The 57,671-nt window shown below is 69.0% G+C and carries 46 protein-coding genes and 1 tRNA gene (1 of these 47 running past the window's edge); 15 read left to right on the top strand and 32 right to left on the bottom strand.

All coding sequences use genetic code 11. The features are described 5' to 3' along the window. Together HMPREF3121_RS09620 and HMPREF3121_RS09615 are read left to right on the top strand one after the other, a co-directional pair. A protein-coding gene (locus tag HMPREF3121_RS09620; RefSeq protein ID WP_070522889.1) for an SNARE-associated domain-containing protein crosses the window boundary here: on the top strand, positions 1-616 show its 3' portion. It extends 20 nt beyond the left edge of the window; only the last 616 of its 636 coding nucleotides appear in the window; its start codon lies beyond the left edge, outside the window; its stop codon occupies positions 614-616. A 53-nt stretch (positions 617-669) separates the two neighbouring features. After that, complete coding sequence (locus HMPREF3121_RS09615; protein WP_070522887.1) at positions 670-1,728, top strand: LLM class flavin-dependent oxidoreductase; 1,059 nt, start codon at positions 670-672, stop codon at positions 1,726-1,728. Positions 1,729-1,905: 177 nt separating this feature from the next. Here the strand turns inward: HMPREF3121_RS09615 and HMPREF3121_RS09610 are convergent, their stop codons facing one another. The 19 genes from HMPREF3121_RS09610 to rho form a co-directional block, all read right to left on the bottom strand. After that, entirely contained in the window at positions 1,906-2,883 is a 978-nt protein-coding gene (locus HMPREF3121_RS09610) for a PDDEXK family nuclease (RefSeq protein ID WP_070522797.1), read from the bottom strand. Between the two features lie 214 nt (positions 2,884-3,097). Beyond that, positions 3,098-5,218 (bottom strand): glucose PTS transporter subunit IIA, encoded by a 2,121-nt coding sequence (locus HMPREF3121_RS09605; RefSeq protein WP_070522794.1) that lies wholly within the window; start codon positions 5,216-5,218, stop codon positions 3,098-3,100. 224 nt (positions 5,219-5,442) lie between these two features. After that, positions 5,443-5,775 carry an ATP/GTP-binding protein gene (locus HMPREF3121_RS09600; protein ID WP_210387271.1) on the bottom strand — a complete coding sequence of 111 codons (333 nt, stop codon included), beginning with the start codon at positions 5,773-5,775 and terminating at the stop codon, positions 5,443-5,445. Between the two features lie 112 nt (positions 5,776-5,887). Further along, positions 5,888-6,580, bottom strand: a complete 693-nt coding sequence (gene nucS / locus HMPREF3121_RS09595) for an endonuclease NucS (protein WP_070522791.1) — start codon at positions 6,578-6,580, stop codon at positions 5,888-5,890. Positions 6,581-6,647: 67 nt separating this feature from the next. Continuing rightward, entirely contained in the window at positions 6,648-7,139 is a 492-nt protein-coding gene (locus HMPREF3121_RS09590; RefSeq protein WP_224371695.1) for a DUF2550 domain-containing protein, read from the bottom strand. 203 nt (positions 7,140-7,342) lie between these two features. Next, a complete protein-coding gene (locus HMPREF3121_RS09585) occupies positions 7,343-7,717 on the bottom strand; it encodes a F0F1 ATP synthase subunit epsilon (RefSeq protein WP_035123379.1) in 375 nt (124 codons plus the stop codon). 12 nt (positions 7,718-7,729) lie between these two features. Next, the gene (atpD, locus tag HMPREF3121_RS09580; protein WP_070522788.1) at positions 7,730-9,169 is read right to left on the bottom strand and encodes a F0F1 ATP synthase subunit beta; all 1,440 of its coding nucleotides are present in this window, start codon (positions 9,167-9,169) and stop codon (positions 7,730-7,732) included. Positions 9,170-9,171: 2 nt separating this feature from the next. After that, positions 9,172-10,152: a F0F1 ATP synthase subunit gamma gene (locus HMPREF3121_RS09575; protein ID WP_070522783.1), complete on the bottom strand. Its 981-nt coding sequence runs from the start codon at positions 10,150-10,152 to the stop codon at positions 9,172-9,174. A gap of 52 nt (positions 10,153-10,204) precedes the next feature. Continuing rightward, positions 10,205-11,848, bottom strand: coding sequence for a F0F1 ATP synthase subunit alpha (gene atpA, locus HMPREF3121_RS09570; protein ID WP_070522780.1), 1,644 nt, complete (start codon positions 11,846-11,848; stop codon positions 10,205-10,207). A 55-nt stretch (positions 11,849-11,903) separates the two neighbouring features. Next, positions 11,904-12,722, bottom strand: a complete 819-nt coding sequence (locus tag HMPREF3121_RS09565) for a F0F1 ATP synthase subunit delta (RefSeq protein WP_070522777.1) — start codon at positions 12,720-12,722, stop codon at positions 11,904-11,906. 5 nt (positions 12,723-12,727) lie between these two features. Continuing rightward, positions 12,728-13,294 (bottom strand): F0F1 ATP synthase subunit B, encoded by a 567-nt coding sequence (locus HMPREF3121_RS09560; protein ID WP_035123370.1) that lies wholly within the window; start codon positions 13,292-13,294, stop codon positions 12,728-12,730. A 34-nt stretch (positions 13,295-13,328) separates the two neighbouring features. Beyond that, positions 13,329-13,580: an ATP synthase F0 subunit C gene (locus tag HMPREF3121_RS09555; protein WP_046651169.1), complete on the bottom strand. Its 252-nt coding sequence runs from the start codon at positions 13,578-13,580 to the stop codon at positions 13,329-13,331. 121 nt (positions 13,581-13,701) lie between these two features. Next, on the bottom strand, positions 13,702-14,520 hold the full coding sequence (gene atpB / locus HMPREF3121_RS09550) for a F0F1 ATP synthase subunit A (protein ID WP_070522774.1): 819 nt from the start codon (positions 14,518-14,520) through the stop codon (positions 13,702-13,704). 401 nt (positions 14,521-14,921) lie between these two features. Beyond that, entirely contained in the window at positions 14,922-15,311 is a 390-nt protein-coding gene (locus tag HMPREF3121_RS09545) for a Cg1360 family ATP-synthase-associated protein (protein ID WP_070522879.1), read from the bottom strand. Between the two features lie 94 nt (positions 15,312-15,405). Then, positions 15,406-16,608, bottom strand: coding sequence for an MraY family glycosyltransferase (locus HMPREF3121_RS09540; RefSeq protein WP_070522770.1), 1,203 nt, complete (start codon positions 16,606-16,608; stop codon positions 15,406-15,408). Between the two features lie 13 nt (positions 16,609-16,621). After that, on the bottom strand, positions 16,622-17,287 hold the full coding sequence (locus tag HMPREF3121_RS09535; RefSeq protein ID WP_070522768.1) for an L-threonylcarbamoyladenylate synthase: 666 nt from the start codon (positions 17,285-17,287) through the stop codon (positions 16,622-16,624). Further along, complete coding sequence (gene prmC / locus HMPREF3121_RS09530; RefSeq protein WP_070522765.1) at positions 17,284-18,348, bottom strand: peptide chain release factor N(5)-glutamine methyltransferase; 1,065 nt, start codon at positions 18,346-18,348, stop codon at positions 17,284-17,286. The genes HMPREF3121_RS09535 and prmC overlap by 4 nt, the downstream gene beginning before the upstream one ends. A gap of 3 nt (positions 18,349-18,351) precedes the next feature. Next, complete coding sequence (gene prfA, locus HMPREF3121_RS09525; RefSeq protein WP_070522762.1) at positions 18,352-19,425, bottom strand: peptide chain release factor 1; 1,074 nt, start codon at positions 19,423-19,425, stop codon at positions 18,352-18,354. A gap of 90 nt (positions 19,426-19,515) precedes the next feature. After that, positions 19,516-21,474 (bottom strand): transcription termination factor Rho, encoded by a 1,959-nt coding sequence (rho, locus tag HMPREF3121_RS09520; protein ID WP_070522759.1) that lies wholly within the window; start codon positions 21,472-21,474, stop codon positions 19,516-19,518. A 398-nt stretch (positions 21,475-21,872) separates the two neighbouring features. Between rho and HMPREF3121_RS09515 the strand changes: the two genes are divergently transcribed. Continuing rightward, a complete protein-coding gene (locus tag HMPREF3121_RS09515) occupies positions 21,873-23,591 on the top strand; it encodes a long-chain fatty-acid--CoA ligase (RefSeq protein ID WP_070522756.1) in 1,719 nt (572 codons plus the stop codon). A gap of 94 nt (positions 23,592-23,685) precedes the next feature. Here the strand turns inward: HMPREF3121_RS09515 and thrB are convergent, their stop codons facing one another. From thrB to argS, 4 genes are all read right to left on the bottom strand, one after another. Further along, positions 23,686-24,612 carry a homoserine kinase gene (gene thrB, locus HMPREF3121_RS09510; RefSeq protein ID WP_070522752.1) on the bottom strand — a complete coding sequence of 309 codons (927 nt, stop codon included), beginning with the start codon at positions 24,610-24,612 and terminating at the stop codon, positions 23,686-23,688. 2 nt (positions 24,613-24,614) lie between these two features. Continuing rightward, the gene (locus HMPREF3121_RS09505; protein ID WP_070522749.1) at positions 24,615-25,958 is read right to left on the bottom strand and encodes a homoserine dehydrogenase; all 1,344 of its coding nucleotides are present in this window, start codon (positions 25,956-25,958) and stop codon (positions 24,615-24,617) included. A gap of 129 nt (positions 25,959-26,087) precedes the next feature. Then, positions 26,088-27,440 carry a diaminopimelate decarboxylase gene (gene lysA, locus HMPREF3121_RS09500; protein ID WP_070522746.1) on the bottom strand — a complete coding sequence of 451 codons (1,353 nt, stop codon included), beginning with the start codon at positions 27,438-27,440 and terminating at the stop codon, positions 26,088-26,090. 3 nt (positions 27,441-27,443) lie between these two features. Next, positions 27,444-29,096: an arginine--tRNA ligase gene (argS, locus tag HMPREF3121_RS09495; protein WP_070522743.1), complete on the bottom strand. Its 1,653-nt coding sequence runs from the start codon at positions 29,094-29,096 to the stop codon at positions 27,444-27,446. 232 nt (positions 29,097-29,328) lie between these two features. Here argS and HMPREF3121_RS09490 point away from each other — a divergent pair, with 232 nt between their 5' ends. Genes HMPREF3121_RS09490 through HMPREF3121_RS09480 form a run of 3 tightly spaced genes read left to right on the top strand, consistent with a single transcriptional unit; the run spans position 29,329 to position 32,329 of the window. Further along, positions 29,329-30,090 carry a (Fe-S)-binding protein gene (locus HMPREF3121_RS09490; RefSeq protein WP_070522740.1) on the top strand — a complete coding sequence of 254 codons (762 nt, stop codon included), beginning with the start codon at positions 29,329-29,331 and terminating at the stop codon, positions 30,088-30,090. Beyond that, on the top strand, positions 30,087-31,652 hold the full coding sequence (locus HMPREF3121_RS09485; protein WP_070522737.1) for a lactate utilization protein B: 1,566 nt from the start codon (positions 30,087-30,089) through the stop codon (positions 31,650-31,652). The genes HMPREF3121_RS09490 and HMPREF3121_RS09485 overlap by 4 nt, the downstream gene beginning before the upstream one ends. Continuing rightward, on the top strand, positions 31,649-32,329 hold the full coding sequence (locus HMPREF3121_RS09480) for a LutC/YkgG family protein (RefSeq protein WP_070522734.1): 681 nt from the start codon (positions 31,649-31,651) through the stop codon (positions 32,327-32,329). The genes HMPREF3121_RS09485 and HMPREF3121_RS09480 overlap by 4 nt, the downstream gene beginning before the upstream one ends. Before the next feature lie 96 nt (positions 32,330-32,425). On the opposite strand, the gene HMPREF3121_RS09475 is transcribed toward HMPREF3121_RS09480, so the two are convergent. From HMPREF3121_RS09475 to HMPREF3121_RS09460, 4 genes are all read right to left on the bottom strand, one after another. Continuing rightward, positions 32,426-32,498 (bottom strand) — tRNA-Arg (locus tag HMPREF3121_RS09475). Positions 32,499-32,588: 90 nt separating this feature from the next. After that, positions 32,589-32,840: a PspC domain-containing protein gene (locus tag HMPREF3121_RS09470; protein ID WP_224371669.1), complete on the bottom strand. Its 252-nt coding sequence runs from the start codon at positions 32,838-32,840 to the stop codon at positions 32,589-32,591. Positions 32,841-32,921: 81 nt separating this feature from the next. Further along, positions 32,922-33,410, bottom strand: coding sequence for a MarR family winged helix-turn-helix transcriptional regulator (locus HMPREF3121_RS09465; RefSeq protein WP_224371667.1), 489 nt, complete (start codon positions 33,408-33,410; stop codon positions 32,922-32,924). 107 nt (positions 33,411-33,517) lie between these two features. Next, complete coding sequence (locus tag HMPREF3121_RS09460; protein WP_070522731.1) at positions 33,518-34,009, bottom strand: MarR family winged helix-turn-helix transcriptional regulator; 492 nt, start codon at positions 34,007-34,009, stop codon at positions 33,518-33,520. Positions 34,010-34,167: 158 nt separating this feature from the next. On the opposite strand from HMPREF3121_RS09460, the gene HMPREF3121_RS09455 reads away from it, so the two are divergent. Further along, a complete protein-coding gene (locus HMPREF3121_RS09455) occupies positions 34,168-34,551 on the top strand; it encodes a YceI family protein (RefSeq protein WP_070522728.1) in 384 nt (127 codons plus the stop codon). A 26-nt stretch (positions 34,552-34,577) separates the two neighbouring features. Here HMPREF3121_RS09455 and HMPREF3121_RS09450 read toward each other — a convergent pair whose 3' ends face one another. The 4 genes from HMPREF3121_RS09450 to HMPREF3121_RS09435 all read right to left on the bottom strand — a co-directional run bounded on the left by HMPREF3121_RS09450 (position 34,578) and on the right by HMPREF3121_RS09435 (position 42,792). Then, positions 34,578-37,271, bottom strand: coding sequence for an AAA family ATPase (locus tag HMPREF3121_RS09450; protein WP_070522725.1), 2,694 nt, complete (start codon positions 37,269-37,271; stop codon positions 34,578-34,580). Between the two features lie 11 nt (positions 37,272-37,282). After that, complete coding sequence (locus tag HMPREF3121_RS09445) at positions 37,283-38,491, bottom strand: metallophosphoesterase family protein (protein ID WP_246816127.1); 1,209 nt, start codon at positions 38,489-38,491, stop codon at positions 37,283-37,285. 118 nt (positions 38,492-38,609) lie between these two features. Continuing rightward, the gene (locus HMPREF3121_RS09440) at positions 38,610-39,650 is read right to left on the bottom strand and encodes a hypothetical protein (RefSeq protein ID WP_070522722.1); all 1,041 of its coding nucleotides are present in this window, start codon (positions 39,648-39,650) and stop codon (positions 38,610-38,612) included. Next, on the bottom strand, positions 39,637-42,792 hold the full coding sequence (locus HMPREF3121_RS09435; RefSeq protein WP_070522719.1) for a DEAD/DEAH box helicase: 3,156 nt from the start codon (positions 42,790-42,792) through the stop codon (positions 39,637-39,639). Before HMPREF3121_RS09435 ends, HMPREF3121_RS09440 begins: the two co-directional genes overlap by 14 nt. Before the next feature lie 320 nt (positions 42,793-43,112). On the opposite strand from HMPREF3121_RS09435, the gene putP reads away from it, so the two are divergent. The 8 genes from putP (at position 43,113) to HMPREF3121_RS09395 (ending at position 54,689) form a co-directional block, all read left to right on the top strand. Next, positions 43,113-44,663 (top strand): sodium/proline symporter PutP, encoded by a 1,551-nt coding sequence (putP, locus tag HMPREF3121_RS09430; protein WP_070522716.1) that lies wholly within the window; start codon positions 43,113-43,115, stop codon positions 44,661-44,663. A gap of 294 nt (positions 44,664-44,957) precedes the next feature. Then, entirely contained in the window at positions 44,958-45,497 is a 540-nt protein-coding gene (locus HMPREF3121_RS09425; RefSeq protein ID WP_210387269.1) for an HNH endonuclease family protein, read from the top strand. A gap of 103 nt (positions 45,498-45,600) precedes the next feature. Further along, the gene (locus tag HMPREF3121_RS09420) at positions 45,601-46,101 is read left to right on the top strand and encodes a DUF2269 domain-containing protein (protein WP_070522713.1); all 501 of its coding nucleotides are present in this window, start codon (positions 45,601-45,603) and stop codon (positions 46,099-46,101) included. A 235-nt stretch (positions 46,102-46,336) separates the two neighbouring features. Beyond that, the gene (locus tag HMPREF3121_RS09415; RefSeq protein WP_070522710.1) at positions 46,337-50,269 is read left to right on the top strand and encodes a proline dehydrogenase family protein; all 3,933 of its coding nucleotides are present in this window, start codon (positions 46,337-46,339) and stop codon (positions 50,267-50,269) included. A 264-nt stretch (positions 50,270-50,533) separates the two neighbouring features. Next, positions 50,534-51,121: a hypothetical protein gene (locus HMPREF3121_RS09410; protein ID WP_141743056.1), complete on the top strand. Its 588-nt coding sequence runs from the start codon at positions 50,534-50,536 to the stop codon at positions 51,119-51,121. A gap of 364 nt (positions 51,122-51,485) precedes the next feature. Beyond that, positions 51,486-52,577 (top strand): efflux RND transporter periplasmic adaptor subunit, encoded by a 1,092-nt coding sequence (locus tag HMPREF3121_RS09405; RefSeq protein WP_070522706.1) that lies wholly within the window; start codon positions 51,486-51,488, stop codon positions 52,575-52,577. 11 nt (positions 52,578-52,588) lie between these two features. Beyond that, positions 52,589-53,311, top strand: coding sequence for an ABC transporter ATP-binding protein (locus HMPREF3121_RS09400; RefSeq protein WP_070522865.1), 723 nt, complete (start codon positions 52,589-52,591; stop codon positions 53,309-53,311). Beyond that, positions 53,301-54,689: an ABC transporter permease gene (locus HMPREF3121_RS09395; protein ID WP_070522703.1), complete on the top strand. Its 1,389-nt coding sequence runs from the start codon at positions 53,301-53,303 to the stop codon at positions 54,687-54,689. The genes HMPREF3121_RS09400 and HMPREF3121_RS09395 overlap by 11 nt, the downstream gene beginning before the upstream one ends. Positions 54,690-54,860: 171 nt before the next feature. On the opposite strand, the gene HMPREF3121_RS09390 is transcribed toward HMPREF3121_RS09395, so the two are convergent. After that, positions 54,861-57,212 (bottom strand): DEAD/DEAH box helicase, encoded by a 2,352-nt coding sequence (locus HMPREF3121_RS09390; protein WP_083291594.1) that lies wholly within the window; start codon positions 57,210-57,212, stop codon positions 54,861-54,863. Positions 57,213-57,671: the final 459 nt, after the last annotated feature.

Here is a 57,671-nt window from a genome sequence, read left to right as displayed (position 1 = left end):
GGACAAGCTCCTGTTCGTCCTCCTCATGGCCATGGGCGTCTACTCCATGGCCATGTTGGCGCTGCGGGCGTGGCTGCTGTCGCATCCACTGGCGTATTCGCTGCTCATCGGCGGGTACACCAGCGCCACCGTGTCCGGCGCGAATGCGTCGGTCGGCAACGGCGACTGGTGGTTCTACCTCGCGGCGTCGCTGGTGGGCGCGTTGAAGTTCGTGCCCGTCTATTGGCTGATGGGCAAGCGGTGGGGCATGGAGTTCATCGACATGTCGCTGCAGTACATGCCGCGGGCGCGCACGTTCTTCACCAAGGCGCTGACCAAGGAAAGCGGCAAGACCACGGCAGTCATCCTGGGGCTCGTGCCGTTGGGCTATTGCCCGGGGCCGGTGCCGGGCACCGTGCTCAACGCCATCGCCGGGCTGCTGAAGGTCGGACTCGGCGTCGTGATGGCCATCAACGCGCTCAGCGTCCTGGCGGTCAACGGTCTGTTCATGTGGTTGGGCCACACCTTCGGCGATCAGGTGCTCGAGGTGATCAACGTGGTCAACCGCTATCTTCTGTGGTTCACGATCGGCCTGCTGGTGCTGGTCGTCGTCAAGGCGCGCAAGAAGAAAATCTAGCCGGCCCGTGCGGCTTCGGGAATAGCGCCCGCCCCCGCTTTGTTGACATGGACATGAAATCTTTCGGGTTCCTGTCATTCGGCCACTACGGAAGCCCCGGCTCCGGCCACGACGCCGCGGACATGCTCACCCAGGCAGTCGAGCTGTCCGTCGCCGCCGACGAGATCGGCGTCAACGGCGCGTACTTCCGCGTCCATCACTTCGCCCGTCAGGCGGCGTCGCCCATGCCGCTGCTGTCGGCCATCGCCGCACGGACGAAGCACATCGAGGTCGGCACCGGCGTGATCGACATGCGGTACGAAAACCCGCTGTACCTCGCGGAAGAGGCCGGCGCCCTGGATCTGCTCTCTGGCGGACGCGTGGCGCTCGGCGTATCCCGGGGATCGCCGGAACCCGCCCTGCGCGGCTGGGAGGCCTTCGGCTACGACGGCTCCACCGACCCGCGCGGCGCGGACATCGCCCGCGAGAAGTTCGATCTGTTCCTGCGGGCCGTGCGCGGCGAGCGCCTGGCCACCGCCGACCCCGCCCAGTTCGGGCCAAACCAGTACCTGCGGGTCGAGCCGCACTCCCCCGGTCTCGCCTCGCGGATCTGGTGGGGCGCGGGTTCCCGGGACACGGCCGAATGGGCGGCGCGGCAGGGCGTGAACCTCATGAGCTCCACCCTGCTCACCGAGGCCACCGGCGACTCGTTCGCGTCGCTGCAGGCCGAGCAGATCGCCCGTTACCGCGCCGCGTGGGCGGAGGCCGGCCACGAGTGGACGCCGCGGGTGTCGGTGAGCCGCAGCGTTTTCCCGATCATTACCGACGTCGACCGTCAGCTGTTCATCCGCGAGGCCCAGGGCCGCGACCAGATCGGCGTCATCGACGGTTTCCGGTCGACGTTCGGCAAGAGCTACGCTGGCGAACCCGATCAGCTCGTGGAGGCGCTCCTGGCCGACGAAGCCGTCATGAGCGCCGACACGCTGATGCTGACCATCCCCTCGCAGCTCGGCGTGGACTACAACCTGCACCTGTTGTCGGCCTTCGCCGAGCACGTCGCGCCCGAGCTCGGTTGGAGGCCGGGCTCCGAGGGCCCGACGACCGGTTACCCGACGGACGAGATTCCCGGGTAGCAGGGCGCCGTTCCCGCGAAGCTGCGCCCCCCGTCCCGTTAACCCACCTCCAATGACTTAACCCACCAGTTGTATCGGGTGGGTTAAGGCATTCGAGGTGGGTTAGTTCGTGCGCCAGGCGCGCACCGCCTGCACACCGCCTTCGCTCCCGTGTCGCTCCGCCTCCTCGCGTCCTCCTCACCGCCGCGACATCGACGCCACATCGGCGAGGCGGTGCTGGCCGGTGAAGTCGGATCCTTGGGCACGGCGCTGCCGGTACGCGTCGAGCAGGACGGGCACGCACCGCCCGGACAACACGTCAGCCCACCCAAGGCGCATGACGCGCAATCCGGCGTGCAGCAGAAGGTCCTGCCTCTCGAGCTGCTTTCGGGCCACCTGCACAGGATCCCCATACTCGCCGGAGGTCTTCACCAGACCGTCGAATTCGATGACCAGGCCCAGCTCGGGCCAGAAGAAGTCGACCACGGCGAGCGAGTTCCCATGCCGGTCGAATACCGCCACCTGCTGCAGCGGCTGTGGCAGCCCGGCTCGGTCGATGCACCAGCGCACGAGTGATTCACCCGCTGATTGGCTGCGATTCGAGGCCAACGCTAGCACCCGCCGCGCGGACCCGATTCCGCGCCGCCTGCCCATGGCCCGCAGTTCCGCGGCCAGGGCTGCGGCATCGGCGCTCCCCTTCCACAGCACGGATTCGACGACCACCAATCCGGCCTTGATCCCGTGCAGGAGGCACGTTTCCAGCGCCGTCCGGGCCGGTGACGTCACGCGGACGCCCCGCGAAATGCACGGGGTACCGATCCCCGTCACCGCGTGCCGCGCTACCGAGCGTCCCGCCCGGCGATCCTTCGACCCGATGGCGAGCACGTCCACGCGTCCGTCGTCCGGGATGATGAACGCGAACCCCATGATGGCGGCGGCCGCCGGGCCGGTGACTATCGCCGCGCGGTTGGTCAGCCCGATGGCCATGGCGAGCAGCATGAAGGTCTCGTGCCGGGCCCTGGCCTCCACGGTCGCGTATACGCCTCTCGTGATTCGTTCGATCCGCCCGTCCCTCAGCGCCGCCTGCAGCAGCCGCGGTCCGGACTCCCCCTGCATCGAGCTCAGCATCAATCCGGTCTCCGCATGCGTGACCAGTGATTCCCGCTCCCCCGTCATCGAGTTTCGCCCCTTTTCGTCAGTTGCCTCGCCACCGGGCAGTCGACCTGGTGGTCGCCGCCGGTGGTCTCCTCGATGACTTAGACGCGGTTCGCGGTGGATCGGTTCCATGAAATCGGCCAAACCCCCCTCGAATGGCGTAACCCACCCGCTATTGCGGGTGGGTTACGTCATTCGAGGTGGGATAGCGGGGCTCTACGCCCAGGGCGTCAGGTCAGGCCTCCGGCTTCGGCGGCTTGGGGGGCGCCTCGAGCAGGGCGTCGCCGATTGCGATGGGCCCCTGCTTTGCGACGACGTCGACCCCCGCGAATTTCCTGTGGTTGGTCACCAGCACCGGGGTGATCGGCGAGTAGCCGGCGGCGACGATGGCGTCGCGGTCGAAGCGCACCAGCGGCGTGCCGGCGGTGACGCGGTCGCCCTTGGCCACGAGGAATTTGAAGCCTTCGCCGTCCATGTTCACGGTGTCGACGCCGATGTGGACGAGGACCTGCAGGCCGTTGTCGAGCTTGAGGCCGACGGCGTGGCCGGTCGGGAAGGTGACCATGACCTTGCCGTCGGCGGGTGCGACCACGACGTCGCCGTCGGGATCGATGGCCGCGCCCTTGCCCACCTTGCCGGCGGCGAACGCGGCATCGGGCACCTCGGACAGCGGCAGCAGCGTGCCGCTCATGGGGGCGGCGATGGCGAGGTCGACGGCGGCGTCCGCGTCGACGTCCTTCACCGCAACGGCGGTCGCGGCGCCCGCACCCGCGGCCCCGGCCCCTGCGGCGGAAACGTCGGCGTCGTCACGCGAAGAAGCGGCGTCCGCAGACTCCGGCACAGGCGCGTTCGCGGCCTCCTCCACCTCCGCCATCGCGGCGGCGCGCTCCCGGGCGATGCGCTCGTGGGCCTCGGCCTTCTCGTCCGCCGACCGGTAATCGAAGAACACCACCAGCAGCAGCGACGTGAAGAACGCCGCGGCGATGCCGATGACGTAGCCGCCCAGCGGATCGAAGGCGCCGACGGTGAGCACCGACGTGAACACGAACGCCTTCGCCTTGACGTTGAACAGGCCCATGACCACGCCGCCGACGAAACAGCCGGGCAGCAGCCGCAGGTACGTCTTCTTGAAGCGCAGCACCACGCCGTAAAGGCTCGGCTCCGAGATGCCGCCGAGCAGGCCGGCGAACATGCCGCCCGAAGACACCTGGCGCATGGAGGCGTCCTTTTCCCGCATGGCGACGATCATCACGCCGGTGACCAGGCCGAAGCACGCGAAGTTCCACGCGCCCATGGGGCCCTGGATGAAGTCGTAGCCCAGCGTCGCGATGTTCTGGATCATGATCGCGTTGAGCGGCCAGTGCAGTCCCAGCGGGACCATGAACGGGTAGATCAGCGGCACGACGATGGCCAGGATGAACGGAGAAAACTCGTTGATGGCGAGCAGCATGTTGGAGATGCCGTTGCCCAGGCCGATGCCGAACGGGCCGACGACGAACGCGGTGACCGGAATCATGATCAGCAGCGAGAAGAACGGCACGAACACCATCTGGATGGCGCCGGGGATGATCTTCTTCAGGCCCTTCTCCACGAAGTACAGCACCACCGCGGCGAACAGCGGCGGGAAGACCTGCCCGGCGTAGTCGTTGAGGACCATCGGCAGCCCGAAGACGGTGACGGTGTCGCCCTGGTCGCCGAGGGCGATGAACTCCGGCGTGAGCATGGCCGCGGGGATCGCGGCGCCGACCCATTCGTTCGCGCCAAGCTTCCGCGCCGCCGTCGCGCCGACCATGATCGGCAGGAAGTAGAACACCGACCGCCACATCGCGTGCAGGAATTGCCACGTCGGCGGCAGGGTCTCGCCGTCGGCGGGGCTGAAGTCCTGGATTCCGAACGTGTCGGCCAGCACCAGCAGGGTGATGATCAGCGACGCGCCGAGCAGCGCCCACAGCACCGGCCGGAACGTGTCGGACAGGAACTCGAAGCAGTAGTCGACCCAGCCGAACTTGCCGCGGACGCCGTCGTACTCCTTCTTCCCGTCGGCACCGGTCTTGGGGCCGCGCGACGTGGTCTTCGTGCCTTCTTCCCTCTCCGCGTCGCCCATGCCGGGCTGCCGCATGAGGGCCTGGTGGTAGTTGCCCACGTCGCCGCCCATGATGACCTGCAGCCCGGTGGATCCCTGGGGCACGACGCCGAGGACCTCGTCATCGGCGTCGATGGCCTCCTGGTCCGCCTTGGACAGGTCTCGGAGGTGGAAGCGCAGGCGGGTGGCGCAGTGGGTCACGGAGGTAATGTTGTCCGGCCCACCGACTTTGTCGAGGATGAATGCTGCCGTGGACTCGACCGATCCGGCCATGGTGTCCCTTTCGTCGGCCGCGGCGGCCGTCGGGCGAACCGCGGGTGCTGCCGGAAGCGCGTGGCCGTTCGGGGCCGCGTTCCCGCTGCACACCGCGGGTCGTGCGGTCATGTCCGAGCCGTGGCCCGTTTCCGGAACTGTCTTGATTCAGACTACTCCCGGCCGTGACCGAACGGAATACCCCGCATTCCCGACGATGTCCGTTTCCGTCCGTTCGGGGGTGCCTAGCCCCAGCGTCGCGTGATGCCCCGGTCGGCGCGCTTGCCCCAGCAGTTGCGGTGCCAATGCCGACGGTCGTCGGCGCGTCCCCCGTAATCGGCCGGCCACGCCACGATGTGCGCCACGCCCGGCGGAATCTCCTGGTCGCAGCCCGGGCACCGGTACCACTTCGTGGCCTGCCCGGAGGCGACGTCGCGCACGTTGAAGTCCTCCCCCGCGAGCCTGCCCGGCCCGGATTCGGTGCGCGTGGTCTGGAAGGCGCCGAGGATCGGCAGCGGGCGGTGTGCGCCGCCTTTGCTTTGCGACGGCCCGCGCCTGCGCTTCTTGCCCCGTCCCACGTTCCTGCCCTCCGTTTCCTGCGCCGGGTTCGCCCGGCCCGGTGGGCCGAGTCGGCGTGCCCGGTCGTTGCGACGTCGCTGGAACAGTCGCCGTTGAAAGAGACGCTACCCGCTAGAAAAGCCGCAATTCGTTGGATTCGGTGCCGCGCAGGGCGTCGTAGTCGACCACGACGCACCGGATGCCGCGGTCTTCGGCCAGCGTGCGCGCCTGCGGCCTGATCTCCTGGGCGGCGAAGACGCCGGCGACCGGGGCGAGCATCTCGTCGCGGTTGAGCATGTCCAGGTACCGCGTCAACTGCTCCACGCCGTCGATGTTGCCGCGGCGCTTGACCTCCACCGCCACCGTCGCCCCGTCCGCGTCACGGCCCAGCAGGTCCACCGGGCCGATCGCCGTCGGGTACTCCCGGCGGATCAGCGTCCAGCCCTCGCCGAAGGTGGTGAAATGCTCCGCGAGCAACTCCTGCAGGTGTGTCTCCACGCCATCCTTGACCAAGCCCGGGTCTTCGCCGAGCTCGTGGGAGTCGTCGGAAAGCACCTCGGAAATGGTGATGCGCAACTGCTCCCCCTTGGAGTTCTCCACGACCCACAACAACTCGCCCGTGTCTTCTCCGGACTCGTCGAGAATCGGCTGCTCGGACAGCGAACACGGCGGGGTCATCCAGTTCAGGGGCTTGTAGGCCCGATCGTCGGCGTGAATGGACACCGATCCGTCGGCCTTGACCATGAGCAGGCGCGGGGCCTCCGGAAGATGGGCGGTGAGCCGACCGACGTAGTCGACCGTGCAGCGGGCGATGACGAGACGCATGCCCCACACCCTAACGGTCGGCGTTCCGCCCGTGATTCACGGCCCCGGGAGACGGAAAGCGCGCGCGTTACCGGCCCTGGCGCCGGGCGCGGCCCCGAACGCGGCGGAAACGCTCTTCGATGTTCGTCGGCAGGGTGCGGGTCTGACGCGCGGACGGCGAGGATTCCACCCACGCCACCAGCGCCGTGTCACCCGAATCGTCGACGGCCAGCTCCCACTCCCCCTGGCCGGCCACCGCCAGCGCGACGACGTGGAGCCCTGAATCGAAAAAACCCGCCTCGACGTCGGTCGGCTCTCTGCGCGAGAGGATCTCGACATCGTTGCGGGGAAAGGAAAGATCGGCACCCGGACGAAGCGAACGAAGCTTGTACACCAGCGCGGTGCCCTCGTTGTACGTCATCACCCCATGGCGCCACGCGGCGCCGTCCTGGGCGGGAATCGGGCGGATGATCACCGGCGTGCCCTTGGAGCGCAACTTGGTGAACCGCCACATCGCCAGCGCTCCCCCGAGCAGCAGGACGAAGGCCACGACCACCACGAAGACGTTCAGGGCGTCCACACCGACCTCGATTCGCTCGACTCCGTCCACCGCGCAGGGAATCCGCGGCCCCGGAAGAACACGGGAATTAAGGAAATCTTAATGGAAGCTGGGCCCAGGGTAAAACGAAAAAGGAGGCGCCGGCCCCACACTCTCGTGTGATTCCGGCGCCCCCCCCTCTCGCTGATGCGGGTGGAGAACCTGGTCGTGCGACCGGTTACCGCCTAGGCGGCACCCGAAGCGCGGCGCGTGGCGCGCAGCTCGGACTGTGCCCGAGCCTTGACGTCCGGGTCGTCCGACTGGAGGCGGGACTCGGCGTCGGAGACGTCGACCTCGTCGGCCCAAACCGCCTTGTCGGCGAGGACGGTGATCTTCTTCGTGGACACGGAGAGGAACCCGCCCTGGACGGCGGCGACCAGAACCTGGCCGTCGTCGGTCCGGATGGTCACCGTGCCGTTTTCGACCAGCTGGCCGAGGAACGGCTGGTGGCCGGGCAGCACGCCGATCTCACCCTCGGTGGTCTCGGCCGTCACGGAAGTGGCCTTGCCCTCCCAGAGCTTGCGCTCGACGGCGACCAGTTCGGTGGCGATGTCAGCCATGTGGAACGCCCCTTACTTCTTCTGCATCTCGGCGTACTTCTTCTCGACGTCGTCGAGGCCGCCCAGGCCGTCGAAGGCCATCTCCGGGTAGTTGTCGAAGTCGCCCTTGCAGATGCGGTCGAAGGCCACGATGGTGTCCTTCAGCGGCACGTAGGAGCCCGGCAGGCCGGTGAACTTCTCCGCGACGAAGAAGTTCTGGCCCAGGAATCGCTGGATGCGGCGGGCACGCTGGACGGTGATCTTGTCCTCTTCGGACAGCTCGTCCATGCCCAGGATCGCGATGATGTCCTGGAGCTCCTTGTTCTTCTGCAGGATGTTGATGACCTGCTGCGCCACGCGGTAGTGCTCCTCGCCGACGATGGACGGCTCGAGGATGCGAGACGTCGAGGTCAGCGGGTTCACGGCCGGGTAAATGCCCTTCGACGCGATGGAGCGGTCGAGCTCCGTGGTGGCGTCGAGGTGGGCGAAGGTGGTCGCCGGAGCCGGGTCGGTGTAGTCGTCGGCGGGCACGTAGACGGCCTGCAGAGACGTAATCGAACGGCCCTTGGTCGACGTAATGCGGTCCTGGAGGACGCCCATCTCGTCGGCCAGCGTCGGCTGGTAACCCACGGCCGAAGGCATGCGGCCCAGCAGGGTCGACACCTCGGAACCGGCCTGCGTGAAGCGGAAGATGTTGTCGATGAAGAGCAGCACGTCCTGGTGCTGCACGTCACGGAAGTACTCCGCCATGGTCAGGCCCGACAGCGCGACGCGCATACGGACTCCCGGCGGCTCGTCCATCTGGCCGAAGACGAGGGCCGTATCCTGCAGCACGCCCATCTCCTCCATCTCGAGGAAGAGGTCCGTGCCCTCACGGGTGCGCTCACCGACGCCGGCGAACACCGACGTACCGGAGAACTCACGCGCGATACGGGTGATCATCTCCTGGATCAGAACGGTCTTGCCGACGCCGGCGCCACCGAACAGGCCGATCTTGCCGCCCTTGACGTACGGGGTCAGCAGGTCGATGACCTTGATGCCCGTCTCCAGGATCTCGGTCTTGCCCTCGAGCTGGTCGAAGGCCGGCGGCTCGCGGTGGATGCCCCACTGCTCGCCGTCGCGACCCAGGCCCGGCTCATCCAGGCAGTCGCCCATGGCGTTGAAGACGTGGCCCTTGACGACGTCGCCGACGGGAACCGAAATCGGCTTGCCCGTATCGGTGACCTCGGCGCCGCGGACCAGACCGTCGGTCGGGGCCATGGCGATGGTGCGCACCAGGTTGTCGCCCAGGTGCTGCGCCGTCTCGAGGACGATCGTCTTGGCGACCGACGGAAGGGTCACTTCCACGGTCAGCGCGTTGTACAGTGCCGGGAGCTCGTTACGCGGGAACTCCACGTCGACGACGGCACCGATGACACGCACGATGCGGCCAGTGGCCGTCGCGGTGTTCTGCTCATTGAGAGCTGTGCTCATATCTAGTCACTTTCTCCGCTGTCGTCGAGCGCACCGGCGCCACCGACGATCTCTGTGATTTCCTGGGTAATCTGCGCCTGACGGGCCTGGTTGGCCACGCGCGAGAGGTCCTTGACCAGCTCGGTCGCGTTGTCGGTCGCGGACTTCATGGCGTTGCGTCGCGCCGCGGACTCGGAGGCGGCGGCCTCGAGCATCACGGCGAACAGGCTCTTGGACACGTACTGCGGAAGCAGCTCGGCCAGCAGCGTGTCGGCGTCCGGCTCGAACTCGTAGTCCGGGTGCAGCTCGCCGGCACCGTCGGAAAGCATGTCCTCGCCCAGCTCGATCTCCTCGGTCTCGATGACCGGCTCGATGGGCAGCATCTGGTGCGCCCGCGGGGTCTGGGACAGCATCGACACGAATTCCGTGTACACGACGTGGACCTGGTCGAAGCCCTGGACGCCCTGGCCTTCGGCGACGCGAAGTCCCTCGCGGTACTTCGCCTCACCGTCGGAGGACGCCACGAAACCGTCGATCAGGTGACGACGGACGTCGTGGGTCAGGTCGTAATCCGGATCCTGGGAGAAGCCCTCCCAGCTGCCGGCGATCGGCATCTCGCGGAAATCGTAGTAGTCGATGCCCTTGCGCCCGGTGACGTAGGTGACGGTCTCGTAACCCTCTTCCTTCAGCGACGCGCGGAGTTCCGCGGCCTTCTTCAGGACGTTGTGGTTGTAACCGCCGCACATGCCGCGATCGGACGTCACCACGAGAATCGCGGCACGGCTCGCGCCTTCGCGCTCATGCAGCATCGGGTGATCAAGCGAGGAAGCCGAGGCGAGGCGGCCGATGACGCGCTCGATCTCGTCGGCGTAGGGCTGGGAGTCGGCGACGCGTCGCTGCGCCTTGGTGATGCGCGACGTCGCGATCAGCTCCTGTGCCTTGGTGATCTTCTTGGTCGAGTTCACAGACTTGATTCGGTCGCGAAGCTCACGAAGATTCGCCATGTTCTAACGCCTCCCTTCTTTTTCGATAACGGTCATTGCAAACACGCCCCGACTACTTCGCGGCGGACTTGCGGGAGACCGAGATCTGCTCCTTGGTCTTCTCGCCCTCGGCGAGCGGCTCCGCCGGAGCCTCCTTCACGACGGGCGCGCCATCGGAAGTCTGGAAGCCCTTCTTGAAGTTGGCGACGGCGCTCTTCAGAGCCGACTTCGACTCGTCGGAGAACGGCGTGCCACCCTCGATCTGCTGGAACACGGCGTCGTTGTTGGAGTACAGGTACTCCATCAGCTCGGACTCGAAGCGGCGAACGTCCTCGACCGGGACGTCGTCGAACTCGCCCTCGCCGGCCAGGTAGATGGAGACCATCTGGTACTCCACCGCCTGCGGCTCGTTCTCCTTCTGCTTGAGCAGCTCGACCAGACGCTGGCCGCGCTCGAGCTGACGCTTCGAAGCGTCGTCGAGGTCGGACGCGAACATCGCGAACGCCTCGAGGTCGCGGTAGGACGCGAGGTCCAGACGCAGGTTGCCGGAGACCTTCTTCATGCCCTTGGTCTGGGCCGCACCGCCGACTCGGGAAACCGAGACACCGACGTTGATGGCCGGGCGGACGCCCTGGTTGAACAGGTCCGACTCCAGGAAGACCTGACCGTCGGTGATCGAGATCACGTTGGTCGGAATGAAGGCGGAGACGTCGTTGGCCTTGGTCTCGATGATCGGCAGGGCGGTCAGCGAACCGGCGCCCATGTCGTCGGACAGCTTCGCCGCACGCTCCAGCAGACGGGAGTGCAGGTAGAAGACGTCACCCGGGTACGCCTCACGTCCCGGCGGACGACGCAGCAGCAGGGAGATGGCACGGTAGGCCTCGGCCTGCTTGGTCAGGTCATCGTAAATGACCAGGACGTGCTTGCCCTGGTACATCCAGTGCTGGCCCAGGGCGGCACCCGCGAAGGGGGCCAGCCACTTGAACCCGGCGGCATCGGAGGCCGGGGCGGCCACGATGGTGGTGTACTCGAGGGCGCCGTGCTCCTCGAGGGTCTTGCGCACGCCGGCGATGGTCGAGCCCTTCTGGCCGATCGCGACGTAGATGCAGCGCACCTGCTTCGTTGGATCGCCGGACTCCCAGTTCGCCTTCTGGTTGAGGATGGTGTCCAGGCAGACCGCGGTCTTGCCGGTCTTGCGGTCACCAATGATCAGCTGTCGCTGACCACGACCGATCGGGGTCATCGCGTCGATGGCCTTGATGCCGGTGGCCATCGGCTCCTCGACCGGCTGACGCTGCAGCACGGACGGGGCCTGGAGCTCCAGGACGCGGTCCTCTTCGGCCTCGATGTCGCCCAGGCCATCGATCGGCTGGCCCAGGGGGTTGATAACGCGGCCGAGGAAATTGTCCCCGACCGGGATGGACAGGACATCGCCCGTCCGCTTGACCTCGTCGCCCTCGGCGAGCGACTCGAAGTTGCCCAGGACCACGACGCCGACCTTGTCGGTGTCGAGGTTCTGTGCGACGCCGATGACGCCGCCCGGGAACTCGAGAAGCTCGTTGGTCATGACCGACGGCATACCCGCAACCTGCGCAATGCCATCAGCAGCACTGATGACCACGCCGACCTCCTCCCGGGAGGCCTCCGGGGAGTAGCTCGAGGTGTAATTCGCAATCGCGCTACGGATCTCGTCGGAGGAGATCGTCAGCTCCGCCATGTTCTTCCTGCTCTCGGTAAATTCTACTTCCAGTGAAATTTCGTCAAACCATCCGTCAGCCGAGGCCGACGCGCAGCTTCTCGAGCTTCGTCGAAAGGCTGCCGTCGATGACCTCATCGCCGACCCGGATGACCAGTCCACCGAGGATCGACGGATCGATCTCGGTGTGGATGGACATCTCTTCGCCGTAAAGCCGGCCGAGCTTGTCCGCCAGCGCACGCTGCTGCTCCGGGGAGATAGCGGTTGCACTGGTCACACGGGCGACGGTGCGATTCCGGAGGCCGGCGGCAAGCCGGGACAGGGAGTCGATGTCGTCCGCGGGGCGCTTCTCGGGGCGCCCGACGGCCTGCAGCGCCAACGCCTCGGTCACCGAGGTGACCTTGCCGTACAGCACGGAGGCCAGAAGACCCCGCTTCGCCTCGGGGGTCGCTGCCTTGTCGGCCAGCAGCTGCTCGAGCTGCGGCTCGTTGACGAGGATGCTGCCCAAACGGAACAGCTCGTCCTCGACCGTTTCCAGCTGGCCCTGGCCCTCGGCGGAGCGCAGCAGGGCGCGACGGCCCAGCTCCACCAGGCCCGCGCGGAACTCGCGCGAGTTCGACCAGGTCTGCGTGGCGGCGTCGGTGATGACCTTGAGGGTCGTCTCGGACACCTTTCCAGCGAACAGGCTCCGGATGATTCCGGAGCGCTGCTCCGCCGTAACCGACTGGTCGGCGACGGCGACACGCAGGCCGCGGTCGGAGTCGAGGGTTTCGACGACGTCGAAAAGCTCGGAGCCGGTCTGGGCCGCGTTCGCGACGGAGACGGTGGCACCGCCGACGGCGGCGTCCAGCTCCGTGCGGAGCTGCGCCAAAGATTCGCGGCTAGCTGCGTGCATGTCGCCTACTTTCCGGCCGTGGCCACGGTGTCAAGGTTGCTGAGGAAGCTGTCGATCGTGCCCGACTTCTTGACGTCGTCGGACAGCTGCTCGCCGAGCAGACGCTCCGCGAGGTTGATCGAGTTCTGCCCCATCTCCTTGCGCAGCTCGGCGACGACCTGCTCACGCTGGGCCGCCAGCTGCTTCTCACCGGACTCGATGATTCGTGCGCTCTCGTCGTTGGCCTTCGAGGTCGCCTCGGCGATGATCTTCTGACCCTGGACTCGGGCCTCATCGCGGATCTTGGCGGCTTCGGTGCGGGCCTCGGCGAGCTGGCTGTTGTACTTCTCGAGAGCGGCCTTGGCCTCGGCCTGCGCGGCCTCGGCACGCTCGATGCCGCCCTCAATCCGGTCCTCCCGCTCGGTCAGGACCTCCTGGAACTTCGGAAGCACGAGCTTCCAAAACAGCACCAGGATGACAATGAGCGGGACAATGGACCAGACGATGTCATAGTTCTTGGGCAGCAGGGGGTTGATCTGCTCCTCCAGAGGAAGAGCCTCCCCCGCAGCCAGGTAGGTAATGAAATCCGTCATGGTTCAGTGTTCTCCGCTTAGTTGAGGTCCGGACTTAGAAAACGAAGCCGGCGACCAGGCCGATGAGGGCGAGCGCCTCGGTGAAGGCGATGCCCAGGAACATGGTGGTGCGGAGCTGGCCGGCCATCTCGGGCTGGCGAGCCATGCCCTCGACGGTCTTGCCGGCGACGATGCCGATGCCCAGGCCCGGGCCCAGGGTCGACAGGCCGTAGCCGATGGTCTTCAGGCCGGCGTTGGTGTCGACGGCGGCGACAGTGTCCTGGGCGGAGAGGATGACGTCGTTCATTATGAACCGTTCCCTTTCTGAGGATTCCCGGGCTCGTGAGTCGTAGTGGATGCCCGGGCGAGGTCAAATGGGTCGTGCTATGAAGTTGGGCCCGATGCCGGGTGACCCGGCGGCGGGCTTGCTAGTGCTCGTCTGCGTGCAGCGACAGTTCGATGTACACGGCGCTCAGCAGGGCGAAGATGTACGCCTGCAGGAAGATCACCAGAAGCTCGAACAGCGTGAACAGGATCGAGGCGATGAGGGTCAAGCCGGACAGGGCCGTCCAGCCGTTCAGCTGCCAGAAGAAGAAGTTCGTGGCTCCGAACAGAAGAACGAGGACCATGTGGCCGGCCAGCATGTTGGCCATCAGACGGATGGTCAGCGTGGCCGGGCGCAGAACGAAGGTGGAGAAGATCTCGATGGGCACCACGATGAGGTGGAGCGCCGGCGGCAAGTTCGGGATGACGACCGAAGACTTCACGTACTTGAAGAAGCCGTACTTCTTCGAGCCCGCGTAGATGAAGGCGACATACGCGAACAGCGCGAGAATCAGCGGCATGCCGATTCGCGCGTTGGGCGAGATGTTGAGGCCGGGAATGACGGCCGCAACGTTCATCGAGATGACCAGGAAGAAGATGGTGGCCAGCACCGGCAGGAACCGGCGGCCCTCCTTCTTGCCCAGAATTTCCTCCGCGATGCGGATGCGGACGAAGTCCAGCATCATCTCGGCGACATTCTGCAGTCCAGTCGGCACCAGCTTCGGCCGCCGGAAGGCGACTACGAAGAAGATGGCGACGAGAACGGCCATGAGCAGACGAACGAACATCAGGCGGTCCATGGCGTACCAGTCGCCGGCACCTCCGATGATGAAGTGGTCGTACAGCTCACCCGGGAAGTACTCCTCCTGCAAGTTGGGTGAGTGAAACTCACCCTTCGTGGCGGCAAGTGTTGAAACGCTCAGCGTTCTCTCCCGTGATTGGGCCGCATGAACTGGGTCAAGCGGTGCGAAGGACGTCGTTTAACGTGGAGCGCCGGCGATTCCATTCGCACATCTGCACGGCGTACACGGGGTGGCAGCCGAAGCCGACCCCGTATTTCTACGGCCGCCGACCTGCGCCCCCGTCTGCGGGAAACCCGAAACGGGGGCAAGCCGTCTTACCCATCGCTCAGGATAACAGTTCCGGCACGTTTTTCACATTGGGCACACCCCCGGGCATTCGACCCCGTAAAGCGGGAAAACGGCGCTCGATCCTGTGGGATTGCACCGTTTTCGGGTGAAAGCGGAAATGATCGGGGGTGATGACCGGCGATGACGTGCCATCAAACGGAAACCATCGTCCGCACGTTCGAGTCGAGCCCTCGTCAGCCTCCGGTCACGTACGTGAGATTCGACTGAGACATCCCCCACACTTCCGCGCCGAGCGTCACGATGAGGGCGAGCACCACGGTGACGAAGAACGCCATCGTGTCGTAGAAGGTCATGTCCTTGATGACGAGCAGGATGAGGATCAGCACGACGATCTTCGCAAGCCATCCGAACATGACCACGGCTCCGGTCATCGCCGGGGTCGACCGCGCGGTGACGAGCACCGACACGACGGTCAGCAGAACGAAACCGCCGCCGATGGCCGCGCCGAGGACCACTCCCCACACGCCCGGCATGCCGTCCTTGCCTCCCCACACGAGCAGGGAGATGACGGTGAGGACGCCCAGCGCGATGAGGCCGGAACGGGCGGCCGCCAGCAGCGGGATGCGCGGATCGTCGTACTTCGACGTCGGCGCCGTAGCGGCGGCGTCGGCAGCTTCCGAGGGGCCACCGGCCGTGCCTTCGGTCAGGCGGTCGTCGTCATTGATGGGAGTGTCTTCGCTCACGGGGGGACATGGTACCCGCTCCCCCGCGGCGCCAGATAGGCACCATCGTCAACGCCACGGCGAGCACCAGCAGGAAGCCGAAGGCCACGGCCACGAAGGGCGCGGGGAACACGGTGGTGCCCACGGCGCCGAACGCGACGACGGACACCCACATGTAGAGCACCAGCACGACCCTGCGGTGGCTGTGACCCATTTCCAGCAGGCGGTGGTGCAGGTGCATCTTGTCGGGCGCGAAGGGCGACTGTCCCCGGCGGGTGCGGCGGATGATCGCCAACAGCAGGTCGAGCATGGGCACGCTCAGCGCGGCGACGACGACGATGATCGGCGACATGAGGGCCAGCGCATCGGCGGTGCCGTACATCGACGGCGAGATGCGCCCCGACGCCGACACCGACGCGCCGGCGAGCATCAGGCCGATGAGCATTGCGCCGGAGTCGCCCATGAAGATCCGCGCCGGCTCGAAGTTGTGCGGCAGAAAACCGATGCACGCGCCGAGCAGGCAGGCGGAGATCATCGCGGGCGGGTAGGCGGACACGGTGCCGCCCTGGTCGTGGAGCATGACCATCGAGTAGACGAGCAGCGAACCGGAGGCGATCATGCCCAGCCCGGAGGCGAGTCCGTCGATGCCGTCGACGAAGTTGATGGCGTTGATCAGTGCGACGGTGAACAGCACCGTCACCAACGTCGACGACACCGGGTCGAGGATGAGCGTCGTGCCGCCGCCGAATGGGATGTACAGGAGGTACCACGTCACGCCCATCAGGGACATGACGACGGCGGCGAGCACCTGTCCGGCGAATTTGGTCAGGGCGTCGAGGTCGAACAGGTCGTCGAGGATGCCCACGAGCAGCAGGATCGTCGCCGCGGCGACCATGGCGTACATGTCCGGCGTCATCGGCGGAAATCCCCTGTTCAGGGCGGGTAGCTCGCTGGCCACCCAAATGGCGACGATGATGCCGCTGTACATGGCCACCCCGCCCAGGCGCGGTTTGGGGATGTCGTGGACGTCGCGTTCGCGCGGCATGTCCAGGTGCCCGCTGCGCACCACCAGGTAGCGGACGACTCCGGTGAGCAGGTAGCTCACCGACGCCGAGACGAGGACGAGCAGCGCCAGTTCCCGGAGGGGCACGCCGGCCCCGGCTCCGGAGGCGGCGAGCAGCGCGACGTCGTTGCCCATGGTGGTCGGCCGATCAGGCGCCCGCGGGCCGTCGCAAAGCGGCGGGGTCCTTGCCCAGGACCTCCCCGATCTGCTCCGCGGTGACGGCGCCCTCGCGGAGGATGCGCGGCTCCATGCCGGACAGGTCGACGATGGTCGACGGCTTGCCGATGGTCGCGCGCCCGCCGTCGAGGTACACCGCGGCCTCGGCGCCGAGCTGCTGCTTGGCGCGCACCGCGGTCAGCGCCGGCTCCTGGCCGGAAATGTTCGCGCTGGACACGGCCATCGGACCGGTGCGGCGCAGCAGTTCGATGGCGATGGGGTGCAGCGGCATGCGCAGCATCACCGTGCCGCGGGTGTCGCCGAGGTTCCACGGCAGGCTGGGCGCCTGATTGACCACGAGGGACAGCCCGCCGGGCCAGAACGCCTCGACGAGCGCGCGACCGGCGGCGGTGTGCTCGCGGACGAGTCCGTCGACGGTGGTCCACGAGCCGACGAGCACCGGCACCGGCATGTCGGGGCCGCGGTGCTTGGCCCGCAGCAGGGACGCGACGGCGGCGTTGTTGAATGCGTCGCAGCCGAGTCCGTAGACGGTGTCGGTGGGCAGCACGACCAGACGGCCTGCCTGCACCGCGTCGACGGCGGCCTTCAGGCCGTTCTCGCGGCCTTCGTCGGTGGAGCAGTCGTGGATGATGCTCATGTCGCCTGGTCTGTCCCTTCGTTCGTGTCTCGGGTGGAGTCATTTTGGGTGGCGCCGTCTCCGGTGGCGCCGCGTCGCGCGCAGCGGTGCCCGCCGCCGCAACGGTACGCGGTGGTGAACCGGTCCCGCCCGGCGAGGTCGCGGTGAACCTCGATGTCGCGGCAAAATCCGGTTCCGGCGAGCAGTTCGGATACGTCGGCGCCGGAGTCGTCGTCGTGTTCGATGGCGACGGCGCCGCCGGGTGCGAGCAGCTCGCGCACGATGTTCAGCATAGGCCGGATGACGTCGAGTCCGTCGTCTCCCCCGAACACGGCGTGATGGGGGTCGTGGCGCACTTCGGCGTCGACGTCGGTGGCCAGCGGCACGTACGGCGGGTTGGAGACGACGAGGTCGACGCGGCCGCGCAGGTCGGCCAGCGGGGCGTCGGCGCCGTCGACGAGGCCGGGGTCGGTGACGTCGCCGGCGATGATGCGCACCGCACCGGTTCGCGGCGTGGCCTCCCCCGCCCACAGTTCACGGCAGGAGTCGAGGTTGCGCCGCGCCCATTCGGCCGCGACGGGGTCGAGTTCCACGCCGGTCACCGATGCCGCGGGCACCCGGTCGGCGATGGCCAACGCGAGCGCACCGGATCCGGTGCACAGGTCGACCACGACGGGCCCGTTCCCGGCCGGTGCTCCTGCTTTACGACGATGCGGGTCGTCGTCAAGCCCAACATCCCCGAGCGCGGCGATGGCCCACTCGGCGAGGAGTTCGGTCTCCGGGCGCGGCACGAACACGCCGGGCCCCACGGCCAATTCCAACCGGCCCATCGGCGCCGTGCCCAGGATGTGCTGCAACGGCTCCCGGGCGACGCGGCGGGCCACCAGCGCCGGCAACTCGGCGACGAGGGGATCATCCGCCGCCACCGGATCACGGCGCGACAGGATGAGGTCGGTGCGCGAACGGCCGCTGACGTGCATCATCAGCTGTTCGGCATCTGCCTGCGGCGACGCGCAACCGGCGTCGGCCAGCGCGGCCGCGACCTCCGAAAGAATCGACCCGACGGTCGACGGAGACGACACCGACTACTCGGCTTCCAGGCGCTCCTGGCGCTCGGCGTCGTGGAGAGCCTTGAGCAGATCCTCCATGTCGCCGCCGAGAACCGCGTCCAGATTGTGGGCCTTGTAGCCGATGCGGTGATCGGACACGCGGTTTTCCGGGAAGTTGTACGTGCGCACGCGCTCCGACCGGTCCATCGTGCGGACCTGCGACTTGCGGGCGTCCGAGGCGTTGGCCGCGGCCTCCTCCTCGGCCATCTGCTGCAGTCGCGCGGCCAGCACCTGCATGGCGCGGGCCTTGTTCTGGATCTGCGAACGCTCCTTCTGGCACGTGACCACCAAGCCGGTCGGCAGGTGCGTCAGGCGCACCGCCGAGTCGGTGGTGTTGACGCCCTGGCCGCCCTTTCCGGAGGAACGGTAGACGTCGACGCGCAGATCCTTGTCGTCGATCTGCACGTCCTCGATCTCGTCGGGCTCCGGGTAGACCAGCACGCCGGCGGCGGAAGTCTGGATGCGGCCCTGCGACTCGGTGACCGGAACACGCTGGACGCGGTGGACGCCGCCCTCGAACTTGAACACGCTCCACGCGCCGTCGCGCGACGGATTCTTCGCGCGGATGGATATGGTCATGTCCTTCACGCCGCCCAGATCCGACTCCGACAGGCCGAGGATCTCCGTGGAGAAACCGTGCCTCTCGGCGTAACGCTGGTACATGCGCGCCAGCTCGCCGGCGAACAGCGCGGCCTCCTCGCCGCCGGCGCCGGACTTGATCTCCATGACGATGTCATCGGAATCGTGCGGGTCGCGCGGAGCCAGCAGGTCGGCGAGCTTCTCCTCGAGCTCCTCCTCCTCCACCGCAAGGCGCTTGGCCTCGGCGGCGAACTCGGAGTCCTCGGCCGCCATCTCGCGGGCCGCCTCCATGTCGTCGCGGACCTGCGTCAGCTTGGCGTGGGTCTGGATGATCGGCTGCAGCTCGTTGAAGCGCTTGCCCACCCGGCGCGCCTGCTTCGGGTCGTTGTGCAGCTCGGGGTCGGCCAGCTGCGCCTCGAGCCCGTGGTATTCGGACAGGATGTCGTCTACTGCGGAAACCTGATTGGCCATGGGATGTTCCTCGTCGTCGAAATGGAAGTGGATTGACTGCGCCGCGTGGCCCCGCCGGCGGCAAGCGCCGGGAAGGGGGTCCGACCTCGGCTACAGCATCTCGTCCACGTCCACGTCGGCGGCCATCGGCGCCGAGGTCGCCACCTGCATGAGGAACTCGCGATTGTTCTTCGTCTTCTTCAGCTGCTTGATCAGCAGGTCGATCGCGGCCTGCGGATCCAGCGCGGACAGGATGCGACGCAGCTTGTGCATGATGCGGGCCTCCTCCGGGGCCAGCAGCAGCTCATCCTTGCGGGTGCCCGACGGGTTGACGTCGACCGCCGGGAACACGCGACGCTCGGAGATCTTGCGGTCCAGCTTCAGCTCGGCGTTGCCCGTGCCCTTGAACTCCTCGAAGATCACGGTGTCGCCGGCGGAACCGGTCTCCACCATCGCGGTGGCGATGATCGTCAGCGACCCGCCGCCCTCGATGTTGCGCGCGGCGCCGAGGAAACGCTTCGGCGGGTAGAGCGCATTCGAGTCGACGCCGCCGGACAGGATGCGGCCCGACGCCGGCGAGGAGTTGTTGTAGGCCCGGCCCAGGCGGGTGATGGAGTCGAGCAGGACGACGACGTCCTGGCCCTGCTCCACCAGTCGCTTGGCGCGCTCGATGGCCAGCTCCGCGACCATGGTGTGGTCCGACGGCGGGCGGTCGAAGGTGGAGGCGATGACTTCGCCGCGCACGGAACGCTGCATGTCCGTGACTTCCTCCGGACGCTCGTCGACGAGGACGACCATCATGTAGCACTCGGGGTTGTTCGTGGCGATCGCGTTGGCGATGTTCTGCAGGATCGTCGTCTTGCCGGCCTTGGGCGGGGAGACGATCAGGGCGCGCTGGCCCTTGCCGATCGGCATGATCAGATCGATGACGCGGGTGGTCAGGATCTTCTGCTCGGTCTCCAGGCGCAGGCGCTGGTTCGGGTACAGCGGGGTCAGCTTGCCGAACTCCGGACGGTTCTTCGCCTCATCCGGGGTCTGTCCGTTGACGGTGTCGACCTGCACCAGCGGGTTGTACTTGCGCTTGTTGCGGCCCGAACCGTGGGTGACCTGTCCGCCGCCACCTTCGCGGGGCATGCGGACCTGACCGGTGATGGCGTCGCCCTTGCGCAGGCCGTACTTGCGCACGAGCTGCTGGGAGACGTGGACGTCGTTGGCGCCCGGCAGGTAGCCGGAGGTGCGGACGAACGCCGAGTTGTTGTCCATCACGTCGACGATGCCGGCGACGGGCTGCAGGACGTCGCCCTCGCGCACGCCGTCGCCGCCCTGGTTGTCCCGGCCCTTGCGGTCCCGACGATTGCGGCGGTTGCGGCGGTTGCCGCGCCCCTCGTTGTCGTCGTTGCGGTCGTTGCGGTTCCGGTTGCGGTTGCGGCCGCCCTGGTTGTCGCCGCCGCCGTGGTTGTCGCGGTTGTCGCCGCCGCCGCTGTTGTTCTGGCCGCCCTGGTTGTCGCGGTTTTCCTGGTTGCGCTGGCGGGCGCGCTCGCGGCGGGCGCGACGGGACTGCGACCGCGACGGGTACTCGTTCTGACCGTCGTTGCCGCCACGGTTGTCGTCGTTGCCGCCCTTGCGGTCGTTCTTGTCGTTCTTGTCGCCCCGATTGTCGTCGGTGCCGCCGTTGCGGTCGCCGCCATCGTTGCCGCCATCGTTGCCGCGGTCGTTCTTGCCGCCCCGGTTGTCGTCGCGGTCGTTCTTCTCGCCGCCGCGGTCATTCTTGTCGTTGCCGCGGTCATCGGCGGCGGACGAGTCGTCGTCACGCCCGGCGGAGCCGGAATCCTTGCCGCGCGCCCCGGCGGAACCCTTGCCCGCGTCCTCGCCCGAATCCTTCGCCGGCTTCTTCGCCGCAGGGGCCTGGCCCTCCCCCGCCCCCTGGATCGCGGCGATGAGCTCATGCTTGCGCATCGCCGAAATGCCGCGGATGCCCTTGCCGGAAGCGATGGCGCGAAGCTCCGCCATGCGCAGTGCCGTCAGATTCTCCTGGCCCTGGTTGGCGCCGGTGGTGTCCGTATCGGTCACGGAAATCCTTTCGTGTGTTTCCCTCGACTCATCGCCCGCACCGTCGATCCGGTGCGGCCCGAAGCGGGGGCCGGGACTGCGCGGCCCCGATCTACCCGGCCGCATCCGGCGGCCGATCCCGTCGCGCGGGTGTCGTGGGGTGCCGACGCCGCGGAGATCATTGCGCCCCCAATCGAATCCCCGGGGGCGATCGCTGCCGATCGCGGAACCTGAAGTCAACCCCCCGCCACCCGGCACACGCGGGCGGCGTCGCGAAAAAGCGATGGAAACGGGGTGGCGGAGAGGTCCGACGGTCTACGTCGCGGCGTCCTGGCCCCCAAGAGTAATCGCCGCCGTCGCCGCGGGGCAACCGGGACGGGGGCGGCGTGTCGACGGAACCTTCGGGCTACCCTGTACCCATGCGCAGCACGATGCAGGAAATCCCGCTTTCGGTGGCGAGGATCCTCGAATACGGCCGCACGATCCACGCCGACACCACGGTGACGTCGTGGCACGACGACGGCCCCGAGACCACCACATTCGCCGCCATCGCGTCGCGCGCCTCCGCCCTGGCCCATGCCCTGCGCGACGAGCTGGGCATCGACGGCGACCAGCGCGTGGGCACCCTGATGTACAACTGCGCCGAGCATCTTGAGGTGTTCCTCGGGGTGGCGTCGATGGGCGCGGTGTTCCAGCCGCTCAACCAGCAGCTGATGGACGACCAGATCGTGCACATCATCAATCACGCGCACGACGAGATCATCGTCTGCGACCCGCGTCTGACCGGGGAGCTGGGCCGCATGCTGCCGGAGTGCCCGGGCGTGCGGGCGGTGATCATCATCGGCACCGAGGGCCTGGAGGAGGCCGCGTCGCACCTGCCGGAGGGGCTGCCCTGGTACTCCTACGAGGCGCTTCTCGACGGCCGCCCGTCCACCTTCGACTGGCCGGAATTGGACGAGACCCTCGGCGCGGCCATGTGCTACTCCACCGGCACGGAAGGTGCGCCGAAGGGCGTCATCTACTCGCATCGTTCCCTGTACCTGCACAGCCTCAACGTGCGCACCACCGACTCGCTGGCCATCTCGCACGGCACCCCGTGGCTGTGCTGCGTGCCCATCTATCACGTGCTGAGCTGGGGCGTGCCCCTGGCGAGCTTCGCCTGCGGCGCCCCGATGGTGTTTCCGGGGGCGGATCTGTCGGCGCCGAGGCTGGCGGAGATCATCGCCACCTCTCTGCCGCGCGTCGCGCAGGGCGTGCCCACGCTGTGGATTTCGCTGATGGTCCACTACCTGAACAACCCGCCGGAGCGCATGAGCCTGCAGGACATCTTCGTCGGCGGCTCCCCCGCCCCGCCGGCGTTGATCCGCATGTGGGAGCAGCGCTACGGCGTCGACGTCATCCACTTGTGGGGCATGACGGAGACGTCGCCGGTGGGCACGGTCGCCCGGCCGCCGTCGGGCGCGTCCGGCGAGGCCCGCGAGCGGTACCGCGTCAGCCAGGGCCGCTTCCCCGACATCATGGATTTCCGCATCGTCGACGAGGACGGCCGCGTGCTGGATCTCCACGACCGCAACCAGGGCGAGCTGCAGGTGCGGGGCAACACCGTCACCGGCTCGTACTACCACTCCCCGGAGGAGGAGGACGGCGGCGACGCCCACGTCTTCCGCGGCGACGAGGTCGACACCGCCCGGTCGCGGTTCACCGCCGACGGGTGGCTGCGCACCGGCGACGTCGGGTCGATCACCCGCAATGGCTACCTCACGGTGCAGGACCGCGCGAAGGACGTCATCCGATCCGGCGGCGAGTGGATCTACTCGGTGCAGCTGGAGAACCTGGTCATGGAGTCGCGGGAGGTCGTCGAGTGCGCCGTCATCGGCGTGCCCGACGACAAATGGGGCGAGCGCCCGCTGGCCGTCACGGTCCTCTACCCGGATGTGCCCGCCGACCGCGATCAGGCGGAGAAGCTTCGCGACGAGCTGCGCCCGAAGCTGCCGAAGTGGATGCTGCCGGACTACTGGGCGTTCGTCGATCACATCGACAAGACGTCGGTGGACAAGTTCGACAAGAAGGACCTGCGCGCGCATTTGGCGGCGGGCGAACTCGACGTCATCAAGCTGAAGGGCCCGGGCGAGAAGTAGCCCGGGCCCGGCGGGCCATCCGGTTCTTGCGTGACGACGGCCCGCGTCGACGCCCCGAACCCGGGGCGTCTTTTTGCTGCGGCTGCGGTGAGTCCTAGCTTTCCACCTCGACCTGGACCGGTCCGGCGACGGTCAGCTCCATGACCTTGATGCCGGCTTCGCGGGCCTCGTCGAGCACCTTGGCGGGGATTTCCTCGGTGGACAGGACCAGGCAGGTCGGGCCGGCGCCCGACAGGAACGCGGCGTATCCGCGGTTGCGCAGGCGGTTGACCCATTCGGCGGTCACCGGCAGCACCTCGGCGCGGTACGTCTGGTGCAGGCGATCGCGGGTGCCCTCCCACAGCAGTTCCGGGTGGCTGGTCAGCGCGGTGACCATGACGGCCACGCGGGAGACGTTGAAGCGGGCGTCGATGTGGCTGACGTCGGACGGCAGCACCTGGCGCACGGCGTTGGTCGAGGCGTGGAACGACGGCACCAGCGCGGTGGCGCGGATGTCCGGGTGCACGTCGAGGCCGACGGCCCGGTACTGCGGGGCGGTGCGGCCGTCGACGGGCTTGTCGGTCCAGCTGACCACCGCCCCGCCGAGCACGGACGCGGCGGCGTTGTCGGGGTGGCCCTCGAAGACGGACGCCTCCTGGATCACCTGGTCCTCCGACAGCGGGAATCCGCACAGGGCGTTGGCGGCGGCGACGCCGGCGACGGCGGCCGCGGCCGACGAACCCAGGCCACGCGACTGCGGGATCGTGTTGTGGCACACCACGCGCAGGCCCGGGGCCTCCATGCCCGCGGCGCGCAGACCCGAGCGGATGGCGCGGACCACCAGGTGCGATTCGTTGGTCGGCAGCTCCTCGGCGCCTTCGCCGTAGATCTCCACCTCGACGCCGGCCTCGATGACCTCGACCTCGACGGTGTCGTAGATGGACAGAGCCAGACCCAGGGTGTCGAACCCGGGACCGAGGTTCGCGGACGAACCCGGCACCGTCACCCGGACCTTCTGGCCCGGCAGCAGTTCCTGGGCCATGGCTAGATGTCCATTCCCTCGATGCGGATGACGGAGTTGACCTCCAGGACGGCGTCGAGGTTCCGCAGAGCCTCGACCGTGGCCTCCAGCTCGCGCTCCTTGGCGCGGTGGGTGATGATCACCAGCCGCGCCCCCGGGTTGGCGCCCTCCTGGCGGACGGTGCGCAGCGAAATGCCGTGGTCGGCGAAGGTCTGGGCGACCTCGGCGAGCACGCCGAGGCGGTCGTCGACGTGGAGGTCGATGTGGTAGCGGGTGCGCACGTCTCCGAAATCCAGGATGGGAAGGTTGGCGTAGGTCGAGTCGCCCGGGGCGCGGCCGCCGTGGACGATGTTGCGGGCGGCGGCGACGACGTCGCCGAGCACGGCCGAGGCGGTCGGATTTCCGCCGGCGCCGTTGCCGTACAGCATCAGGTTGCCGGCGGCCTCGGCGACGATGAACACGGCGTTGAAGGACTCGCGGACGGTGGCCAGCGGGTGGCGGCGCGGGATCAGCGCCGGGTAGACGCGGGCGGAGATGCCCTCGTTGCCGTCCTCGTCCTTGACGCGCTCGCAGGTGGCCAGCAGCTTGATGGTGCAGTCGGCGGCCTTGGCGGCGGCGATGTCGTCGGCGGTGATGCCGGAGATGCCCTCGCAGTGCACGTCGTCGGCGGTGACGCGGGTGTGGAACGCCAGGGAGGACAGGATCGCGGCCTTGGAGGCGGCGTCGTGGCCCTCGACGTCGGCGGTCGGGTCGGCTTCGGCGTAGCCCAGGCGGGTGGCCTCGGCGAGCATCTCGTCGTAGTCGGCGCCGGTGGAGTCCATGGCGTCGAGGATGAAGTTGGTGGTGCCGTTGACGATGCCGACGACCTTGTTGACCGTGTCGCCGGCCAGCGAGCGACGCAGCGGGCCGACGATCGGGATCGCGGCGGCGACTGCGGCCTCGAAGAACAGGTCGGCGCCGGAGGAATCGGCGGCCTCGGACAGCTCGGCGCCGTGGGCGGCGACGAGCGCCTTGTTGGCGGTGACCACGGACTTGCCGGCGCGCAGGGCGGCGAGCACAACGCGGCGCGGGTAATCGATGCCGCCGATGACCTCGACGACCAGGTCGACGTCGTCGCGCTCGACGAGAGAGAAGGCGTCGTCGGTGATCAGCTCGGGATCGATGCCGGGGCGCGGCTTGGACTTGTCGCGGACCGCGACGCCCTTGACCTCGATGGGGCCGCCGATGCGGCGCTCGAAATCCTCGGCCTTCTCGCCCAGCAGGCGCAGCACCTCGGTGCCGACGGTGCCGAGGCCGAGAATGGCCACGCCGACGGACTCGCCCGCGCCCTTGCCGGGGTTGAAGGTGGCCTCGTTGTTCGTGCTCATTGCTCTCCCGTTGTGTTCGTCTGTGTACGTCCCGGTCCCGACCGGATCAATGTTCCTGTCCGGAATTGTTCCCGATCAGCCTACTGGTGGCCCCGCCGTCCCCGCCCGTCGGGTGACGGCGGGCGGGCCCTACCCTTCCAGGGCCAGGAAGTCCCGGATGGTTTCGCGCCGCATCATGGGCGTGACGACGCCGTCGCGCACGCTGACCACCGCGGGCCTGGAAAAGGCGTTGTAACGGCTGGCCATCGCATAGGCGTACGCGCCGGTGGCGGCCAGGGCGACGAGATCGCCGCGACGGATGTCGTCGGGGTAGTCGGCGTCGCGAATGAGGATGTCGCCCGATTCGCAGTGCGATCCGACGATGCGCGTCGCCGTGGGTCGCCCCTCGGCCATGCGGGACACCAGGCGGGCGTCGTAAAGCGAGCCGTACAGGGCGGGGCGGATGTTGTCGCTCATGCCGCCGTCGACCGACAGGTAGCGGCGGGTGACGCCCTCGGCGACGGTGACGTCCTTGACCGTGCCGACCTCGTAGACGGTGACCGTGCCGGGGCCGGCGATGGCGCGACCCGGCTCGACGAGCACAGTCGGAGCGTCGATGCCCAGCTCCGCGGCCGTGCGGGCCACGGCGGCGAGCAGTTCGCGGGCGACCGCGTCGACGTCCAGCGGCTCCTCATCCTCGGTGTAGGCGATGCCGTAACCGCCGCCGAGATCGAGCTCCGGCAGGACCACGCCGAGTTCGTCGTGGATGCGCGAGTACAGCTCCAGCACCCGATCGGCGGCCGCGGTGAACCCGCGGGCATCGAACACCTGCGAACCGACGTGGCAATGCAGCCCCACCAGGTCGAGATGCTCCGCCTTCACGGCGGCCTCCGCGGCACGGTAGGCCGAACCGGACGCCAGGGAGAAACCGAACTTCTGGTCCTCGTGGCTGGTGGCGATGAATTCGTGCGTGTGGGCCTCGATGCCGGGCTTGACGCGGACCATCACCCGCTGGGTCCGGCCCTCCTCGCCCGCGATGATCTCCAGCCGCTCGAGCTCCTGGTCGCTGTCGAGGACGACGTGGCCGACCCCCTCGACGACGCAGGCGCGGAGGAACTCGTCGTCCTTGTTGTTGCCGTGCGCGGTGATGCGCTCGGCCGGGAAATCCGCCATCAGCGCGATGCGCAACTCGTTGAGGGAGGCGACGTCGAGGGACAGCCCCTCCTCGTCGACCCAGCGTGCGACGGTGCGCGTCAAAAACGCCTTCGACGCGTAATGCACGCGCTCCGGCCCCCCGAAGGCCGCCGCCATGTCACGGCAGCGCGAACGGAAGTCGTCTTCGTCGACGACCATGACCGGGGTGCCGAAACGCTCGGCGACGTCGGTCAGCTTCACGCCCGCGATGGAGACGACGCCGTCGTCGCCGCGGGAGGCGTTGCGGGGCCAGACGTGGGCGGGCAGTCCGTTGAAGGCGGCGGTGCCGGTGCGCGCGGTATCGGCCACGGGCTACATCCTCTCCGGGGCGGTGACGCCGAGCAGGCCCAGCGCGTTGGCGAGGGTCTGGCGCGTGGCCTCGGCCAGCCCCAGGCGGGCGGCGTGGAGGGGCTCGGCGTCCTCCCCTGCCTTCGGCAGAATCTGGCAGGCGTCGTAGAAACGGTGGAACACGCCGGCAAGCTGCTCGGCGTAGCGGGCGACGCGGTGCGGCTCGCGCAGCTGCGCGGCGGCGGCGACCACGGCGGGGAACTCGCCGAGGGTGCGGATGAGCTCGCCCTCGCGGTCGTGGGTCAGCAGACCGAAGTCGGCGCCGTCGGAGGTCACCCCGGCCTCGGCGGCGCGGCGGGCGATGGAGCTGATGCGCGCGTGGCCGTACTGCACGTAGTAGACGGGGTTGTCGTTGGACTGCGACGCCCACAGCGCCAGGTCGATGTCCAGGGAGGAGTCGACCGACGAGCGGATCAGCGAGTAGCGGGCGGCGTCGATGCCGATGGCCTCCACGAGATCGTCGAGCGTGATGACGGTGCCGGCGCGCTTGGACATGCGCACGGCCTCGCCGTCGCGCACCAGGTTGACCATCTGGCCGATGAGCACCTCGACGGCGTCGGCGTCGTAGCCCAGCGCCGCAGCGGCGGCCTTCAGGCGGGCGATGTAGCCGTGGTGGTCGGCGCCGAGCATGTAGATGCACAGGTCGAAGCCGCGGTCGAACTTGTCCTTCGCGTAGGCGATGTCGCCGGCGATGTAGGCGGCGTTGCCGTCGGACTTGATGACGACGCGGTCCTTGTCGTCGCCGTAGTCGGTGGACTTCAGCCACCAGGCGCCGTCGTGCTCGTAGAGCTTGCCGTCGTTCTTCAGCTTCTCCACCGACGCCTCGACCGCCCCGGACTCGAACAGCGAGTTTTCGTGGAAGTAGACGTCGAAGTCGGTGCCGAACTCGTGCAGCGACTGCTTGATGTGGGCGAACATCAGCTCCACGCCCTCGGCGCGGAACAGCTCCTGCACCTGCGCGGGCTCGCCGTCGAGGGCGTCGGGACGGGCCTCGACGATCTTGGCGGCGATGTCGGCGATGTAGTCGCCGCCGTAGCCGTCCTCCGGCGTCGGCTCGTTCTTGGCGGCGGCGACGAGGGAACGGGCGAAGCGGTCGATCTGCCCGCCGTGGTCGTTGAAGTAGTACTCGCGGGTGACGTCGGCGCCGCGGGCGGTGAGCACCCGGCCCAGGGCGTCGCCGACGGCGGCCCAGCGGGTGCCGCCGAGGTGGATCGGGCCGGTGGGGTTGGCGGAGACGAACTCCAGGTTGACCTTGGTGCCGGCGTAGTCGTCGCCGTTGCCCCACGCGTCGCCGGCGGCGAGGATCTCGGAGACGATCTTGCCCTGGGCGGCGGAGCCCAGCCGGATGTTGATGAATCCCGGACCGGCCACCGACGCTTCGTCGATGCCGTCGGCCTCGGCGAGCTTGTCCACCAGCCAGCCGGCGACGTCGCGGGGCTTGGCGCCGGCGCGTCCGGCGGCCTGCATGGCGACGTTGGTGGCGTAGTCGCCGTGCTCCGGGTTGCGGGGTCGCTCGACGACGACCTCGTCCGGCAGGACGGACGGGTCCAGGTCGTGTTCGGTGAAGACGTCGACGGCGAGGCCGCGGATCAGGGCGGCGAGTTCGGCTGGAGTCATGGTTGCACATCCTAGCGGGTGCGGCGGACCCCGCTTTACGACGGTCGATCGTCTTCCCCGTCGGCTCCGGGCCCGGCGGCTCCCGGGGTGCCGATGGCCGTCGCAAAGCAACCCTGAACGACGCTCACCGGACGCGCTGAATCGGTTCGGGGATCCGCGACCGCGCGTAGACTCGGCGGGGACAAGCGGCCCCTTGTCCCCCATGCCCCACCCACCACCGAGGAGCTGCCCCATGAAGGTCGCCCTATTCGCCACCTGCGTCGGCGACGTGATGTTCCCGTCCGCGGTGCAGGCCACCGCCGCGGTGCTCACCCGCCTCGGCTGCGACGTCGTCTTCCCCGCCACGCAGACGTGCTGCGGACAAATGCACGTCAACACCGGATACCAGGAAGAGGCGCTCCCCCAGATCGACGCCTACGCCGACGCGTTCACCGATCCGTCGGTCGACTACGTCGTCGCCCCCTCCGGGTCCTGCGCCGGCGCCGTGCGCCACCAGCACCCGATGATCGCCTCGCGTTTCGGCACCGCCGCCCAAGCCGACGCCGCCCGCACGTGCGCGGACAAAACCCTCGACCTGTCGGAGTTCATCGTCGACGTCGCCGGCGTCACCGACGTCGGGGCGTGGTTTCCGCACCGCGTCACCTACCACTCCACGTGCCACAGCCTGCGCGTCCTCCACGTCGGCGACCGGCCGCTGCGGCTGCTGCGCGCCGTCGACGGCATCGACCTGGTCGATCTGCCCGCCGCCGAGGAATGCTGCGGCTTCGGCGGCACCTTCAGCGTGAAGAACGCCGAAACCTCCGCGGCGATGGTCGCCGACAAGGTCGACCACATCGAATCCACCGGCGCGGAGTTCGTCACCGCCGGCGACGCGTCCTGCCTGCTCAACATCGGCGGCTCGCTGCGCAAGCGCGACTCGGAGGCGAAGGCGCTGCACATCGCCGAGATCCTCGCCTCCACCAAACGCCGCCCGTACGAAGGAGACGCCCGATGAGCCCCGTCAACCTGGGCCTGCCCGTGCCCCCGCGCGCCCCCGCAGGCGTCGGCCATTTGCGCGGCGGCGAGGGCTTCACCGCCGCCGCCCACCACGAACTGCGCAACGACCAGCTGCGCGCCAACCTGCACAACGCCACCCACGCCATCCGCGCCAAACGCGGCGAGGTCGTCGGCGAGAAGCCCGACTGGGAGGAGCTGCGCCTGGCGGGGTCGGCCATCAAGCGCGACGTCATGGCCCGGCTGCCGGAGCTGCTCGAGGAGTTCGAGGCGGCGGTCACCGCCCGCGGCGGCCACGTCCACTGGGCGCGCGACGCCGCCGAGGCCAACGCCATCGTCACCGACCTGGTGCGGGCGACGGGCGAGACGGACATCATCAAGGTCAAGTCCATGGCCACGCAGGAAATCGGGCTCAACGAGGCCTTGGCCGACGCCGGCATCTCCGCCCGCGAAACCGACCTGGCGGAGCTGATCGTCCAGCTCGGCGAGGACAAGCCGTCGCACATCCTCGTCCCCGCCATCCACCGCAACCGCGACGAGATCCGCGACATCTTCCGCCGCGGCATCCCGGGCGTCGACCCGGACCTGGGCAGCGAGCCCGCCGAACTCGCCGAGGCGTCGCGGCTGTTCCTGCGCGATCAGTTCATGAACGCCAAGGTGGCCATCTCGGGCGCGAACTTCGGCGTCGCCGAGACCGGCACCGTCGCCGTCGTCGAATCCGAGGGCAACGGCCGCATGTGTCTGACGTTGCCGGAGACGCTGATCACGGTGATGGGCATCGAGAAGCTGCTGCCGCGTTTCCAGGACCTCGAGGTGTTCCTGCAGCTGCTGCCCCGGTCGTCGACGGGCGAGCGCATGAACCCGTACACCTCGATGTGGACCGGCGTCACCGACGGCGACGGCCCGAGCGAATTCCACATCGTGCTGCTGGACAACGGCCGCACCGCCACGCTGTCCGATCCCATCGGCCGCGAGGCGCTGAAGTGCATCCGCTGTTCGGCGTGCCTGAACATTTGCCCCGTCTACGAGCGCGCCGGCGGCCACGCCTACGGTTCGACGTACCCGGGGCCGATCGGCGCGATCCTGTCGCCGCAGCTGACGGGCATGGATTCGGCGAAGGACCCGAACGCGTCGCTGCCGTACGCGTCGTCGTTGTGCGGGGCGTGCTTCGAGGTGTGCCCGGTGCGCATCGACATTCCGGCGGCGCTGCTGGAGCTGCGGCACCAGAAGGTCCGCGACCACCGCCCGCCGGTGGAGGGCAAGCTGTTCGGCCTGCTCGGGTGGGTCATGGGCGGCCCGCGCCTGTGGGACATGGCCGTGCGTTCGGCGTCGTTGGCCCGCGTGCTGGGGCTTCGCGACGGCGAGATCCACCGCCTGCCGCTGTTCCTGTCCGGCTGGTCGGATGCCCGCGACACTCCCGTGCCCCCGAAGAAGCCCTTCCGGTCGTGGTGGGGCACCGATGCGGCGCGGGCGATGCTTGACGACGAAGCCGCCCACACCGTTCCGTCGAACATCAACGGCGGCGGCGACGCCACCGACGACACCGAGGAGGCGACCCGATGAACGTCGCAAAGCAGGAAATGCTCGCCCGAATCCGCGACGCCCACGCCCGCGCGCGGCAGGGACGCGTGATTTCGGAGGGCGCCGGCATCGACCCCGGCGTGCCCGGCGAGGAGTACCCCGTTCCGCGCGATTACATCCGCGGGCGGCGGACGCCCGGCGTCGAGCTCATCGACCTGCTCGTCGATCGACTGGTGGATTACCGCGCCGAGGTCATCCGCTGCGACGACGATGCCAAGGCGATCGGCGAGGCGGTGTCGAAGGCCCTCGCCGACCATGGCGTGGAGCGCGTCGGCATCCCCGTCGGCCTCGACGAAGCGTGGCTGGGCGATGTCGACGAGGTCGTCGTCGACGAGCCGGGCCTGTTCGCGCCGACGGAACTCGACGTGCTCGACGGCGTCGTGACGTCCTCGGCCGTCACCTCCGCCGAGACCGGCACCATCTTCCTCGACGGCTCCCTCACGTGCGGGCGACGTGCCCTGACCCTGGTGCCCGACCTGCACGTGTGTGTCGTGCCCGCCGACACCATCGTCGACGGTGTGCCCGAGGCCATCGCCCGCCTGGAGCCGACCGCGCCGATCACCATGATCTCCGGGCCGTCGGCGACGTCGGACATCGAACTCAACCGCGTCGAGGGCGTCCACGGCCCGCGCACCCTGGTGGTGGTCATCGCCGGGTAGGCGCACCCGGGTGCCGGGGCGGACCGGCGACGAAACCCGGCCCGGATCCGCCCGCGAAAAAAGTCCCGCACCAACGTGGTGCGGGACTTTTCGCGGTGCCCCCGATAGGAGTCGAACCTACGACCTTCGGTACCGGAAACCGGTGCTCTATCCACTGAGCTACGGAGGCGTGCGCCCTTGCGGGCAACGTCCGATACTTTAGCACCGCCTCCCGCGGAACGACGAAAGGCCCCGGTGGGCGCGTCCGGCGCGGCGGCTTTTACGCCTCCGGAACGACGAGCCACAGCCCCAGGTAGATCAGCAGCGCAAGCGGTGCGACCGTCAGCCCGAGCACGGCGAAAATGACGCGCAGCGCGGTGACGTTGAATCCGGTGGCTTCCTCGATGCCGCCGCACACGCCGGCGACCCACTTGTTGGAGTGGCTGCGACGCACCGGCGTGCCCACCATCCGGTCGATGGACTGGGAGATTTTCTGCTGGTTGAACGGTTCGTTGTTGCCCATGTTGGCCATGCCCCGATTTTACGGGACCACGCCGAGGGCAGCAACGGCGTTCACCGACGATCGCGGACGGCGAACGACTGCGACCGGCGGCTACAGCAGATTCGAGCCGTTGCCGTTTTCGGAGTTGCGCAAAATCGCCGTAAAGCAGCGGGACATGGTGGCGACATCGTCGTCGGACAGCCGCTCGAACACCTCGGAGCGGACGGTGGCGACGTAATCCGGCGCGGCCTCGGCGAACACGTGGCGCCCCACGCCGGTCAGGGCGACGGTGTAGTCGGAGTCGGGGTCGGCGCCGGGATCCTCGACGCTGATGACGCCGCGCTTTTCCATCCGCGAGGTGTGCAGCAGCGCGCGGGGATGGTTCCACTTCAGCCGGCGGCACAGGTCGTCGACGTGCATGACTCCGTCCTCGGTCTCCGTCAGCGCGATGAGCACCGTGAAGTCGCCGAAGGTCAGTCCCGTGTTTTCGCGGAGGGTCGCCTCGATGTTGCGCTCCACGCTGCGGAAGGCGGACACGAGCATCTGCCAGAAGCGCTGCTCGTCGTCGGTGAGCCATTCGTAGTCGTTCATGTCCGTCATGTCCGTAAGGCTAACGGGGATAGGCCCGGGAAGAGTAGTCGGGTGCCGGTGGCGCGGTTGCGAATGCTTTGCGACGCCCGCCGGATCGCGGCCACCGCCGCACCCGGCTACTGCTCGAGAGTCATGTCGCGGAACGCTTCGGCGGCGGTGGAAACGTTGCGCAGGGCGGCCAGCGCGGCGTCGCGGTCGAGGCCGGGGACGGCGTCGAGTTCGTCGAAGACGATGCGGCGGATCATGCGGACGTGGTCCGGGGCGGCGCGTTCGATGACGTCGCGGCCATGGGCGGTGAGTTCGACGTCGATGCCGCGACTGTCGTTGGCGCAGCGCAGCTTGTTCACCAGGCCGCGGCGGGCCATGCGGGTGATCTGGTGCGACATGCGGCTGCGGTCCCACCTGAGGGCCTCGCAGAGTTCGCGCATGCGCACCGTGCCCCCTTCCGCTTCCGAGAGCTGCACCAGCACGGAGAAGTCGGCGCTGGAGATCTCCTCGGTGGCGAGCAGGCGCGTATCCATCGCACGTTCGACCGCCTTGGCGGCATCCATCATCGCGCGCCAGAGAGTCTGCTCATCGTCGTCGAGCCACGGTACTTCCTGCTGCATGACCAAGACGCTACCCGATTGACCACGGTTTTCACCAAAACCGACAACGTTGTTGACGTGTCATCATGCGGTCGTTACGATCGGAGTTGTTGATATGGCAACATACCGCCGGGCCGGTCCTCCCGAACCGGATTCGAACAACGTCGGAAGGAATCGTCATGACCCTCTCCCCCAATTTCGCCGGCACCTGGAACATCGATGCCGCGCACTCGCAGATCGGCTTCATGGTCCGTCACGCGATGGTCACCAAGACCCGCGGCCGTTTCACCGATTACACCGGTTCCTTCACCGTCGACCCGGACAACGGCGACGCCAACGCCGCGAACGTCGCCATCAAGGGCGTGACCAAGTCGATCGACCTCGACGTCGAGTTCGAGGGCACCAACGTCGACGCCTTCGACCAGGAGCGCATCGGCCTGACCGCCTCCGGTTCCATCAACCGCAAGGACTTCGGCGTGGACTGGCAGGCCCCGCTGAACTCCGGCGTCATGGTGTCGGACAAGGTCGTCCTGGAAATCGAGGTCTCAGCCGTCAAGGCGTAGGTTTCTCGCCCGGCTTTCTCGTCCGATCAGCCGTCGGCGCGCAGCAGGTCCGCCATGTCCAGGCGGCGGCTGTCGGCGATGCGGGAGAAACGCTCCGGGTAGCAGGTCAGCACGAGGATCTGGCTGTCCTCGCCCGCCCGCGCGAAGGCGTTGTTCATCTTCCGCAGACGGTCCGGGTCGGAGTAGCCCAACGCGTCGTCGATGATGACCGGCGCACCGCCTCCCCCGTCCATGACGCCGGCGACGGCCAGGCGCAGCAGCACATCGATCTGTTCCTGAGCGCCGCCCGACAGGGCGTCGAACTCGAAGGTGCCGGTGGCGTTCGACCGCGACTTCACGGCCATCCCGTCGTCGAGCTCGAAGGTCGTGCTGTGGCCGAAGACCGCGCCGCCGTACTGGGTGAGCTTCTGCAACAGCGGCTCCCCGATGGCCTGGCGGGTGTCGCGGCGGGATTCCTCGAGCGTTTCGTACAGCAGCTTCGCCGCCGCCGCCCGACGGGTGATGGATTCCAGCTCGCGGCGCAGGCGGGTGCGCTCGGCATCGGCGTCGGCGAGTTCCTCGTTGACGCCCGTCACCGACTTCAGCTCGCCGGTCAACGCCCCGCGGCGGATGCGCAGGCGGATCTGCTCGTCACGCAGCCCCTGCAGGTGCGCGTCGGCGCCGGCCAACGACTCATCGGCGTCTTCGGCGCCCCGCTCGACCAGAACCCGGGCGGCGCCTTCTGCGGCTACGCGGGCGTCGTCGAACGCGGACTCCAGGCCCGCCAACCGTTCGGCCAGGGCGTCGTCGGTTTCGCGGGCGCGGGCCTCGGTGAGCGCATCGACGGCGCGACGCACATCCTCGATTCGGGCGTGTTCGTCGGCCTGCTTGGCGTGGAGTTCGTGGCGGGCGGGGCGCGCGCTCATCGTCTGCGCCGCCTGCATCGCGGCCTCGTACTCGCCGGATGTAGTGCGCTCGTTTTCCTTCGCGGCGTCGAGGATCGCCTGCGCCTCGTCCTCGTCGGCGGGCATCTCGACGTCGAGGTCCCCGCCCCCGCCGCCGTTGTCCGACCAGCCGGCGATCATCTCGGCGCGAACGGCCGGGTACGCCTCCACGTCGGCGTCGAGCCCGTCGCGGGTCTCGCGGATGTCGGCCAGGTCACGGTTGCTCAGCTCGGCGTCGAGGCGGGTGCGGGCGATCTCCAACTCCGACTCGACCACCGCGCGCGCCTTGGCCTTCTCCTCCGCCCGCCGCACGGAGCTCACGCCCAGCTCGGAGAGAATCTCGTCGAGCTTTTCCTTCGCCAGCGCCGCCCGGCCGGAGTACTCGCCGGCCCCGTCGCCCGGCGTCACGGTGACGGTCACGTCTCCGACGCGCACGCTCGTCGGCGCGGTCACGGCGCGGGTGTCCGGTTCCGCCCCGACCTCGACGTCATCGCCGTTGATGGTCACCGTCTGCTCGGTTGCGGCGCTGACGGTCAACTCCGACGACGACGCCTCGAGCACCGTCGTCGCAGTACGCCACTCGTTTTCCGCGTCGCCGGCCCGCTTCGCGTCGTCGGCGGTGATGCGGTGCTCGGCGAGTTTGCGGCGCTTGTCCCGCACCTCCTCCTCGAGGTCGCGGACCCGCTCCAGCACGTCGTCGAGTTCGGCGAGCTTTCGCACGTTCGCGCACTGGGTCAGGTCGTCGTCGGCAAGCTGCAACAGACGGCGCGCGCGGTCGCGGGCGGCGCGGGTCTCCACGACCTTCGCCTCGACCTCGTCGACCTCCCGCACCTCCGCCTCGGCGGCCTCCCGCAGCGGCACCAATTCCTCGGCCACCCGCTCCAACGCGGCCTGCGCCTGCTTTTCCTGGGCGATGAGCTCGTCGCGACTCTCGCGGGCCTGTCGGCCGTTCTTCAACTCGACGCTCGCCAGCGTCACCGCGTCGTCGGCCTTCGACTTGGCGTGGCGGAACTCGGCGAGCTCGGCGACGGTCTCGCGCCACGTGGCCACCTCGGCCTCCGCCTCGGGCAGCGCGGATTCCACTTCGGCGCGGCGACGGTCGTTCTTCTTCGCCTCCTCCACGAGGTCACGGACCTGCGCCACCCGCTCCGACGCCGCGGCCCACCGGGTTTCGGCGGCCTCGACGGCCTCGCGGGCCTCCTTCAGCGGCGCTTTCTCACGGCCCTGGGCCGTGTAATACAGCGCCCGTTCGGCCAACGCGGCCTCGAGGATGGACTTCTGCCCCTCGGTCTCCGCCGTGCCGCCCGACGCCTCCTGCAGGGCCGCCGTCACCTTCGCGTACGAGCCCATTTGCAGCGCCTTCTGCTCGGTGCCCTGGCGGGCGACGAAGACGTCCCACAGTTCGCGCGTGCCCTCGCCGCGGGTGAGTTCGTCGAGCCACTGTTGGGCGGCCTCGCCCGTCAGCTCCTTGCGCTCCGGCTCGAGCACCGTGATTTCGGTGGCCGTGGCCGCGCGCTGGCCGGCGAAGACCTTGCGCAGCACGAAGCGCGTGTCGCCGAGCGTCATGTCCAACCTGATGTCGGGGAACGCGTCGCGGTTGTTGGGCCGCAGCGCCTTGGTTTCCTTGCGCTCGGCCTTCGCCGGCCACGACAGGGCGACGTGGATGGCTTCGGCGATGGTCGACTTGCCCATCTCGTTGTCGCCGGCGATGACCACCACGCCCCGGTCCGGCAACTCGTCGACGACCAGGTGCTCGATGCCGCGGACGTTCTTCAGCTCGATCGAGTGCAGTTTCATGGCGTCCTCCCCTACTTCCCGGTTCCGGCCAGGCGCGCGAGCAGCGCCAGCGCGTCGGCGGCGGTCCGACGGTCTTCCTCGGCCACCGCCGGGTCCGCCGTCCTTGTCTTCAGCCGTTCGGCGGCGTCGAGCGGGAAGCCGTTGACTCCCAGCGCGCCGATGTCGCCGTCCTCCGGTACCACGGTGATTTCGGAGCCGCTGGCCCGCCGGTACAGGGCGGCGAACGACGGCTCGATCTCGCGCAGTCCCCGCTTCAGCTCGGCGTCGGCGACGAGGTTGAGGGTGCCGCGCAGCGAGTACTTCACGCAGGTGCGCGACTTGTCGTTGAGCATCCGCAGCTCGTCGAGCCAGGCCCGCGCATCCTCGACGTCGGCGATGTCTCGGTCCATGGCCCGGAAATGCCACTGGCCGATGTGCACGGCCTCCACCAGCGGCGCCCGGTCGGGCCACGCGTCGACGACGAGCATGGTGCCGGAGTTCTTCTCCTTGTCGTCGTAGTCGGTGGTTTCCGGCGATCCGGAGAACCACACGCGCCCGTCGTCGTCGAGCTGCTGCGCCGAGTGCGAGTCGCCCACCGCGACGTAATGCACGGCGCGCTTGTCGACGGCCGCCGCAATCGCCTCCAGCGACAGGGTTTCCCCGACCTCCGCACCGAACCCGGCGACCTGGCCGTGGGCGACGGCGACGCGCACGCCGCCGGTGGGCTCGAGGTCCTCCAGAGCCTCCGCGAGGAGGTCGACGTCGGGAACCCGGCTGGTCAGGGGCGCGCCGACGATCTCCACGCCGGGGCGGACCTCCACGGGTTCCGAATCGCGCAGGACGTGCACGCCCTTCTGGGCGACTTCGTCGAACACCCGCCGGTGGTAGACCGACGTCGCATCGAGCGCGTCGTGGTTTCCGGGCAGCAGGTACACGGGCACGGGAAGTTCGCGGATGGCGTCGAGCGAGCGCTGGAAGTCGCGTTCGGGCAGCGTGTTCGACTCGAAGACGTCGCCGGCGACGACGATGAACTCGGCGCCCCGCTCTTGCGCGAGCCGCCCGATGCGCCGCACGGCCTCGAGACGGTCGGCCGAGTACCTGGCCTGCGCCTCCCCGTCGCCTTCCTTGAGGAACCACCGGGTCATGCCCAGTTGCCAGTCCGACGTGTGCAGGAAGCGCACCGCCCCCTCCGGCACGTCGCCGTGTCCGCCCTCCGACCGCCAATCCCGCTGCTCATCCATGTTCAGAGTCTTATCAGAGGCCCCGGATCACCGCCCGCCGACGCCCATCCCCATTCGAACATCGGTTCACCCGAGCGTCACTTCGGGAAGTTCCGTCCCCTTCCCCGACCATTTCAGGTCATTCCTCGTCGTCGAACGACGCTGCGACGACACCATCGTCATCGCCGCCACGGGGACCGCCGGCCCCACCATCGGCGTCGGCATCATCGAACGACGGCGGCGACAGCAGATGATCCCAGCAATCCTCCAGATCCGACACCGCGCGCAGGGTCTCCACCGACAGCACCGTGGTCGACCGCAGCGCCGCATGCAGCAGCGTCGGGTCGGTGTCGCGGAGCACGACCATCGGTTCGGGCGCAGGCACCTCGATCGCGGGCAGGTCATTGCCCCAGAAGTCCCGTTCCACCAGTTCGAGCACCGCATCGTGGGCCCCCGGCCCGGTCGGTCGGCGCACGGGGCGGGCGGGCCCGCCGTCGGCATCGCGGCCGGTGCGCCGCGCCGACTTCTTCGCCGCAGCGTCGGCGGCCATCGCCGCCAGCCGGTGCTTGGCCTCGTGCCCGCCGACGCCGCGCAGCTCCAACGCGTTCAGCGGCTCGGCGTCGAGGGCCTGCGCCGCGGCGGCCATCACCGCGACGACGTGCTTGCACGCCGGATGCGGGTCGGGGCACGAACATCGCGGCGCCGGCTCTTCGTCGTCGGCCACGAGCAATTCATCGAGCCGCTTGTCCGGCAACTCCCCGCGGGCGAAGGCGTCCGCGGCCCCATCGGTGTCCGCGAGCCACCGCAACACCGCGTCGGCCGCGTCGGCGTCGCGGTACGGCAGTTTGACCACCACGGTAAACGGCGCCGGCTGGCTGCCCTTCACCTCTCCGACGACCTGCCCGTCGACCATCCGGAAGCCGAGCACGTTGCCGTCGCGGTGGTACGCCAGGCCGCGCTCCAGCCGCCCGTCGTCGGTGGCGTCGGCCACGGACTCCCAGAGGCGCCGGGCCACCGGGGTGCGCGGCGCCCGGGAGGCGTCCCGAACCGCACGACGACCCGTCGCCCCCTTCCGCGACGACGTCCCCCGGGCGGCGCGCCGTCCCCTGCCACGGGCGCTACCGTCACCGAAGTTCGCGTAGATGACGTTGTCGCCCCACGTCACATCACCGCCGGCCATCCCGATCCTCCTCCTTCACGTGCCCGGCCCGGGCCGCCCGCTCGGCCTCGCGCGATCGGGCGTCGTCGAGCCTCCACAGGCGATGCAGCTCATCGAGCCCGAGCTCGGTCAGCCACACCTCGCCCGTCGGCATGACCGCCCGCGCCAAATCGACCTTGCCCGCGATGACCTGGTCGATGCGTTCCTCGATCGTGCCCTTGGCCACCAGCTTGTGCACGCGCACATCCCGCCGCTGGCCGATGCGGTAGGCGCGGTCGGTCGCCTGGTCCTCCACCGCCGGATTCCACCAACGGTCGACGTGCACCACATGGTTGGCGGCCGTGAGGTTCAGGCCCGTGCCACCGGCCTTCAGGCTCAGCACCATCACCGGCGCTCCATCCTCGTGGTTGAACTCGTCGACCATCCGCGCCCGCTCCGCCCGCGACACCCCGCCATGCAGGAACGGAATCTCGCGGCCCAGCCGCTCGGACAGCCACGGCTGCAGCATCCGGCCGAACGCCGTGTACTGGGTGAACACCAGGACGCGCTCGTCGGCAAGCACCGCCTGGTCGACGATGCGCTCCAGCTCCGCGACCTTGCCCGACCGGTGCCGGCCGCGGTTGAGCAGCGGCGACCCGTCGGACTGGAAATGCGCCGGATGGTTGCAGATCTGCTTGAGCTTGGTGATGCCCTGCAACACCAGCGCCCGCCGCTTCATCCCCTTCGCCGCCTCGACCTCGCGCTCGAGATCCTCGACCCACCCCTTGTACAGCAGGGCCTGCTCGGCGGTCAGCGGCACGAGAATGACGGACTCGTCCTTCTCCGGCAGGTCGTCGAGGATGCCGGAGTCGGTCTTCATGCGCCGCAGAATGAACGGAGCCGTGATCGCCCGCAGCTCGGCGGCCACCTCGACGTCGCCGTCACGTTCGATGGGGGCGGCGAACCGCGACCGGAACGACCGCGCCGAACCGAGGATGTTGCGGTTGCAGAAATCCATGATCGCCCGCAGCTCGCCGAGGTTGTTCTCCACCGGCGTGCCCGTCAACGCGATCCGCTGCCGCGCGGGCAGCAGCCGAACCGCCTTGGCCGCCGCGGTGTTGGGGTTCTTCACGGCCTGCGCCTCGTCGAGGATGACGTGATCCCACTCCACCGCCGCCCATTCGCCGGGGTCGCGGGCGACGATGCCGTAGGTGGTCACCACCAGATCCGCATTCTCCGCGACGCGCTTGAGCTCCTCCCCGCGCGGCCGATTGCCGCCGTGCAGCACCTCCACCTTCAAGCCCGGCGCGAACTTCCGAGCCTCGTTCGCCCAGTTCGACACCACGGACAGGGGCGCCACCAGCAGCGTCGGCCAGTGCTTGACGACGTCTTCCCCATCCCGCAGACAGCCGGACTCCGCGGAGAGGCGGGTTTCCTTCTCATGCAGCAGCAACGCGAGGATCTGCACCGTCTTGCCCAGACCCATGTCGTCGGCGAGGATCACGCCGAATCCGACATCCGACATCCACGCCAGCCAATCCAGGCCGCGCCGCTGGTATTCGCGCAGCTGTCCGACGAAACCCCTCGGGGTGGGCACCCGCGGACGTTGGAACGCGCCGTCGGCGATGCTCTCGCCCTCCCCGTCGTCCCCGGCTTTCCCGGCCGCATCGGCGACGTGGTCCTCGCCGCCCGCCCCGTACAGCGACCGCGCCCACCCGCGGGCGTCGACGTCGACCGGCACCGGCGCCTGCGACACGGCCCCTTCGGAGAAGTGGAGCTCCTTCAGCGCCGCCGAGCCCTTCCCCGTGGCCTCGCCGGCCTTCGTCTGCTCCTCGAGGAACTTCAGCGCCTTGCGCGTCGCAACGGGATCGGCGGCGACCCAGGTGTCGCGCAGCTTGACCAACCCCGAACCCGATTCGGACAGGCGACGGATGTCATCGTCGGACAACACCTCGTCGCCGAGGGTCAGCCGCCACGTGTAATCCACGATCTGGTCGAAACCGACGCGCGACTCCGTCGCCCCGCGCACCGACCCGACCGGCTGCATCTCCCGCGGATCGACCTCCAGGCGCAGCGTCGGCTCGGCGGCGACCCACGAGCGCGGCAGCATCACCGCGATGCCGACGTCGCGCAGCGCATCGACGCCCCGGGCCACCAACTCCACGACCTGCTCCGGACTCAGCAACAGGTCCAGGCCATCGCCGTCCGACATCGCGTCGCGGAACACCGGAAAGGCGTGCTGGGCCACCTCCAACTGCGGACGCAGCTGGGTGAGCACCGAGCCCCGGCACATCGCCGGGTCAAGCCGCTCGGGGGCATCGACGCCGATGCGGTAATGCATGCGCAACGGCCACCACAGGGGCTCGGCGGCACCGTCGGCCCCCTCCCCCTCGGCGCCGCTTCGCCCCCGGCGCTTGACGATGTCGATGACGCGGCCATGATCCGGATCGTCGAAATCCTCCGGCTCCTCGAGCACCAGCAGCAGCCGGACGTCCTCGCCCGTCGCCGACGCCCGCCACTGCGCCAGATCCGTGGCCACGTCCGGCGTGGCCCGCCGCAACGGCTCCGAATCCAACAGCGCCCGCACGAACGCCTGCCGCCCCTTCGGCGGCTCCGGCAGATCGGACAACAGGGCATTGACCGTCCAGTGGAACAACCGGCCGACCAGATCGTCGAGCATCCCGCCGCCACCGTTGACCATGAGCACCGGCGGAGTGCGCTGGGCCACCTGCGCCCGCCACGACGTCTCCTTCAACCCGTCCGGCAACCTCCACTGCGGCCACCACTGGCCGTCCTCCCACGTCACCGCCACCAACGCACGCCCGGCGCGCGCCCACCGCTCCAACGACTCCTGCACCCGAACGAGGAAACGCAGATCCGCGGCGATGGCGACATCGTCGACGTCGCCGCGCAACGACTCCAGCACCGTCACCGCACGCTCCGGCACGAACGCCCACGTCGGCAACACGTGCCGCACGGTCCTGCCCTTGGGCGTGCGCAGCTCCACCTCGGGTCGCCCCCTGGGCACCGACGACAGCGCGGCCAGCGCCGCAGCCGGCAGCGCCTCCCGGGAGGCGTCGTCAAGCGCCCCCAACACCCGATGCCCCTCGACCCGCTCCAGCCACAGATTCAACCCGGAACCGGGCAGCCACAAACCGTGGAGCAGATGGGTGGTCGAAGACATGCCCCGATCATGCCACCCGCCCCGGATCGCCCCAGCCGCGCGTTCGAACACCGACTCCGAACCCGCTCGGGCACCCGCGCCTCCACCCCGACAGGCCCCGGAACCACCCCGCGCAACAGGGCGATCAGAATCGCCGAACCCACATTGTTACGAATTCGTTATCCCCGCCGCTCACAGGTCACATTAAGGTTCAAAAAAGCGCGCCCGACCGGAAAAACCCAGGTCACCGTTTTGCGCGCCCCGGCGGGAACGTGAAAACGTCGTTTAGTCACTTTTACGCACGTAGACATGATTTCCCACACCTGAAGGAGTGGACCCACTTGGAAACGACGACTTGGTATCTCATAGCCATCGTCATCTACCTGGCCCTGATGCTCTACATCGGCTTCACGGCCTACCGTAAGACCACGGAATACGACGACTACATGCTCGCCGGCCGCGGCCTGCACCCGTTCGTCGCGGCACTGTCCGCCGGCGCGTCCGACATGTCCGGCTGGCTGCTGATGGGCCTGCCCGGCGCGATCTACCTGTCCGGCCTCAACCAGACGTGGATCGCCATCGGCCTGTGCGTCGGCGCGTGGGCCAACTGGAAGCTCACCGCCCCGCGCCTGCGCAGCTACTCCAAGGTGGCCAAGAACTCGATCACCATCCCGTCGTTCCTGGAAAACCGCCTCGAGGACTCGACGAGCATCTTGCGCGTCGCCTCCGGCATCATCATCCTGATCTTCTTCACCTTCTACGTGTCCTCCGGCATGGTCGCCGGCGGCCGCTACTGGGAGTCCACCTTCGGCGGCGACTACATGGTCGGCCTGCTGCTGGTCTCCGGCGTGACCGTGCTCTACACCCTGTTCGGCGGTTTCCTGGCGGTGTCGTACACCGACGCCGTGCAGGGCGTCATCATGTTCCTGTCGCTGATCGCCGTGCCCATCGTCGCCATGTTCGTGCTCACCGGCGAGGGCGAGCCGGTCTCGGACCTGTTCTCCTTCGCCGCCGAGAACCCCTACCCGGGCAGCGACGGCACCCCGGTCGAGGACTTCTTCAACCCGTTCACCGGCGTGCCGCTGATCACCGCGATCGGCCTGTTCGCCTGGGGTCTGGGCTACTTCGGCCAGCCGCACATCATCGTGCGTTTCATGGCGCTGCGTTCCCCGGCCGACGCCGTCGCCGGTCGTCGCTACGGCGTGACCTGGCAGGTGCTGTGCATGCTCGGCACGACGCTGGTCGCGATCGTCTCCACCGTGTTCTTCGCGCGCAACCCCGACGCGTCGATCACGGACACGGAGTCGTACGAGACGATCTTCCTGGACCTGACCCGCGTCATCTTCCACCCGCTGATCGCCGGTTTGATCCTCACCGCGGTGCTGGCGGCGATCATGTCGACCATTTCGTCGCAGCTGCTGGTGTCGTCCTCGGCGTTGATCGAGGACCTGTACCGCGGCGTCGTGAACAAGAATCTGCGGTCCTCGACGTCGATGATGGCGTCGCGCATCGCGGTGGCCGGCGTCGCGGTCGTCGCCGGCATCATCGCGGCGAACCCGAATTCGTCGATCCTGTCGCTGGTCGGTTTCGCGTGGGCCGGTTTCGGTTCGGCGTTCGGCCCGGTCATCGTGGCGTCGCTGTACTGGCGTCGCCTGAACGTGCCGGGTGCCGCGGCGGGCATCATCGTCGGTGCCATCACGTCGTTCGCGTGGGGCATGAGCCCGCTGACGGACACCCTGTACGAGATCGTGCCGGGCGTGTTGGCCTCCGCCATCGCGATGGTCGCGGTGTCCCTGCTGACGAAGGCTCCGGCTCCGCACATCGTCGAGGAGTTCGACCGTGCCGCCGCCGAGGCCGCCAAGCCCGCCGCCCCGGCCGGCACCACGGTCTAAACCCGGTTTCCGCCGGTTGCCGCCCCGTCCCACCCCATCCGGGTGGGGAGGGAAATTGAACGGAACCGTTTGAGGGCGGGTCGCGTCGAATGAGACGTGACCCGCCTTTTTCGCGTTTTCGCGCCCCTTCGCAACCGTGTCGTTTCCCGCGCCCCGACGGCGTGCGGCAGCCCCCTCCCCTTCTTTGCTTTACGACGCCTCGTCGCGGTTTTCATCGCCCTGCCCCTGGGGTGCACCGTGGCCTGCGGCGTCGCGGACGATGGCGCGGGTGGTCGGGACGGGCGGCGTACCGAAGTGGCCGAACTGCTCGCCACCGTCCGCGTCGTCCCCGAGCGGGTGACGGTCCTCGGCTACGACCGGTCGCTTTTCGGCGGTTGGGCGCCGGCCGGCGCAGGCCCGGACGCAGGCACTGGCACAGGCACCGGCACCGGCGACACCCGCGACGCGGTTCTCGCGGAGTGGTTCGGCACCGGCGACGGCAACCGCGCCACGATCATCGCCGACCCCTACACCGGCGACGACCTCACGGCAGAGGGCGCGGACATCGATCACGTCTATCCCCTCGCCGCCGCGTGGGATTTCGGGGCGCACCGGTGGGACGCCCGCACCCGCCGCGCCTTCGCCAACGACGCGGAGCGCAACCTCGTGCCCGTCGCCTCCGGCGTCAACCGGGCGAAGTCGGACCTCACGCCGGCGGAGTGGCTGCCGCCCAACCGCGACCTGCGCTGCGACTATTCGGCCCGCTACCTCCGCGTCGCCGTCGCTTGGCGGCTGGCGGTGTCGATCGCCGACTGGGAGGCTATGGCCGACGCCTGCGGCATCACCGTCCGCTGAGCCGTCCGACCCCGTCGGCTAACATGGCGCCCCGATGGGAAACCCGCCCGACCCGGCGGTTTCCCCATGAACCAGCCCACATCCGCCACCTGAAAGGCACTACGTGAACAACGTCGTCCTCATCGCCCACGTCGTCGCGGCGATCCTGCTGATCGGCCCGGTCACCGTCGCCATCTCGATGTTCCCCCGCCTCGCCCTCGCCGCCCGCGGCGGTGAAGCCGGCACCGTCGGCGCCGCCCGCACCATGCACGCCGTCACCCGCACCTACGGCCTGTTCTCGCTGGCCGTGCCGCTGCTGGGCTTCGGCGTCATGTTCACCGACATCGAGAACTACATCAAGCAGGGCGCCCTGCACGCCTCGATCACCCTCACGATCATCGCGTGGGCGCTGCTGTACTTCGTCATCACCCCGAAGCAGTCGGTCATGCTGGCCGGCCTCGGCGTCGCCGGCGATGACGAGCTGCCCGATGACCCGGACTTCCGCGAGCGCGCCGAGAAGGCCGCCGCGCTGGACTGGGACAAGGCCAAGGGCCAGCTGGCCATGTTCTCCGGCATCTTCAGCGCCCTGTGGCTGATCACCGCCGTGCTGATGTTCTTCATCTAGGTCCGCACGCACCTCGCGCACCACGCGCACTCCGCGCACGACCGGTCGACGGATTTCCGTCGGCCGGTTTTCGCGTTGCCGGGACCGTGCGCCCCGCGTCGGCGCAGGTTGTTTCCCAGTGGGAATAATACGTAGGGTCGCGGACAGGAAGCGGCATTCACCGCCGCCCCTCCCCGCGCACCGCACGGGCACCCGCCCGGCGCGGGGACCGCCCGATCCCGCCCGAGGAGGAACCATGGCCCCCACGCACGCCCGCCATCAGATCGACGACGACGGTCGCGACGACGGCCCGGGCACCCCGGCCGGGCGCGGGACTCAAGGGGCCCAGGAGGCTCAGGAGACTCAGTCCAGCCACGGGGCGGCGGACATGGCCCTGACTCCCCTCGAGGATTTGGTGGATGCCGCGGTGGAGCGGGCGATGGGGTGGCTCGCAGAAGCGGAGAAGGTCACCGGACGCTCCCGCGCCGCGGGCGACTCCTCCCCGGCCGCAGGTGGCGACGGCGAGGCCGATGGCCCGGTCCAGGATGCCTCGGATCATGCGGCGGAGCAGCTGGCCAAGCTCGTCCACGATCCGGCGGGCGTGGACTACACGATGGCGTTCGTCGACCAGGTCGCCCGCCCGGAGGACAACGCCACCGCCGCCCGCCAGCTCGTGCGCCTGACCCGCGGCACGAAGACCCCGTCGTTTTTGTCCCCGCTCGACCGCGCGGCGATGAAGCTCGGCGGCTTGCTCGCCCCGAAGGCCCCGTGGCTGGTCATGCCGATCGCCCGCCGCCGCATGCGGCAATTGGTCGGGCACCTGATCCTCGACTCCGACGGCGAGGCGCTGCACGAGCTGCTCGCCGATGCCCGCGCCCGCGGCCGTCGCCTGAATCTGAACCTGCTCGGCGAGGCCGTCCTCGGCGCGAAGGAGGCCGAACGCCGCCTGCGGGACACGATGGCGCTGCTGCGCGACCCGATGGTCGACTACGTGTCGGTGAAGGCGTCGAGCGTCGTCTCGCAGCTCAATCCGTGGGATTTCGACGGCAGCGTCGACCGGCTCGTCGGCACGCTCCGTCCGCTGTACCGCATCGCCGTCGACGCCCCGGGGCGGGCGTCGCGGCCGGCTGCCCCGTTCATCAACCTGGACATGGAGGAGTACCACGACCTCGATCTGACGCTGGAGGTCTTCGAGCGCATCCTTTCGGAGGACGAGTTCCTGGGCCTGGAGGCGGGCATCGTGCTGCAGGCGTATCTGCCGGATTCGGTGGCGGCGCTGGATCGGCTCATCGACTTCGCCCGCGCCCGCACGGCCCGCGGCGGCGCCCCGGTGAAGGTTCGCCTGGTCAAGGGCGCGAACCTGTCGATGGAGACCGTCACCGCCGACTCGCACGGGTGGGTTCGCGCGCCGTACGCCACGAAGGCGGAAACGGACGCCAACTACCTGCGACTGCTCGATCGCGCGCTGCGTCCCGATGTCGCCGACAGCCTGCGGGTCGGCGTCGCCAGCCACAACCTTTTTTCCATGGCGGCGGCGGTGGAACTGGCCCGGGCGCGCGGCGTCGAGAAGCAGATCGACGCCGAGATGCTGCAGGGCATGGCCCCGGCGCAGCAGAAGGTGATCCAGGACGACGTCGGCCGCCTGATCCTGTACACCCCGGTCGTCGACGCCGACAGCTTCGACGTGGCGGTGAGCTACCTGGTGCGCCGGCTGGAGGAAAACGCCGCCGAGGAGAATTTCCTGCACGCGATGACCTCGGTCGACGAGTCCGAGCGGGCCGGCGGCGATGGTCCGGCGCCGTCGTCGCCCCAGTCGCCGATGTCGGGACAGGAGGCGCGGTTCCGGCAGGCCGTCGCCGAGCGCGACTCCACCCTCGCCGAGCCGCGCCGCACCCAGGACCGCCGCGTCGAGGGCCCGCCGACCACGCGCGACGCGGCCCCGGGCACGGTGACCACTCCCCGCGCGGAGACGGCCCGGACGGCGGCGTCGCCGGCGGATTTCGCCAACGAGCCCGACACCGATCCCGCGTTGCCCGCCAATCGCGAGTGGGCGAAGGCGCTGGTCGATCCGGCGCATGATCCGGGTCCGTCGCGGGCGCCGCTGATCACCGACGTCGCCGACGTCGATGCCGTGGTCCATCGCGCCACGAGCGTCCAGGCGGGGTGGTCCGACCTCGGCGAGCACGGGCGTGCGGCGGTTCTGGAGACCGTCGCGCGGCGTTTCGCTTCACGACGCGGCGGCCTCATCGCCGCGGCGGTGCATGGGCCGGGCAAGACGGTGGCCGAGGCCGACCCGGAGGTCAGCGAGGCGATCGATTTCATCCGGTACTACGCGGCGTCGGCGAGGGCGCTGGCCGATGAACCGGGCGTGGCGCTGACGCCCAATCGGGTGACGGTCGTCGCGCCGCCGTGGAATTTCCCGGTGGCCATTCCCGTCGGCGGCATCGTGGCGGCGCTGGCGGCGGGGTCGGCGGTGATCGTGTCACCGGCGCCGCAGGTGGTGCGGGTGGCGGAGATCGCCGTCGCCGCGCTGCGCGAGGGGCTGCGCGACGCCGGCGCCGACCCCGACTTGATTCAGCTGGCCAACACCGACGAGGCCGCGGCGGGCAAGCACCTGATCACGCATGACGACGTCGACGCCGTCGTGCTCACCGGCGCGTCGGAGACTGCGGCGCTGTTCCGGACGTGGCGGCCCGAGCGGCCGGTGCTGGCGGAGACGAGCGGTAAGAACGCGATCATCGTCACCCCGGCCGCCGACCCGGATCTGGCGGCGGCGGACATCGTGGCGTCGGCGTTCGGCCACGCCGGCCAGAAGTGTTCTGCCGGTTCTCTGGCGATCCTCGTCGGTGCCGCGGGCGAGTCCGAGCGGCTGCTGGAGCAGATCCTCGACGCCACCCGCACCCTCGAGGTCGGCCACGGCCGGGACCTGTCCACGGACATGGGCCCGCTGGTGGAACCGCCCGGCGAGAAACTGCGCCGCGGCCTGACCTCCCTGGAGCCCGGCGAATCGTGGCTGGTGCGCCCGCGCCCGCTCGATGACGATGGCACGATCTGGTCGCCGGGCATCCGCGACAACGTCCGCCCCGGTTCGTGGTTCCACATGACGGAGTGTTTCGGCCCGGTGCTCGGCATCATGCGCGCACCGGATCTGGACACCGCCATCGAGTGGCAGAACGCCGTCGATTTCGGTTTGACCGGCGGAATCCACTCCCTCGATTCCTCCGAGGTGGCCACGTGGCTGTCGAAGGTGGAGGTGGGCAACGCCTACGTCAACCGTCACATCACCGGCGCGATCGTCCGCCGCCAGCCCTTCGGCGGGTGGAAGGGGTCGTCGGTCGGTCCGGGTACGAAGGCGGGCGGCCCCAACTACGTGGCGCAGCTGGGAACGCTTCACGACGTCGCGTCGTCGGCCATTCCGAAGGCCAGCCCCGGCCGCAGGGTCAACGCCGTGTTGCGTGACCTGGCCAATGCCCTGCGCGAGGGTGCCGCCGGGTCCGCCGACACCCGGGAGGAAACCGCCGCCCTCATCGACGGCGCGATCGAGTATCTCCGGGACGCCGCGGCATCGGATGCGTACTGGCGGGGCACCGAGTTCGGCGTCGCCCGCGACGAATCGGGGTTGATCGGCGAGGCCAACGTCTTCCGTTACCGTCCCCTCCCGCAGCCGACCGTGCGCGTGGGTCCGGGTGCGAACCCGGTGCAGTTGGCGCGGACGGCGTTGGCTGCGGCCGCCGCGCGGGAGGCGGTCGGCGCGGGCGTCGATGCCCCGGGCACCCGCCGGGCGGCCGTGCCGGTGGTCACCGTCGCACCGTCGGTGATGGGCGACGCCGAAGCCGGTGCCCGGCCGGGAACGTCGCCGAGTCGCCCCGATTCGCCGTTCGCCGCCACGTTGCGGGTGTTGGCCGCACACGGGTTGATCGAGGTCGTCGTCGAAGATGACGCGGACTTCACCTCGCGGGTGGCGGCGGAGGCGTCGTCGCGGGTGCGGTGTCTGGGCGCCGTGCCCGAGGGTGCGCTGCGGGCCGCGGCCGACAACGGGTCGTGGCTCGATCCGGCGCCGGTGGTGCGCAGCGGCCGCCACGAGATGCTGCACTACCTGCGGGAGCAGTCGATTTCGTGGTCACTGCACCGCTTCGGCCACGTGTCCGAAGGCGTCGAGGAGGGACTGCGCGCGGCGTTGCGCGTCTAACCGGTTCCCCGGTCCCCCGACGGCGGCGCGACGCCCCACGGCGCAGCACATCACATACCCATAACGCTCCGGCGATGATGCGACAACCGTCGCGACATCGCCTTGCCTGCGTCGGTCTCCACGACGATCGTGGGCCCCGCACGTTGATCGGGCGCCCGGAAACCCCGGGCAACCGGTGCCCCGGCGCCCGGTCGACGAGGTCCGCCGCCTTGTCCCCGACGCAATATTCTTCGGCGGATCGGAGAGGACATCTTGGTCAACACGATGAGCAACCCCGACCTCTGCACCAACACCCGTCACACCACCACCGGTCGCCACCGCGTCCGGGCGCTCACCGCTTCGGCTGCGGCGGCGCTGGCCCTGACCGCCGGCGCCATCGCCCCGACGGCCGGCGCGGAACCGGCCGATCCGGCACCGGCCCCGGCGCAGACCCAGATCGAGACCGGCCCCACCGACGACCAGGCCGATCAGGCCCGTCTGGACGCCGCGATCGACGCCGCCCAGCGGGAGGGCCGCGTCTCGGCGGACCAGGACTGGGTCGCCGACGGCTACTTCCCCATCGCCCGTGCCGATGACCGGGCGGTGGCCGCGCAGGTGATCACGGTGGCCGGCGCGACGGGTTCCTCGCCGCAGGCGGTCCTGCTCTACGGCCCGGACGACGGCGCGTACCTGGGCACGGCGGCCGTTCCCGAAGGCTTCGAGGCCGACCCGAGCTTCGGCCCCGACGCCGGCCGGGTCGAGTCCGTCACGGCGACCGACGCCGACTCGATCACGGTTCGCTGGAAGGACCGCGATGGCGTGCTCGACGACGTGACCTACCGGTACGTCGACGGCGAGTTCACGGTCGTGTAGTCGCCTTCTTTGCTTGACGACGTCCCCGGCCCCCACCTGTTTCGGGTGGGGGCCGGTTCGTCGTCAAGCATGGAAAAGCCCCGGTCCCGATGAAGAATCGCGGTGAGGTGGGCACCGGCCGGCGGGGCATCCGGCGACGCGGGAGGCCGGGCGGGAGGCCGGACGGGAGGCCGGGCGTCGCAACAACGGGAATAAGTGAAACTCATCACCAAAATAAACGTGGGCAATGCCGATCCCCGGTGTTAATCTCCCTGTTGTTGCACACCACCCGGGCCTGCATTCCCAGGGTGGCGACCGTGCAGTTCCACCACCGATGAACCACCCGGACGCGTCCCCCACCTCCCGAACGGACACACCACCCACGATGAAGAACAAGAAGCGAGGCGCGGGCCTCCTGCGGGCCTTCAAATACGCGCTGCTGACGCTGGCGACGCTGTCGCTGGTGAAAATCGCCTTCTTCCCCGGCGGCGATGAGCCGCAGCTCGTCGGCGACGGCGACTTCTCCCAGCCGACGGTGATGCTGGAGAAGAACACCATCAACAATGAGGCGAAGCTGGCGGCGACCATCCTGCGCGACGCGCCCACCCCGATCCGGGCGACCGCGTCCGGCGAGATCACCGCGGTGTACGTGTCGTCGGGGCAGGTGGTCGACCAGGGCCGCAGCCTGATCCAGGTGAAGTCGACGACGATGCCGTCCGGTGCTGCGGCGGCGACCGATGACGAAGACGCCGCCGCCGTCGCCCCCGAGGTCAGCTACCGGGACATCCCGGCGCGGGCGGGCGGCACCGTGAGCATGGACGTGGTCATCGGCCAAGTCGTCGAAGTCGGCCAGGAGATCGGGACGATCTCGCCGAACTCGTTCCACGCGATGGCGCAGCCGAAGCCCGGCCAGCTGTACTCCATGGGCGACGCGCTGCGCTCGGGTTCGCTGAGCATCACCGACGGGCCGGGGCCGTTCCTGTGCACCGAGGTGAAGATCGTCACCGTCGGACAGACCTCCTCCGGCGGTGCCGCCGGGATGGCCGCCGAGGACGCGGCGAGCGCCGGCGGGCCCCAGATCCGCTGCGACATCCCCGACGATCAAACCGTCTACGAGGGCATTCCCGCCACGCTGACCATCGGCGGCGCCGTCACCGGAGAGGTCAACACCCTGCCGGTGTCCGCCGTCGAAGGCCGTTTCAACGAAGGCATCGTCTATCTGCCGGCGGAGGATCCGTCGCAGAAGCCGGTGCGCCGCAAGGTGCAGCTCGGGCCGAACGACGGCACCAACATCGAAATCAAGGGCGGCCTCCGCGAGGACGAGGAAGTGCTGATGTTCGTCCCCGCCGTCTCGCGCGACGACGACGGCGACCCGGACGTCATGCCCTACGACGACGCCGATGGCGGCGCCGACGAAGAGGAAGACGCCGATGCCGGCGCCGATTCCGGGGCCGACGACGCCCCGGCCGGGAACTGACGGTGGCCGCGATGATGGAGCTGGCGGGGGTCACCCGCACGGTGGAGCTGCCCAACGGCGAGCTGTTGCCCATCCTCCGGGGCATCGATTTCGCCGTCGCCCCGGGCGATCACGTGAGCATCATCGGCCAGTCCGGCAGCGGCAAGTCGACGTTGCTGAACATCATCGGCATGCTCGATCTGCCCGACGGCGGCACGTACACCTTCGACGGCACCGACGTGTCGACGCTCAACGACGCCTCGCGGGCGGCCCTGCGCGGCGATTCCTTCGGGTTCGTCTTCCAGCAGTTCAACCTCTTCCCGTCGCGTACGGCGCTGGACAACGTCGAGGTTCCGCTGTTGTACGACAAGGGCCCGAAGTTCTGGCGCCGCCGCGAGTTGGCGGCGGAGATGCTCGACCGGGTGGGCCTGGGCGATCGTCTCGACGCGATGCCGGGCCGACTGTCCGGCGGCGAGCAGCAGCGGGTGGCCATCGCCCGGGCGCTGGTGCGGATGCCGAAGGTGATCCTCGCCGATGAGCCGACCGGCGCCCTCGACCTGGACACGGGTGCAGTGGTGATGGACCTGCTCGAGGAGGTCGCCCGGGAAAACGATTCGGCGTTGCTCGTCATCACCCACGACCTGGAGGTCGCCGAGCGGGCGGATCGCATCGTGGAACTGCGCGACGGCACGCTTCACGACGATTCGCTGCTGCGGACTCCCCATCTGCCGGTCGGAGGCGACGATGAATCGTGAACCCGGTTCCCTGGCCCAGTCGCTGACGCCGTACCTCGGCGCGCTGCTGGAGGCGTGGCACGAACTGCGCATCAACCGCAACCGCATCATGTTGTCCCTGGTCAGCGTCGCCGCCGCCGTGTGGGCGATGTCGACCGTCATCGCGTTGAGCAACCTCCTCACCTCCTCCGCCGAGGCGTCCGAGGCCCAGTTCACCGGCATTCCCGGCACCGTGACGGTGACGGTGAACCAGGGGTCCGCCGATGCGGTCGACGGCGCCGACTTCGGCTTCGGAACCGATCCCACGGGGATGATGTTCGGCTCGCCCATGGACGCGGGCTCCTCCGGCGATGAGCCGGACGTCGTCAAGCCTGACGGCACCATCGACGACCCCTTCTCCGACGCCGCCCTGGCCACCGTCGACCGCGTCGGGTCGACCCACTGGTCGCGCGTGCGGACGCAATCGCTCGCCGTGAACATCCCCGCCGCACCCGAGTGCGACCCCATGATCGACCCGACGTGCTTCAGCTCCGGCGACCCGGAAATCCACGGCGTCGACCCCGGCTGGTTCGACATCTACCGCCGCACCATCGTCCACGGCCGCACACTGCAGGACGGCGACGGCGAACGCCTGATGAACCCCACCGTCGTCAACGAAATGCTGTGGGAACAGCTCGGCTCCCCCAACCTCGCCGACCACCCGACGTTCACCGCCCGCGAAACCGGCGGCACGCAATTCACCATCGTCGGCGTGATGAACAACCTCGGATCCTGGGATTCGCCCCTGGCCGTCGTCTCCTACGACACCCTGAGGTACGCCGGGTACGCCGGCCCCATCGGCACCCGCAACCTGCTGGTCACCGCCCCGGTCGACGACACCCAGCAGGCGCGGCGCACCCTGACCAGCATGATGGGCGGCCTGCTCGGCACCGGCTGGGACGTCACCGCCACCACCGCCGACCAGGACGTCGAGCAAACCCAGCAGATGAACTCGATGATCACGAAGGTTCTGGGCATCGTCGGCGGCATCGTCATCGCCCTCGGTGCGCTCGGCCTGCTCACCGTGTCGATCGTCACCGTCGGCCACCGCGTCCGCGAAATCGGCATCCGGCGGGCGATGGGGGCGTCGGCGGCGCGAATCTTCATCTCCGTGTTCCTCGAGTCCGTCGTCGCCACCACCGTCGCCGGCGTGATCGGCGTGGTGCTGTCGATCATCACCGTCAAGCAGATGCCCGTCGAGGACGTGCTCGGATTGCCGATGGAACTCGGTGCCGTGCCGTACCCCCTGACCGCGGCGTTCATGGGCGTGGCCATCGCGTCGCTGGTCGGCGCGCTGGCCGGCGTGATTCCCGCGACAATCGCAGTGCGGGTCAAGCCCATCGACGCGATCCGGTTCTGACGCGCCGCTCCCCCGCTCCCCCTCCCCGTATCCCCAAACCACGGGGTCTAAACCACGGGGTCCAACACTCTTCCCCCAAACCACGGGGTCTAAACCACGGGGTCAGTGCCGACCCCGTGGTTTAAGGCCGTAAAACGACCGCCCCCGTGGTTTGGACCCCGTGGTTTGCGCCTAGTCCCAGCTGCCGCGGCCGCCGCGATCGTCTCGGCCGCCACGGTAACCGCCGCGACCACCACGGTCGTCCCGGCCACCGCGGTATCCGCCGCGACCACCACGGCCACCACGGTCGTCGCGGTCCCAGCCGCCCCGTCCGCCACGGCCACCACGCTCATCGTCGTCTCGGCCACCACGGTAACCGCCGCGACCACCACGGCCGCCCCGATCGTCATCGCCACGCCCGCGGCCACCGCGGTAACCACCGCGCCCGCCACGGTCTCCCCCGCGCCCGCCGCGGAATCCGCCCCGGCCACCTCGGCCGCCTCGACCACCGCGGTCGTCGCGGTCGTCGTAGGCGAAGGACCCGTCGTCGACGTTGGTGCCGTCGTCCGGGGTGAGGTGGATGAGCTGGCCCGAGATTCGGGTGTCCTTCAGGTTGTCGAAGACCTCCTGCGGCATGTTCGCCGGCAGCTCCACCAGGGTGTGGTCGCCGCGGATGTCGATGTGGCCGAAGTCCTTCGACGTCAGGCCACCCTCGTTGGCGATGGCGCCGACGATCGCGCCGGGGCGCACGTGCTGGCGGCGGCCGACGCTGATGCGGAACTTGGTCATGCCCTCGCGGGTGAACTCGGCGCGCTCGGCGCGGCGGGCCGCGTGCTCGCTGCGGCGGTCGCGCTGGCCTCGGCCGCGGCGGTCCTCGTCGAAGCGGCCCCGGCCGTCGCGCTTGCGGCGGGGCGGTTCCTTCATCAGGAAGTCGCCGTTCTGCGACTGCGCGGCCAGGGCGGCGGCGATGTCGACGAGCGGGGTGTCGTGCTCGTCGGCGTAGGCCTGGATGAGCTCGCGGAACACGGGCACCTGGTCGTCGGCGAGCGCTTCGGTGATGGCGTCCATGAACTTCGACTTGCGCGAGTCGTTGACCTCGTCGACGGACGGCAGCTGCATTTCGTGCAGCGACGACTTCGTGGCCCGTTCGATGGCACGCAGCAGGCGGCCCTCGCGGGGGGTGACGAACAGCAGCGCCTCGCCGGAGCGTCCGGCGCGGCCGGTGCGGCCGATGCGGTGGACGTAGGACTCGGTGTCGTGGGGGATGTCGAAGTTGACGACGTGGCTGATGCGGTCGACGTCGAGGCCGCGGGCGGCGACGTCGGTGGCCACGAGGATGTCGAGGCGGCCGGACTTGAGCTGGTCGATGGTGCGTTCGCGCTGGTTCTGCGCGATGTCGCCGTTGATGGCGGCGGCGGTGAAGCCGCGGGCGCGCAGCTTTTCGGCGAGTTCCTCGGTTTCGTGCTTGGTGCGCACGAAGACGATCATCGCCTCGAATTCCTCGACCTCCAGCACGCGGGTCAGCGCGTCGAGTTTGTTGCGGTGGGCGGTCATGAGGAACCGCTGGCGGATGTTGTCCGCGGTGCGGGTCTGCGACTTGACGGTGATTTCCTGCGGCTCGTCCAGGTATTGCTTGGACAGGCGGCGGATCGCGGCCGGCATGGTCGCCGAGAACAGTGCGACCTGCTTGTCGTCCGGGGTGTCGGCGAGGATGCGTTCGACGTCTTCCTGGAAGCCCATGTTGAGCATTTCGTCGGCCTCGTCGAGCACCAGGAAGCGCAGGTCGGAGATGTCCAGCGAGCCCTTTTCCAGGTGGTCGATGACTCGGCCGGGGGTGCCGACGATGATCTGGGCGCCGCGGCGCAGGCCGGACAGCTGGATGCCGTAGGACTGGCCGCCGTAGATCGGCAGGACGGAGATGCCGCCGAGGTGGTCGGCGAAGGATTGGAAGGAGTCGGCGACCTGCAGCGCGAGTTCGCGGGTGGGTGCGAGGACCAGGGCCTGCGGGGCGCGGACGGTTCGGTCGATGCGGGCGAGGACCGGCAGGGCGAAGGCGGCGGTCTTGCCGGTGCCGGTCTGCGCGAGGCCGACGACGTCGCGGCCGGACATCAGGGTCGGGATCGTCGCGGCCTGGATGGGCGACGGGGATTCGAAGCCGACCTTCGCGACGGCGTCGACGACTTCGTCGGGCAGGTCGAGTTCGTCGAAGCCGGGGCCTTCTTCGCCGTCGGCGTCGTCGTCATGCTTGTTTTGCTTTGCGACGTCCGCCTTGTCGCCCTTCGGCGTCTCCACGTCGTCGGCGGTGTTCTCGACGGCCGTGTTCTCGGCGGCGTTGTCGGTGGCCTGGTCTTCGGAGGCCTGCTGCTCGCCCTGCTCGTCGGCCGGGTTCTCGGCGACGTTCTCTTCGGCCGTGTTCTCGACGGCGTTCTCTGCGGTGTTCTCTTCCGCGGCGCTCTGCTCCGCGGTGTCGCCGTTCAGTTCCGCTCCCTGCTCATCGCGGATCACGTCGGTCTTTTCGGCGCCCGTGTTGTCGTTATTTCCCATTGTCGTACCCATCTCATCGCCCGTCGGGGCGTCTTCCCGGCCCTGAGGGGCCTCGTGTGCGGCCCGTCCGGCCGTCTCGTCCGCGGTCTCGTTCGCCGCGTGCTCTGCAGTCAAATTGTCTTCGTGGGCCGTGTCGGCCCGCCCATCGTCAGTGTCCGCGGTGGCGCTCATATCCCTGCTGACCTGCGCACCATCGTCCGTCGACGCGTTGAGGACGTCGTCGAGGGTGAGGGGTGCGCTGTCGTGCGAGCTATCCGTGGATACCGATTCGTCGTTGTTCTCCGGCGTATTCGCGTCGCCGGCACCGTCATCGGTTGTGCTCATTGCCCGAGCCACGTTACCCGTTCTACATGCCAAAACGCGATTAACTCGACCCAACGGTGGCGGAGGTCACTTCGACGGCGACCATGGTCGGCGCTCACGCGGTGGCCGGGGGCTGCACATCTGACGAGTGTGCAC

This window comes from Corynebacterium sp. HMSC11E11, from assembly GCF_001807025.1.
Lineage (GTDB): Bacteria > Actinomycetota > Actinomycetes > Mycobacteriales > Mycobacteriaceae > Corynebacterium > Corynebacterium freneyi.
Note: the sequence above shows the minus strand (reverse complement) of the source record. Positions and strands in the feature narration are given on the sequence as shown.

Coding starts and splice junctions, on each gene's coding strand:
- HMPREF3121_RS09400 (WP_070522865.1), top strand. CDS start 52,589: ATGATGGAGCTGGCGGGGGTCACCCGCACGGTGGAGCTGCCCAACGGC.
- HMPREF3121_RS09445 (WP_246816127.1), bottom strand. CDS start 38,491: ATGGATGAGCAGCGGGATTGGCGGTCGGAGGGCGGACACGGCGACGTG.
- HMPREF3121_RS09610 (WP_070522797.1), bottom strand. CDS start 2,883: ATGACGGGGGAGCGGGAATCACTGGTCACGCATGCGGAGACCGGATTG.
- HMPREF3121_RS09555 (WP_046651169.1), bottom strand. CDS start 13,580: ATGAACGACGTCATCCTCTCCGCCCAGGACACTGTCGCCGCCGTCGAC.
- HMPREF3121_RS09440 (WP_070522722.1), bottom strand. CDS start 39,650: ATGGCCGGCGGTGATGTGACGTGGGGCGACAACGTCATCTACGCGAAC.
- HMPREF3121_RS09405 (WP_070522706.1), top strand. CDS start 51,486: ATGAAGAACAAGAAGCGAGGCGCGGGCCTCCTGCGGGCCTTCAAATAC.
- HMPREF3121_RS09470 (WP_224371669.1), bottom strand. CDS start 32,840: ATGGCCAACATGGGCAACAACGAACCGTTCAACCAGCAGAAAATCTCC.
- HMPREF3121_RS09410 (WP_141743056.1), top strand. CDS start 50,534: ATGAGCAACCCCGACCTCTGCACCAACACCCGTCACACCACCACCGGT.
- HMPREF3121_RS09435 (WP_070522719.1), bottom strand. CDS start 42,792: ATGTCTTCGACCACCCATCTGCTCCACGGTTTGTGGCTGCCCGGTTCC.
- HMPREF3121_RS09615 (WP_070522887.1), top strand. CDS start 670: ATGAAATCTTTCGGGTTCCTGTCATTCGGCCACTACGGAAGCCCCGGC.
- HMPREF3121_RS09465 (WP_224371667.1), bottom strand. CDS start 33,410: ATGACGGACATGAACGACTACGAATGGCTCACCGACGACGAGCAGCGC.
- HMPREF3121_RS09505 (WP_070522749.1), bottom strand. CDS start 25,958: ATGAGCACGAACAACGAGGCCACCTTCAACCCCGGCAAGGGCGCGGGC.
- argS (WP_070522743.1), bottom strand. CDS start 29,096: ATGACTCCAGCCGAACTCGCCGCCCTGATCCGCGGCCTCGCCGTCGAC.
- HMPREF3121_RS09605 (WP_070522794.1), bottom strand. CDS start 5,218: ATGGCCGGATCGGTCGAGTCCACGGCAGCATTCATCCTCGACAAAGTC.
- HMPREF3121_RS09455 (WP_070522728.1), top strand. CDS start 34,168: ATGACCCTCTCCCCCAATTTCGCCGGCACCTGGAACATCGATGCCGCG.
- HMPREF3121_RS09515 (WP_070522756.1), top strand. CDS start 21,873: ATGCGCAGCACGATGCAGGAAATCCCGCTTTCGGTGGCGAGGATCCTC.
- HMPREF3121_RS09535 (WP_070522768.1), bottom strand. CDS start 17,287: ATGAGCATCATCCACGACTGCTCCACCGACGAAGGCCGCGAGAACGGC.
- prfA (WP_070522762.1), bottom strand. CDS start 19,425: ATGGCCAATCAGGTTTCCGCAGTAGACGACATCCTGTCCGAATACCAC.
- HMPREF3121_RS09565 (WP_070522777.1), bottom strand. CDS start 12,722: ATGCACGCAGCTAGCCGCGAATCTTTGGCGCAGCTCCGCACGGAGCTG.
- HMPREF3121_RS09415 (WP_070522710.1), top strand. CDS start 46,337: ATGGCCCCCACGCACGCCCGCCATCAGATCGACGACGACGGTCGCGAC.
- atpA (WP_070522780.1), bottom strand. CDS start 11,848: ATGGCGGAGCTGACGATCTCCTCCGACGAGATCCGTAGCGCGATTGCG.
- atpD (WP_070522788.1), bottom strand. CDS start 9,169: ATGAGCACAGCTCTCAATGAGCAGAACACCGCGACGGCCACTGGCCGC.
- HMPREF3121_RS09450 (WP_070522725.1), bottom strand. CDS start 37,271: ATGAAACTGCACTCGATCGAGCTGAAGAACGTCCGCGGCATCGAGCAC.
- HMPREF3121_RS09460 (WP_070522731.1), bottom strand. CDS start 34,009: ATGCAGCAGGAAGTACCGTGGCTCGACGACGATGAGCAGACTCTCTGG.
- HMPREF3121_RS09390 (WP_083291594.1), bottom strand. CDS start 57,212: ATGGGAAATAACGACAACACGGGCGCCGAAAAGACCGACGTGATCCGC.
- nucS (WP_070522791.1), bottom strand. CDS start 6,580: ATGCGTCTCGTCATCGCCCGCTGCACGGTCGACTACGTCGGTCGGCTC.
- HMPREF3121_RS09480 (WP_070522734.1), top strand. CDS start 31,649: ATGAACGTCGCAAAGCAGGAAATGCTCGCCCGAATCCGCGACGCCCAC.
- HMPREF3121_RS09585 (WP_035123379.1), bottom strand. CDS start 7,717: ATGGCTGACATCGCCACCGAACTGGTCGCCGTCGAGCGCAAGCTCTGG.
- HMPREF3121_RS09575 (WP_070522783.1), bottom strand. CDS start 10,152: ATGGCGAATCTTCGTGAGCTTCGCGACCGAATCAAGTCTGTGAACTCG.
- HMPREF3121_RS09560 (WP_035123370.1), bottom strand. CDS start 13,294: ATGACGGATTTCATTACCTACCTGGCTGCGGGGGAGGCTCTTCCTCTG.
- HMPREF3121_RS09540 (WP_070522770.1), bottom strand. CDS start 16,608: ATGGGCAACGACGTCGCGCTGCTCGCCGCCTCCGGAGCCGGGGCCGGC.
- HMPREF3121_RS09395 (WP_070522703.1), top strand. CDS start 53,301: ATGAATCGTGAACCCGGTTCCCTGGCCCAGTCGCTGACGCCGTACCTC.
- HMPREF3121_RS09485 (WP_070522737.1), top strand. CDS start 30,087: ATGAGCCCCGTCAACCTGGGCCTGCCCGTGCCCCCGCGCGCCCCCGCA.
- thrB (WP_070522752.1), bottom strand. CDS start 24,612: ATGGCCCAGGAACTGCTGCCGGGCCAGAAGGTCCGGGTGACGGTGCCG.
- HMPREF3121_RS09490 (WP_070522740.1), top strand. CDS start 29,329: ATGAAGGTCGCCCTATTCGCCACCTGCGTCGGCGACGTGATGTTCCCG.